Genomic DNA, 46,612 nt, shown 5'->3' with positions numbered 1-46,612 from the left:
TATATAGATTATTACAATAACAAAAGAATTCAAGAAAAAACAAAATGGATGTCCCCTGTTCAATACAGGGAAACATCCATGCGTTCAGCTTAATTTAATAATGTGTCCAGGATTCTGGGTACATATCAACTGCTCAACTCTTTTTGGTTTTTAGAAATATTGTTTGCCTGTTTCCAAGGCTGCTTCCGGCATAATGACTTCGCCGTATTCTTTTAATACTTCCCATGAAATTCTTGAAAACTCTGCATACTCGCGAACAAGTGCCATTTTCGCAGCAACTTCTTCTGGTTTTTCCACTTGATGGAAAACATGTAAGAAGTAATGTCCACTATAACGGTAAAGAACAGATTGGTCGAACTCCCCTGCTGTTTCTTTTGCCATTGAGACGAAATCTTCGAAATCTTCAAAGACGACTGTCACATCGATTGGTTTCAATGTTGAAGATTTATCTTCCGTATTAATGACTGGTTTTGGAGAAATTTTTCCTTCTTCTTTATCCTCTTTACGCTTCTTCCCAATACGGTCTGTTAGAGAATGTTGAATCGTATCAACGATATTGCGCACCATACGCTCGTCTGTCGATTCATCTCCCATGTCCACAATACGTGTTACATAGAGTTCTAGGCCGTCTGGATTTGGCATGATTTGAAAACTTAATCCGTCTGAATCTTCGAATTGATTCAAGACGCCCATCTCCTCTAAAATACTATGGAAAAAGCCTTCGATTTCTCCTGGATTTCCAAGTAATTCAGGTATTGATGTACCACGGTCGATGAGATCTTGGTTCTCGATACGTAATAAGAATGTATCGTCGTTAATGCGTTCCATTTCCATAATATTCACCCCTTTTTCCTTATCTATTTATTCTAGACCAAACCTGACAAAAATAAAAGAAATACGATTGGAACACGAATATTAATTGGTTTGTGCTTCTTGAAAAATAGCTTGGATGGGGCAAATTGAACTTGCGTTCAAATATACTAAAAAAGATTACTGCGAATCCTTGTGAATTTGAATTATAATCGCTGTTACGGGGCACCGGCGCAAGCCTGTAGTCTTGCACCTTCGAAGCTTCAAACGGGAGTAAGACCAAAGACAAAACAGGACTCACAGTGTGAGTCCTGTTTGCTTTGTAATCTTACCCCCGCAAGGCTGATTAGAATTAAGCGAATCACAAGTGATGAAGCTTGATTCAATCAGCTACTGCGTCTAACTTTATAAACTGTTTTAACTACGGGACTTGTCCCTACTCCGCATAAGCACAGTGGTTGAATGGAATGAGCTTCGCTGTTTCCAGCTAGCTCATCCCTATTCAACTTTGTGGGGGAAAGAAAACGAAATAGCCTAAATACATAAATATATTTAGGCTATTTCTGTCTTTCTCCCTCACATTCGATGCAATTCCCCGTTACTGCGATTATAAAATCCACAAGATTCTTCGTAATCTTCTTTTATTTATTCTGTTCAAATTTCCCCTCCAAGCTGTTTGAAAAGGTGCTAAAACCTTCGTATTTCTTATTTTTGGAAGGGTCGATAGGATGGAATTGGCCGCGAAACGACGATACTTTTTCTTTTATAAGGCTTAGGCTTTCTTCAGGCTGCGACCAAATTGTCTTGTACGAATCTGTTGGATACTAAAGGCTAATGCAACATATAATATTCCGAATAAAAGTACCATTCCTAGGTTGAAAGCGTAACTTGAAAAATCTGTTGAAGGATTTTCTGCAGCTGAAATCACATAATATACTGGGAAGAATTTTGCGATACTAATAGCTACCGGATTGAGTAAGCTTAATGGTACAAAAATGCCTGAGATAAATGACAATCCCATCCCAACAACTGTACTTGCAGCAGAATAACCATAACGATTGTCCCCAATAATTACTGAGCAAAGGAATGCTAATGCGTAGGCTGTAAGAGCCATCGAAATCGTGAGCATTAATGATTTTGGAGATCCTGCACTCACATAGAAGCTTGGTGCTAAAATAGCAACAAAAACTAAATTAATTCCTACGATGATTCCAACGACGGTTAATCCACCAAGGAATTTTTCAAACGTCACACGATTCACGCTCTTCATGCCGATGATGATTCGTTTTGCTACTTCATCCTTTTCAAGTAAGGCAAAGATTAACCCAAGCAAGAAGATAAAGACTGAAATGTAAACAAATGGTGTGTATGAAAAATAGATTTCACCAAATTTTGCATAGTAATCTGCATCTTTGACAGTAGCATCTTTTGATATCACACTCACTGTTGCTTGCTCTTTTAAAATTTTATCCATATTTTCAGCACTGAAATTGCCTTGATTTTTCAACACGACTGCATAGCGTATATATGAATTTACGTACTCTCGAAGTAAATTTCCTTCAAGCGAATTTCCAATTTCCATATTCAATGCTTCTTCCCCTTTGTTGATTCTTGCATCAACGTCTGATGGAATCCACATTGCGCCATCCGCATCATTTGCATAAACTGCTTCTTTCATGCTGTTATCGCTATTGGTTGTTAGAGTGACTTTATGATCTTTTTTCAGAGAAGCAATCATTGCATTGATAATGTCGCTATTTCCTTCTGATTCGTCTTTAATCACGACTTTATACTTTGTGTCTTGGAATCCTGTTACTTCTTGATTTCCTAGCACTTGAGAAAGTCCCATTCCCATAAAGATAACTAGGAAAATAATCGCATATGATTTTAATCGATAAGCAAGTTTTAAAAAATATTTATAGACTATCATAACGTGTTCTCCTTAATCTCCATAATGCACATCCTAGAAGTGCTAGTGTGTAAATACCAAGCAATAAGTAAGTTCTGCCTAGATGGGCACTCCCTACGAGTCGGTTTAATTGATAAAATCCTGTAACCATTAATGCGACCGGATTAAATTGATTAAATCCTGGCATAAAGGTATTGGCAAAACCTTTCATTGCTGTTCCCATCATTCCAGCTAGCGCCGAGAGAACGAGGTTTAGCATTAACGAGAAGATGATTCGCCCTTGCATAGTGAGTTTTTGATTGGTTCCTATCAAAAGACCTGCTGAAATTCCAAATACATTTCCCATCAACATAAGAAGGAGACTTCCTCCCCAATCTGCGAATAAATCAATTTTCAATACTTGTGTCATGTAGATAAGTAAAATTGCGTTCGAAGTGATATTGAGCAATAATCCAATCAAAAAGCAATTGATAATGAGTTTTCCTTTGCTAAATGGACTGCCCATAATACGTCGCCCAATCGGTGACACATTTCCGTTTAAATAGGCTGCACAAACAACACCACTAAATACGGAATACATTGTAAAGCTGGCAAGTGCACTATAGAATAACATCGTTCCTTGGCTCACATCGCTGGTTGCCTGAGTAACCCAACTCTTATTAAAATCAATGCTTGCAGCCCCTTGCCCCAAACTTTGAACTTGTTTAATTTGTGTCACTACATTTTTCAAAACACTTTGAGGAACCCCCGACGATTTGCTTACGACTACATCTAAGTTATTGTCAACGAATCCGTCAGCTTTATCATCTGTTACAAGTTCTTTCCCAGCCTCCTTAGAATCAACATCAATAATTTCAAAATAGTCTCCCGCTTGTTCGAATACATAATGGTATGGATTATTTGTTGTCATTGCTACACGAACTGTACCCATATCTTGATTCATAATTCCTGAAAAAGACACGAAATAGAGTGAAACCAAGATAATTGGATAAAGTAACACCCAGAACGAGAATGAAAAATCTTTTAAAGCGTCTTTTGATAAATAAGTAAATAATTTTAAGAATGTCTTCATGAATCTCGAAGTCCTTTCCCTGTATATGCAAGGAACACATCGTCTAAACTTGGTTGTTCACTGTATAAACGAACATAACTCAAGTTCAATTCTTCAAGGGCGTTGGCCACGTGAAGCAAGTGATTCGTTCCTTGTTCGAAGTTGAATTTCAAATGATCTTTATGTTGCTCTAAAACAAGAACGTGCGGAATTTGTTTTAAGCGAGCCACTTGTTCTTCTGTTGGAACGGTTGACAGTTCTACTTGGATAATTTCAGAAGTAGCAATAGATTTTTTCAATTCTTGAGAAGTACCTGAAACAATACTCTTCCCTTTATCCATAATCACGATTCGGTCACTTAACCCGTCCACCTCATCTAAGTAGTGCGTTGTGTAAATAATCGTACTTCCCTGTTCATTGAGCTTGCGAATGCCTTCTAAAATAAATGAACGACTTTGTGTATCCACCGCTACTGTTGGTTCATCAAAGAAAATTAGACTTGGTTTATGTACGATTCCGCATGCGATGTTCAAGCGGCGTTTCAACCCCCCACTCAATTTCTTTGGAACGAATTTGCGGAAATCTTGTAATTCTACAAACTCAATTGCCTCTTGTACATATTGTTTTCGTTTCTTTGCATCTGAAATATACAATCCGCAGAAGAAATCAATATTTTCTTCTACTGTTAAATTATCTAAATACGCTAAATCCTGTGGAACAATCCCAATTTCGCGTCGTACTTTATTGGATAACGGAAACTTGCTTTCTCCTAAAACCGTTACTTCACCACTATCAAAGGTTAAAAATCCTAACATACTGTTAATCGCAGTTGTCTTTCCACATCCGTTTGGTCCAAGAAGCGCTAGCAGCTCTCCTTTACGAATTTCAATATCAAAATGATTTAATGCCATCAAGTCTTTGTATCGTTTTACAAGACTTTTTACTTGGATACTGTTTTCCATGTCTTCACCTCATTGATTGTTTTTACATTCTTAGTATATCCAGCATGCTTGTCACAAACTAGTGTCAAATGTCGTTAGTTGCATATGACATTTGTCATAAATGAGTAGATATTTCTCCCTATTTGGGCTACACTGAAAGAAAGAGCGTCGGAGGTGAGAGATTTGCGGACTTTTTTAGAGAAATTAATGTTCTTTATTCTGATTAGTATGTATTTGATGGGACAACAAGTAGAGGTCTTTACAATCTTTCTAGGACTTTGTATTTTTATTTTCTCTCTATCCATGGAAGTTTTTGAAAATAGTTGGATACAACGCATTGCTTTGGTAATTTCTGGTGCATTATGTATTGTCTTTCCTGAGTGTGTACTTTATATTTCAATTTTCATCATGCATGCCGCTCAACTGTTTGGACCCCCAGGAATTTTTACTGGAGTTCTCCTTCTACTACGTCCAAATCTATTAACATTACTACTAACCGTTATTGGAACATATCTTATTTTGCGTAGTAGCTATGATAAAAAATTCAGAATAAAGAGTCACCTTATCCAAGACGACTTGGAGCATGAACGATTGATTCTACTTCAAAGGCAGCAATTTAGCCAAGAGGAAACTTTAAAACAAATGGAGGTTGCTACTCTCAAAGAACGTAACCGTATCTCCCATGCCTTGCATGATCAAATTGGACATACGCTGAGTGCGTCGATTATGCAACTAGAAGCCCTACAAATTATCACTAATGAACCTGTTGTGGAGAAAAAATTGGAACAAGTTTCAGGAATTCTTCAAAGCGGAATGAACGAAATCCGTTCAACCATTCATAACCTTTATGATGACTCCTTCTTACTTTCTCAAAAGATGGATGAAATCCTTCATCCCCTTGAGAAGAAGGCGCAAGTCAATTATCAAAACACAATATCTGATGAGATCCCCATCGGTTTGAAATACGATTTCCTTACCATTTGTAAGGAAATGATTACGAACTTTATGAAGTATTCAAATGGAAATCAACTTCAATTGTTCTTATTAGAACAGAACAATTATTATACGATTCAATATAAAGATAACGGGAACAAAACTCATAATATAACCCCGGGAATGGGACTCACAATGATGAAAGAACTCGTAGAGAAACATAAAGGAGTTATGACACTACAAACTACAAACGGATATGACATCTTTATCCGTATTCCTAAACAGGAGGAGCACCATGATTAAAACGATTCTTATCGACGATGACTTTTTAGTTTTGCAAGTCTTAGAAACCATTCTATCTGTTCAAGACCATATTGAAGTAGTAGGGACTGGAAACGACGGGCGTGATGCTGTTGAATTATATATTACTCATCAACCAGACCTCGTTTTGATGGATATTCGTATGGAACCAACTAGTGGAATTGAGGCAGCACATGAAATTTTAAAGGATTTTCCAAAAGCAAATATTTTATTCCTAACAACCTTCCAAGATGATGAGTATATTACCAAAGCACTTTCGATTGGTTGTAAGGGATATTTATTAAAACAACATATTAAAGGCATCCTGCCAGCCATCGAAGCTGTAATGAACGGGCAAATTGTTTATGATTCAACGATTGAAATGCCAGTGAAGAAAACATTTGAGAAGAAATCAAGCGCTCATTTAAGCGAACGTGAAAATGAACTGCTCTATCTAGTTGCAGAAGGCTTTAACAATAAAGAAATCGCTGAGAAAATGTATCTCAGCGAAGGAACCGTTAGAAATTACTTATCCGCTTTACTCGAAAAGTTAGAGTTAAGAGACCGTACACAACTGGCTGTGTATTACTATAAAGAATTATAAAAAGGAACTTCAATAGAAGTTCCTTTTTTGCAAGCAGTTCGCTTGTGAATGATTATTTCCATCTTTTTCCAAATAACTAATTCATTTTGTGCACAAAAAAAGCCCTGAATTCTCCGGGCTAATTTTCTTTAAAAGTTGACTAAACGTTGAGCCATATCTAATTCATATGCTCGTACTTCTCTTGATAAGAAACGACGGATTTCGTCTTCGTTATATCCTACTTGGAATCTCTTTTCATCTAACATAATTGGACGACGTAGTAATCCTGGATTATTTTGGATTAATGAAAATAGTTGATTCAAAGGGACTTCATCTAAATCGATTTTTAACTCTTGAAAGGCTTTTGAACGAGTTGAAATAATCTCTTCGGTGCCATCTTCTGTCATACGCAAGATGTTTTTAATTTCATCGATTGTTAATGGTTCTGAAAAAATGTTTCTTTCGGTGTACTCAATGTTGTGCTCTTCTAACCAAGCTCGAGCTTTACGACATGATGTACAACTTGGTGAGGTATATAATGTAACCATTCGCTATGTCCTCCTTCAATATGATACTCTGGCTTTAATACGTGTATTATTATATATGATATATTAAAAAAAATCTATATGATTTTAGAAAAAATTTTTGATTTTCACAAACTTTTTGCAAAATTAATGAAAATTTTATTCTTTCAAAATAGTTTTCACTCGCTTTCATTCTAATAGAAACAGGCTTTAGGATTTTGACTGTATTCACAATCACTGAAAAATATTATTTTTATTTTTCATGAAAATCCCTTCAAAATAAGGTATAATAAAACTACAAACTTTAAGGAGCACTACTATGTCTAAAAAAAGAATCTTCTCTGGCGTGCAGCCTTCTGCAATTCCAACCATTGGGAACTATATTGGAGCAATGAAAAACTTCGTAGCCCTGCAAGATGAGTACGATTGTACTTACTGTATCGTAAACCAACATGCGATTACCGTTCCACAAGATCCAAAGAAATTAAAAGAGCAAACTCGTTCGCTTGCAGCACTTTACCTTGCGATTGGTTTGGATCCCGAAAAATCAACCATCTTCGTTCAATCTGAAGTTCCAGCACACGCACAAGCCGCATGGATCGTACAATGTAATGTCGGCGTTGGTGAATTAGAACGCATGACGCAGTACAAAGATAAATCTCAAAAGCAACAATCCGTTTCGGCAGGGTTATTAACCTACCCTCCGCTAATGGTAGCTGATATCGTTTTATATAATGCTGAAGTGGTTCCTGTTGGAGAAGACCAAAAACAACATATGGAATTAACACGTGACTTCGTTGAACGCTTCAACAGTCGCTATGGAAATGGCAATAAATTACTTGTGATGCCAGAACCCTTTATTCCAAAAGCAGGAGCTCGTGTCATGAGTCTTCAAACACCTACAAAGAAAATGAGTAAATCAGACGCAAATGTAAAAGAATACATCAGCATGCTTGATGAGCCAGCTGTGATTCGTAAAAAGATTAAGAGCGCTGTTACTGATTCAAGTGGTGTGATTGAATTCGACCCAGTTGAAAAACCTGGCGTATCGAACCTATTAACCATCTTCTCTGCTTTCTCTGGTGAAAGTATCGAATCACTTGTGGCACGCTTCAAAGGCGTAGGTTATGGCCAATTTAAAGAAGAATTAGCTGATGCCATTATCGCAGTTATGGAACCCATCCAGGAGCGTTATTATGAGTTGTTGAAATCTGATAAGTTAGATGAGATTTTGGATGAGGGTGCTAAGAAAGCAAATTACGTAGCGAATAAAACACTACGCAAGATGGAAAAGGCGGTAGGCTTAGTGAGATAAACTATTTTTGATAAATGAGATCCATTCTTCTAGAATGGGTCTTTTTTGATTATCTTTAAAACATCAGTTTTATTATTGAAAGAGTCATAGTGGGACACCGGTTCAAGCCTTAAGTCTCTCACCTTTGAAGCTTCAAAGGTGGAGTAAGGAAATCATTCCTAACTCCACCTAATTTACATTCAATGTAATTCCCCACTATTCTTTCAATAAACTGATGTTTTTGGATAATCAAAAACTTTTCTATGAGATAAATCTACTAAAATAGTTTATCTCACACCGCAAAATGAAAAAGGCTAAATGATTACTTTCTAATTAAATTAGCGCGGCGAAATCAAACCTTATAAAGGCCGAGGGACTCTTTTTCTTTATGTACAAGTGAACTTTTCTTAGTTTATCTCCCATTGCAAAGAGAAGTGGGCTATTTAACAATTCTTGATAGGATGCACCTAAACCTTATAACGTTTACGGGCATTCTTTTTGATTATCTTTAAAACATCAGTTTTATTATTGAAAGAGTTATAGTGGGACACCGGTTCGAGCCTTATGTCTCTCACCTTTGAAGCTTCAAAGGTGGAGTAAGGAAATCATTCCTAACTCCACCTAATTCACATTCAATGTGATTCCCCACTATCCTTTCAATAAACTGATGTTTTTTTGATAATCAAAAGGATTTCTATGAGATAAATTTACTAAAATAGTTTATCTCACACCGCGAAAAAGTTAAGGTAAATTAAAAAGTGCTAGGAATCCTAGCACTTTTTATCGTTTGCTTATTCTACTACAAGAAGTCCCGCTCCAATAATTCCATTGTCTCCCTTAATGGTGGATGCTTTTATATTTTCTAAAATATGTTTTTGTTCGTGATGCAAGAGAAGTCCCAATTCCTCTTTAATCAATTCAATAAAGTCTGGATTGTAATTTGAAACGCTACCCCCGAATACAATCACTTTTGGATCCAGAAGGCAAACCATTCCATGCAATGCACTAGCTAGCCCTTTTGCAGTCTCCTCAATGATTCTATTTGCCGCTTCTTCCCCAGATTTCCATTTTTCAAAAACATCTTTTGTAGTTAAGGCTACATCTTCATACAACTCTCTCCCCGTACGCTCAATAGCCACACCTGAACAAGCTCCCTCTAACGATTCTAAACATTCAAAGTACGGAACTTTTAAAAACCCAATTTCTCCTGAAAAACCTTCCCCGCGTAAAATCGTATTATTGATAATGTTAGTCGCTGCAATCCCTGTTGATACAGTGACATAACCAAACATGTCAGACGATTTTAAATGAAGTAATCGATATTCCGCATAGGCAGCCACTTTTACGTCATTGTCAATGCGTACTGGAATATCGCCGAATGTTTGTTTTAATCGTTCTACGACTGGAAAATTTGCCCAAGGAATATTATTTTGGAAAACAGCTACCCCATTTTCCACATCCACTTTCCCTGGCAAACCAACACCAATACCGTATGTATCTTGAATACGTAAATCATTTTCTTCGAGTACCTCTTGAATGAGTTGGACCACTCCCTGATACAAACTTTCTGCACTCTCAGTTTGGCTAGGTCTTTGAGAACGACTAACAATTTCTCCCTTCTCATTAATCAACGCAACAGCTACTTTTGTTCCCCCAATATCAACGCCAACTGCTACTTTCATCAAAACCCCTCCATTCATTTTGATTTCGTTTCTAAATTTATTTTACAATGAAATCTCCAAAAGCTCTTATCCTTTCTTGCGGTTTACTATAACTATTTTGCTCTCCTTCCAACATTTTGAAAAATGATAACCTGATTGATAGCCGTTTTGCTGTCTTTTTCTAACATTCTCTCCTTCTCTCTACTCCTCCCTCTTTTCTTCGCAAAAATTGTCTTATTTCACACCTAAGGATAAGGAACAGCGCTTATGTTAGAAAACTAATAATTGAATTGCATTGAAAAATGATAACCGAAGATAGCCGTTATAGTGGAATGAGTGATGGGAAAAAGCATCGAATGTGAATTAGAGGGAGTTGTGGATTCATCCACTACTCCCTCTTTGAAGCTTCGAAGACCGAGAGACCTTGGGCTCGAGGCGGTGCCTCATCACAAAATCCACTATATTCAAACGGCTATCAATCAGGTTATCATTTTTCAAACTCATTCATTAAATAGTAACTCTTTATAAAATAAGCGCTGTTTCTTATCCCTTCAACCTTCGGTAGAATCTCTCAATTTTTGCACAAAAAAAGGAGGGAAAGCAAATCTGCTTTCCCTCCGTAATTCCTAGGAATTATTTATTTTTTAAGTTGTAGAACGCTGATAGACCTTGGTAAACAGCTAAGTCACCTAATTGATCTTCGATACGTAATAATTGGTTGTATTTAGCAATACGGTCTGTACGGCTTAATGAACCAGTCTTGATTTGTCCAGCGTTTGTAGCAACTGCAATGTCAGCAATTGTTGAATCTTCAGTTTCACCAGAACGGTGTGAAACAACTGCAGTGTAACCAGCTTTTTGAGCCATTTCAATTGCGTTGAATGTTTCAGTTAAAGTACCGATTTGGTTTACTTTGATTAAGATTGAGTTTGCAATACCTTTTTCGATACCACGAGATAAGATTTCAGTGTTAGTTACAAATAAGTCGTCACCAACTAATTGAACTTTACCGCCTAAGCGTTCAGTTAATAATTTCCATCCATCCCAGTCGTTTTCGTCACAGCCGTCTTCGATTGTGATGATTGGGTATTTTTCAACTAATTCAGCTAAGTATTCTACTTGTTCAGCAGGAGTACGTTTAGCACCTTTTTCACCTTCGAAGATTGTGTAATCATATACGCCATCTTTGAAGAATTCTGATGAAGCACAGTCAAATCCTAAGAATACATCTTTACCAGGTTCTAGACCTACTTTTTTGATTGCAGCTAAGATTGTTTCTACAGCATCTTCAGTTCCTTCGAATGTTGGAGCGAAACCACCTTCGTCACCTACAGCAGTTACTAAACCACGGTCGTGTAAGATAGCTTTCAATGCGTGGAATACTTCAGCACCCCAACGTAAAGCTTCTTTGAATGTTGGCGCACCAACTGGTAAAATCATGAACTCTTGGAATGCGATTGGAGCATCTGAGTGAGATCCACCGTTAACGATGTTCATCATTGGTGTTGGTAATACTTTAGTGTTGAATCCGCCTAAGTATTGGTATAAAGGTTGATCTAAGTAGTCAGCAGCTGCGCGTGCTACAGCGATAGATACGCCTAAGATTGCGTTAGCTCCTAATTTACCTTTGTTTGGAGTACCATCTAATTCGATCATTAATTTGTCGATCGCCATTTGCTCACGAACATCATAACCTAAGATAGCTTCAGCGATAATGTTGTTCACATTGTCAACTGCTTTTTGAACTCCTTTTCCTAAGTAACGAGATTTGTCGCCATCACGTAATTCAACTGCTTCGTATTCACCAGTTGAAGCTCCTGAAGGAACCATACCGCGTCCGAACGCTCCACTTTCTGTGTAAACTTCAACTTCGATTGTTGGGTTTCCACGTGAGTCTAGTACTTCTCTTGCTAATACATCTGTAATAAATGGCATGATTTATTAACTCCTTTAAATTTTATTTTGTACGTTATTATTTTAATCGAAAACCTATAGACTTTCAAGAATTCCTAAGGTTTTCTTTATTTTTCGATCAATGTTTCACCAGTCATTTCTGCTGGTTTTTCAACATTTAAAAGATCAAGCATTGTTGGAGCAACGTCTGCTAAACGTCCACCCTCACGCAATGTAACACCTTTCTTCGTAACAATCACTGGTACTGGCACTGTTGTATGTGCAGTATGTGGTGTTCCTTCTGGTGTAATCATAGTTTCTGAGTTACCGTGGTCTGCAAAGATAATTGCGCTACCGCCTTTTTCAAGGATAGCATCCACGACTTTACCTAAGTTTTCGTCCACTGCTTCAATCGCTTTGATAGTTGGTTCTAACATTCCAGAGTGTCCTACCATGTCAGGGTTAGCGAAGTTTAAGATGATAGCATCATTTTCATCATTGATGATTGAGTTGTATAATGCATCTCCTACTTCGTAAGCACTCATTTCTGGTTTCAAGTCGTAAGTTGCAACCTTTGGAGAAGGAATTAAAATACGGTTTTCGCCAGGGAATTCTTCGTTACGTCCACCATTCATGAAGAATGTTACGTGTGGATATTTTTCTGTTTCAGCAATACGTAATTGTGCAAGACCTGCTTTAGATAACACTTCACCAAGAACGTTTGTCATTGGGATTGGTGGGAATGCTACTTCTGCATCCACGCTTGGGTTATATAAAGTCATTGTCACAAATTTAACGTTTGTAGCACGTGTACCACGGTCAAAGTTTGTCCACTCTTTATCAGTGAATGCATTTGATAATTGGATTGCACGGTCAGGACGGAAGTTGAAGAAGATGATTGCATCATTGTCTTCTACTTTTGCCACTGGTTTTCCATCTTTAACGATTACTGATGGAATAACGAATTCATCTGTAACATCTTTAGCATAGCTATCTTCGATAACAGCTTGTGCGCTTTCGAATTGTGGCCCTTCGCTATGAGCGATAGCATCATAAGCTAATTTCACACGTTCCCAACGTTTGTCACGGTCCATTGCATAGTAACGACCTGACACTGTTGCGATTTCACCAACGCCTACTTCAGCTAATTTGTCTTCTAAAGTTTTGATGTAAGAAGGACCAGCTTTAGGATCTACGTCACGTCCATCCATGAATGCATGAATGTACACTTTGTCGATTCCTTTTGCTTTAGCTGTTTCCACTAATGCTAATAAATGGTTGATGTGGCTGTGTACCCCACCATCAGATAATAATCCGAATAAGTGTAATGCAGAGCCATTTTCTTTTACGTGGTTAAACGCACCGTTTAATGCTGGGTTTGATTCGAATTCACCATCTAAAATCGCTTTGTCGATACGAGTTAAGCTTTGGTAAACGATACGACCAGCACCGATGTTTGTATGACCTACTTCTGAGTTCCCCATTTGGCCATCTGGTAGACCTACATCTAATCCAGAAGCTTTTAATGTTGTATGAGGGAATTCGTTATAATAACGATCAAAATTTGGTTTTTTTGCTTGTGCAACGGCATTACCTTCAACTTCTGGTCTCCATCCGAAACCATCTAAGATAATGATTGCAACTGGTGATTTTGCCATTATTTTACTGCCTCCAATAATGCTAAGAATGAATCTGGTTGTAAGCTTGCTCCACCTACAAGAGCTCCGTCCACATCTGGACAAGCCATGTATTCAGCAATGTTTTCTGGTTTTACAGATCCACCGTATTGCACGCGAACTTTGTCAGCAACTTCTTGACCGAAGTCACGAGCTACAACGTCACGAACAACTTTACACATTTTTTGAGCGTCATCTTGAGATGCTGATTTACCAGTTCCGATAGCCCAGATTGGTTCATAAGCAATCACTAATGATGATACTTGCTCGTTTGATAAACCTTTCAATGCTGCAGAAACTTGTCCGCCTACGAATTCAGAAGCTTTTCCTGCTTCGTATGTTTCTAAAGTTTCACCACAACAAATGATTGGTGTTAAGCCGTTTCTGAAAATAGCATGTGCTTTTTTGTTGATATCTTCGTCAGTTTCATGGAAATATTCACGACGTTCTGAGTGGCCGATAACTACGTAGTGCACGCCCATTTCAGCTAATACTTTAGGTGAAGTTTCACCAGTGAAAGCACCAGCATCTTCGAAGTAGCAGTTTTCAGCAGCTACTTTTAATTCTGATCCTTTCGCATATTCTAATAAAGTAACTAAGTTAACTGCAGGAGCAGCAATAGCACTTTCTACGCGTCCGCCTGAAGGTAATTTACCAACAACAGCTTCCACAAAAGCTTGAGTTTCTTTTGGGTTTTTGTTCATTTTCCAGTTTCCGGCAATAATTGGTTTACGCATATACACAACATCTCCTTCTTAATAGTTAAAATTATTTATCACTGATAGCAGCAACACCTGGTAGTTCTTTACCTTCTAGATATTCTAGAGAAGCTCCACCACCTGTTGAAATGTGAGTGAATTTGTCAGCGTATCCTAGTGAGATTGCAGCTGCTGCTGAGTCCCCACCACCGATGATTGTAGTTGCGCCTTCAAGGTTCGCAATCGCTTCACATACACCGATTGTTCCTTTAGCAAAGTTTGGTAATTCGAATACACCCATTGGTCCATTCCATACAACAGTTTTTGCATCTTTTAAGTAGCTTGCAAATAATTCAACTGTCTTAGGTCCGATATCTAACCCTTCTTGATCTGCTGGAATCGCATCTGAAGCAACGATAGTAGCTACAGCATCATTAGAGAATTCTTTAGCAACAACGTTATCGATTGGTAACACTAATTTGTCGCCAGCTTTTTCCATAATTTCTTTTGCTAATTCAACGCGGTCTAATTCTAATAATGAAAGACCTACTTCACGTCCCATTGCTTTGAAGAATGTGTAAGCCATTCCTCCACCAATAAGAACTTTATCCGCTTTGTCTAATAAGCTGTTGATAACCCCAATCTTGTCTGAAACTTTTGCTCCACCTAAGATTGCTACGAATGGACGTTCTGGGTTATCTACTGCGCCACCGATGAACTTGATTTCTTTTTCCATCAAGAATCCAGCAGCTGATTCTAATTGGCTAGCAATACCTACGTTCGAAGCATGTGCACGGTGAGCTGTACCGAATGCATCGTTAACGAATAAGTCGCCTAAAGAAGCCCAATATTTACCTAATTCAGGGTCGTTTTTAGATTCTTTCTTGCCATCTAAATCTTCGAAACGAGTATTTTCGAATAATAAAACATCGCCTTCGTTAAGTGCATTAATAGCAGCTTCTAACTTTTCTCCACGAGTTTCTGGAACGAAAGTCACTGGTTTTTCTAATAACTCAGATAAACGTTCTGCAACTGGACGTAAGCTCAATTTAGCTTTGTCTTCTTCAGATTTCACTTTACCTAAGTGAGAGAATAAAATCACTTTCGCATTGTGGTCAATTAAGTATTTGATTGTTGGCAATGCTTGAACGATACGGTTATCGTCTGTAATCACGCCATCTTTCAAAGGTACGTTAAAGTCCACACGAACTAAAACTTTCTTGCCTTCAACTTGTAAGTCTGTAACGATTTTTTTAGCCATAAAATAGCCTCCTACATTTTTATTTGGAGCGAGTGCATTACTCACATTATGAAAACAGGGCGAGGAAGCGAATGCTTCCATCGCCCTGAGAAAATAGATACGATTAGCTAAATCTATAGTTTAAATTATAGTTTTGCAAAGTATTGTAAAGTACGAACTAATTGTGCAGTGTATGACATTTCGTTATCGTACCAAGCAACAGTTTTAACTAATTGTTTGTCGCCTACAGTCATTACTTTAGTTTGAGTTGCATCGAATAATGAACCATAAGTGATACCTACGATATCAGAAGAAACGATTGGATCTTCAGTGTAACCGTAAGATTCATTTGCTAATTCTTTCATAGCTGCGTTGATTTCTTCAGCAGTAACTGGTTTTTCTAAAACTGTTACTAATTCAGTTAATGAACCTGTTGGAACAGGAACACGTTGTGCAGCTCCGTCTAATTTTCCGTTTAATTCTGGGATTACTAATCCGATAGCTTTAGCAGCACCTGTTGTATTAGGAACGATGTTTACTGCTGCAGCACGAGCACGACGTAAGTCACCTTTTGCGTGAGGTGCGTCTAATGTGTTTTGGTCACCAGTGTAACCGTGGATTGTTGTCATTAAACCTTCAACAATACCGAATTTATCGTTTAATGCTTTAGCCATTGGAGCTAAGCAGTTTGTAGTACATGAAGCACCAGAGATAACAGTTTCTTTACCTGTTAAAATGTTGTGGTTTGTGTTGAATACAACAGTAGGAACGTCATTTCCACCAGGAGCAGAGATAACAACGCGTTTAGCGCCACCTTTTAAGTGTAATTCAGCTTTTTCTTTAGAAGTGAAGAAACCAGTACATTCTAATACGATATCAACGCCTAGTTCACCCCATGGTAATTCTTCAGGATTACGGTTAGCAAGTACTTTAACTTCTTTACCGTTAACGCGGAAAGCACCATCTAACACTTCAACTTCACCGTTGAAACGTCCTTGAGTTGAATCATATTTTAACAAGTGAGCTAATTGCTTAGCGTCTGTTAAGTCATTGATTGCAACAACTTCTAATCCTTCCACATCTTGAATACGACGGAATGCTAAACGACCGATACGTCCGAAACCGTTAATACCAACTTTAACTGTCATATAGTTTTTCCTCCTAGGAATTTTTATTTTATTTTTTGCGGGTTGCCCCGTTCAAAACCAACTCTGATGTCTCCTTGTCAATCACAAACCAGGTGCGATCTACCGGAGCTAATTTGGCATATGCTTTTAAAGCAGCTGCCTTCTCTTCGCCTTCCACAACAGCAATCGAATGTGGAATCGTAGATAAATCACTAAGATGCAGCCCTACTCGTGGAATTTTTAACACCACATTTCCTTCTGCATCGAAGAAACAACCGAACGCTTCGCCAATTGCTTTCTTCTCTTTTAACGTAGCCATTTGTTCTTCCAAGAGGCCACGTCTCTCTCCCATAATAATAGCACTTCCAACGCTATATAACAAACACTCCGCCTTTTTCATGAGACCTATCGTCTTTGCGACGGAAGGTTCTTGCATTAAGGGCGTATAAGTTGCTTGTTGGACATGTTCTGGAACAAAGAGTGCTTCATGATGGGCACCGATTCCAGTTGCCATTTTTTCACTGACATTATTCGCCTGAATCAGCATCGATCCAAACATTCCCCCTCTTGCAGGAACAATTGTAAGGTCTCGGTTCACTGAAATCTCTTTTGTGAACCCTTCGCTGACTCGAACCATCGTTTGACCACCCGTGATGGCAATAATGGAAGTTCCAAGTGGTAAAAGCACATCCATAATCTCTTGTACCAACTCAGATGTTTTTGCCGAATCATCTACAACTTTTACATACTGAACGCCTAAGGTTTTAGCCACCTTATGCTCCACCAGACTCATCTGAATAAAGTTGTTCTTTAAATCATCCGAACGTTCTAATATAAACTCGCCAACTTCCGTAAGACGCATCCCTGATCCTTGCACTTCAATGAGGTCTAATTTCTTCATCGCCTCACATTCATTACGAAGTGTTCTCTCAGACATTTGAACCACTTTTGCAAGTGCCCTACGTCCAATGGGTTGATACGTTGCAATAGCTTGTAGGATACGAAACCGCGTTTGAAGTGCAATCCTGCTTTCTGGAACCAATAAATGAGATAGATTAAGATAATTCATCGAAACCTTCCTCCAATCGCTTCCTAATAGGGTCTAATTACGTCCCGCTATTTTTCTAGTACCTTTGAACGTCTATTGCTGAATACATGTATATTTTACCATAAAACAATAAAAATGCAACTATACGCACATTACAAATTGGTTAAGTTCTATGATGCGCAGGGACACATTTCGTCCCGATTTGCTTATTAATCTTTTCATGGCAGGTTTCTCCGTCGTCCATCACAAAAGAAATTTCTAAATGGGCTCCGACTTTTTGAGCTATCTTCTCCAAATATAAAATCGAGGGATTATGGTGTCCTGAAACTAACCGTGACAAATGTGCTGGTTTTATCCCAACCTTTTCTGCAAACTCGGTACGAGAGAGTCCGGACACAAGTCTCAACTCTGTAATCCTTGCTGCCATTTCTTTTAGAGTGAAATCTAAATCTAAGTCTTTTTCGTAGTTCTCCCAATCGAATGACAAGCCTGCTATCGAACGCTTCAGATTTTGATCCATTTTTTAAAGCCTCCTCTTTAGTATATACAACTGGAATGTTCAATTTAGTTTTCGTTTTATTCCCCCACATTTCGAGTATCGCAGGACTTAATCCTTCCTTATCCAACAGCTTAAGAGCAGCAAGCATTTTTATCTTCTCTTTATACGGTCTACTATCCACAAACTCTAACGTTCTTGGATCAATCTGATGTTCTATTTTCATATTTTCCCTCCCACTTAAACATTACCATATTTGGTAATTACCATATATGGTTACGTTGCTCTCTTCGTATACTTTTTTGCTCTCTTTTCAACAAAAAAGACTGGAAATCATTCCAGTCTTTTATACAAATCATATTTTATTTTTAACGATTTACGTCTACGTCTTTACGATTCATTAAAATCGCAAATCCACCTAAAACGGAAAGAGCACCTGCAATCGTAGTGAAAATAGTCGTAGAAGTTCCAGTTTTTGGAAGATCTCCTTCAGAAGTAGTCGTGGACTCTTTTGGCGTCACTGTTGTTTCTGTAGTAGCTCCTTCAGTCGTACTAGTTTCTGTTGTTGTTGATGAAGACGTTGGTTCTTCTGTTGTCGTAGATTCTGTTGTAGACTCCGTTGTCGTCATTGAAGACGTTGTAGATTCAGTCGTTGTCGTTGGTGATTCTGTTGTAGTAGTTGCAGTAGTCGTTGGCGCTTCTGTAGTCGTCGTTGTAGTTGTAGTAGTTGTAGTAGTAGTTTCTAATTTATTCACTACCTCTTTACGAACAACGCCACCTTCTGCATCCGCTACGTTCACTGTAATTTCTTCCTCAGAGAGAACATATCCGGCTGGAGCTTTTGTTTCTTTAATCGTGTATTTTGGTTTGATTAAACTATCAAATGTTACAACGCCGTTAGCATCTGAAGTTGCGGTTTTCACTAATGTTCCTTCATAGTATAATCCGAATTCCGCACCTTGTAGTTTTTCACCAGTGTCTGATTTTTTCGTTAATTCTACTTTGAAAATATTACTTCTTGCATTACCACCATCTTCTTGGTAAACAATTTGAGCATCTGCTACCGATTTCCAACCCGTCGAATCTTCCATCGTAGCGTTGTTATTTAAAAGCATTCCATTTGCTGGAGCGCCTAGTAAATCCACATCGTATTTTACATAGTAACCTCGGTTTGGATTAAATGGTTTCAAACTCAACGTGAACGACTTACCATCTGCTGAAAATTGCGGACTATAACTTGCCGTCACATCTTCTTGATATCCTAAACGAATAGAATTATCTGTTGTATCTGTATACCAAGTTCCAGACATCACTCTAAAGCTTGATTTATCAATTTTTGCATTTTCGTATTGAATCGTATCGCCAATCATTATATCTGTAAAATTAAGATAATTTTGGTTAACATATATAATATAATGTAACTTACTATTATCGTTTGGATCTTGCCAACCAGATTTAGCGAAATCTTGAGGTTCCATTCCGGCAATCCCAGTATAATTGACTACTCCTGAATACATTGGAGTGTGGTTTACGGTTACTGTTAAAGGAATTTGTTGTGCTGTTCGCGCTACATTGTGGTCGATACGAACCGTCATAGTGAAGTTTCCTGAGAAACTTGCACGCTGTGTAACATAGTTTGTAAAGGTTAATACAGCTTGTTTACTTGTAGAGTCAATAGTTGCATTCGCTACTACTTGTCCGTTCACATCACGAATTTCAAATGATTTTCCGACAAATATTACCTCTTCAGGCAATTGAATCGTTGCAGTATCTCCTGGCTGTACTTGACCATTATTAAATGCAAACTCTGCATTTAATCGAAAGTTCTCCCAAGAGCCAACGCCCTGTGTTAAAGGTTCTCCTTGGCTATTTTGTATATCTATTCTTGTAATCACATTATCCACAACCGCAGATTCTATTTTAGGTTGTTGAAATATTACAAAAAGAGCAACCAATAATGTCATTAAAAGAACAATTAACTTCTTGTTTTTAATCATTTTTATCCCCTTTCTCCTTACCTTTTTCACAGATAATACGCTAAAAATTCACATAGATCTCAGGTGAAAAAAGAAAATTCAATTTAGAATAAATCTATTATACACGAATTTATTTAAAATTTAAACCCTCATCAAACCAAACTTGCATAACTCCTTAAAATTAGGTACACTATTATTCGAATGTCGCCTTAGTGTAGTGGATATCACATAAGATTCCGGTTCTTATAACAGGGGTTCGACTCCCCTAGGCGGCTCTAAAATCATTGATTCAATAAAAAAGAAGCAGAAATTTCTGCTTCTTTTTTTATTTATCTATTATTTATTGAAAGCCTCTTTTTTTCTAAAGAAAAGAAGAGTTGTTGCTGAAAGAATTAGCATCATCGCTACCATAACAGTATTTCCAACAGATGTTCCAGTATTTGGCAACTCTGAGTCCTTTTGAGAATCTTCCTTCGAAGTGTCCTCAGAAGGGATTCCGTTGATGACGCCTGAATTACTTGTTGAGTTTTGAGTAGTGTTTAGACTATCCGTTCTAGACTCCGTCGTAGTAACTGTTGTTGAAACAGATGTTGTTGTCGGAGCTTCCGTCGTTGTAGGAGCTACTGTTGTCGTTGGCGCTACTGTTGTCGTCGGAGCTTCCGTTGTTGTAGGCGCTACTGTTGTCGTTGGTGCTTCCGTCGTCGTCGGTGCTTCCGTTGTTGTTGGCGCTACTGTTGTCGTCGGAGCTTCCGTTGTTGTTGGAGCTTCCGTTGTTGTAGGCGCTACTGTTGTCGTTGGCGCTACTGTTGTCGTCGGTGCTTCCGTTGTTGTTGGAGCTTCCGTTGTTGTAGGCGCTACTGTTGTTGTTGGTGCTTCCGTCGTTGTTGGAGCTTCCGTTGTTGTAGGCGCTACTGTTGTCGTTGGAGCTTCCGTTGTTGTTGGTGCTTCCGTTGTTGTAGGCGCTACTGTTGTCGTTGGTGCTTCCGTTGTTGTCGTTGTCGTAGTTGTCGTCGTAATTGGCTTATCTTTTAAGTTTAAAGACACCCCATCTTTTCCAAGAACCAAAGTATATGTTTTGTCATCGATCTCATATCCAGCAGGTGCTTTTTTCTCTTTAATCGTAAAAGTTTGACCAACATATTTTGCATCAAATGCTTTTGAAGTAGCAAGCCCTTTTTCATTCGTTGTTACTTCAAATTTTTCACCATCTGGATCTGTAATTTCATATACTGCACCAGCAACAGGGTTTAGTTTAAAGGTATCTACTTTTACAATTCGAATTTGATACGCAGTTGACGCAACAATCGTCCCTGAATACAAAGAAGTTGCTGTTGCTTCAAAAGCAGTTCTTGTAACATTACTTCTTTGTGTTAATAATGTTCCATCTTGTTTAGCAAGTGTAATAACATTTTTTACCTTCTCACCATTATTTGGTGTCGTAGTATCATAAGTTACATAATATTTTTGAGAACCATCTTTAAAAGTCACACTAAAATTCGTATAATTTTCATTCCAATTAACGGTATATTCGACCCCTTCTGTTAATAGAACCGAGTCTGTTTGAGTCGCAGATGTTCTATCTGTTAGAGAAGGAGAACTGTACACTTTTAACGATTCTGGAATATATTGAATAGCTGCAACACTTGGGTCATTTGGTAAGTCATCGTTTAATACCAAGTTAGGGCCGTAATCTTGTCCCCCCGTATTTACACGAACTCTCCATCTTGAAAGGAACTGACCAGAACTTACTGAACCAATTTCTTTTAGCTTATCAGAAGTCCAAGAAATTTTTTGGGCTGTGCCCCCATTTTTTGCGAAGTTTTCATACCCAACTGTTGGTCTTACTTGTTGTGTCGTTGTTGTATGGGTTTGTTCAAAAGTCTCTACTAACGACTTAGAATCTAATATTAATTTATGATTCGTAAGGTCTTTTTTGTATAAAAAGTTTAGAGAGAAATTTCCATTAACATCCTTAACGACGTTCGCACCCTTCGCTTTTAAGTACTCCTCTAGATTTTTAAGAGTAACCGTGATGGTACCCCCTTGTTCGTCTCCATTATCGTTAAACTTCAAATCCGCAATTGTCACATTAGTAGTAGGGTCGACTAATTCCATATCATTATTTCCGTATAATGATACAGGTGCAGGAATATTTATTTTAAAATTATCACCATTTGATAGATTCCCATTATATTTTGACAAATCAAAGGTCATTCTCAATCGATATCCTTGATTCGTTCTTAATTGATACACTCCATCTTTGTCAGGTTCTAATGTATTGTCTAATTGATCTAATAAAGTAACACCTGTCACGACTTTTTCAAGTTCTTTTACTTCAGAGGCAACGGATTGTTCATTTGCTAAAAAAAATTAATGAAAAGAGTGACATTACAGTAACCAATAAAATGAGCCATTTTTGTTTTTGTTTCATATTTACCTCCCCTTCTATAAATAAACATAATAATATAGAATAATATACAATTTTATTAGAGTGAAGTCTATTGATATTATCTCGCAAAAAAGAGGTAAGAAGAATTTTCTCTTACCTCTAATCATTTTGAAACTAGTTTCTGTCTACAGGCTTCTTATAATGAAGAAAAATCCCAGATATCCGTTGCTAAACCTTCATAAAATTCTGGCTCATGGCAAACCATTAAAATGCTTCCCTTATATTCTTGTAAGGCGCGTTTTAATTCCTCTTTTGCATCAACGTCCAAGTGGTTTGTCGGTTCGTCGAGTACGAGCACGTTTGACTCTTCATTCATTAACTTACAGAAGCGAACTTTTGCTTGTTCTCCCCCACTTAGTACTTGCACTTGACTCTCGATGTGCTTACTGGTTAATCCACAACGAGCGAGCGCCGCACGTACTTCTGGTTGTGTCATCGATGGGAAAGTATCCCAGATTTCTTCTAAGGCTGTTTTACGATTTCCTTTTGGTGTTTCTTGTTCGAAATACCCAAGGTCGATATAGTCCCCACGTGTTACTTTTCCATTCAATGGCTTAATAATTCCTAATAAACTCTTGAGTAGTGTCGTTTTCCCAATCCCATTTGCACCGACAATGGCAATCTTTTGGCCACGTTCCATTTCAAGATTCACATGTCCTGTTAGTGGACGATCGTATCCAATCACTAAATCTTCGGCTTGGAAGATGTAACGACCAGGAGCTCTAGAAGTCTTGAATTCGAATTTTGGTTTTGGCTTCTCGCTGGCTAATTCGATGACTTCCATCTTATCCAGTTTCTTCTGACGTGACATCGCCATATTACGTGTTGCCACGCGCGCCTTGTTCCGGTTTACGAAATCCTTCAAGTCCGCAATCTCTTTTTGCTGGCGGTTATACGCCGCTTCTAGTTGCGCTTTCTTCATCGCATACACTTCTTGGAACTGATCATAGTCCCCCACATAACGGTTCAGCTCTTGATTGTCCATATGGTAAATCAAGTTGACTACACTGTTTAAGAATGGAATATCATGCGAAATTAGAATAAATGCATTTTCGTATTCTTGTAAGTAACGTTTTAACCATTCGATATGTTCTGCGTCTAGGTAGTTTGTTGGCTCGTCAAGTAATAAAATATCTGGTTTTTCTAATAATAGTTTTGCCAGTAATACTTTCGTACGTTGACCACCACTGAGTTCACTCACGTCGCTATCCATCCCAAATGCTGCAACGCCTAATGCACGAGCTACTTCATCGATTTTCGCATCGAGAATATAGAAGTCGTGGCTATCTAGTCGCTCTTGCAACTCTCCCACTTCTTCGAGCATCGCGTTCATCTCGTCTTCATTTGCGTCTCCCATTGCCATATACAATTCATTGATACGCGCTTCTGCCACGAATAAATCGTCGAAGGCTTTTTGAAGGACACTGCGAACCGTCATGCCTGGTTCAAGGACCGTATGCTGGTCCAAGTATCCAACTTTCACATTTTTAGACCATTCAATTTTTCCTTCGTCGGGTTGTAATTGACCTGTCACGATATTCATGAAGGTTGATTTTCCTTCACCGTTTGCTCCAACGAGTCCGATGTGTTCCCCTTTTAATAGACGGAAGCTTACATCATTGAAGATGGCTCTTTCACCAAAGCCGTGTGTTAATTTTTCTACATTTAAAATACTCATCAACGTTCTCCTTAAGTTTTCTCTGGGTCATTGTATCATAGTTTGCGATAATTTCAAAAAGGCTCAAACAAATACGGAGCAAGAAACGAATTCCTACTCCGCATTTTTCTACTATTTAAATTGTGCTTTGTATAAAGCCGCATACGCACCGTTTTGTGCAAGTAATTCTTCATGAGTGCCGTCTTCTGTCAGTCCCTCTTCAGTGACAACAATAATACGGTCTGCATTTTTAATCGTAGCCAGACGGTGAGCGATAATAAACGTCGTTCTTCCTTTTGCTAACTCGTCAAAAGATTGTTGAATAAACTTCTCCGTTTGAGTATCGAGCGCACTTGTGGCCTCATCCAAGATTAAAATAGAAGGATTCTTCAAGAAAATACGGGCAATTGAGAGGCGTTGTTTTTGTCCACCGGATAACTTCACACCGTGTTCTCCAATATGCGTGTCTACTCCATCTTCTAAATCTTCGATGACTTCTTTTAGTTTTGCTTGCTCAATCGCACGGTCTACTTCTTCGTCCGTTGCATCGAGTCTTCCGTACAACACATTTTCGCGAATCGTTCCATTAAAGAGGAACACATCTTGTTGCACGATACCGATTTGACGGCGAAGCGATTGTAAGGTGAAACGATTGATGTTTGTTCCATCGACCAAGATTTCCCCTTCTTTTAAATCATAGAAACATGGAAGTAAGTTCACAAGCGTTGTCTTCCCAACCCCACTTGGTCCAACGAAGGCAACGGTTTGCCCTGGTTCGACCGTTAAATTGATATGTTCTAACACTTTCTTATCTTCTTCGTATCCGAATCCCACGTTTTTATATTCCACTCGTCCTTCAAACGGTGGAGCAGGAATGGCATCGGGTGCGTCTTCAATATCGATTTCGACATTCATTAATTCTTTGAAACGACGGAATCCCGCAAACCCTTTTGGATACAACTCAATCATGGAGTTCATCTTATTAATCGGTCCTACGAATACATTGGACAGTAAGATATAACCGACTAATTCTCCAGCTGTTAAATCGCCGATGACCGTGAAGTACGCCCCCACGATTAAGCTGAAGAGGTTAATACTACGCATTAATAAGTAGTTGAAACTACTGCTCGTTCCCATCGTGCGATAGAACGCAATTTTATTCGAACGATACTCTTGAATAAGTTCTTCGAAGAGTTGTTGCTCATGGCTTTCGTTGGCAAAAGCCTTCACCACTCGCATTCCGCTCAGTACATTTTCTAGACCAGCCGTATAGTTAGCTAATCCCTTGTAGATATTTCGATTAATACGAGACATGCGGCGGTTAAATACCGCAAGAGCCACTGCAATAATCGGTACGAAGAAAATCGTCAATAGTGCAAGCGTTGGATGCACTTGGTACATTAAGAAGAATGAAGCTATCAAGGTCATAATTGCAATAAAAAATTCTTCTGGGCCATGGTGAGCTAGTTCGCTAATATCGAATAAATCACTCGATAAGCGGCTCATCAATTCCCCGATTTTCATATTATCGAAAAACGAGAAGGATTGTTTTTGGACCTTCGCGAATAACTCACGGCGCATATCCGTTTCAATATTAATCCCTAAAATATGCCCCATGTACACGACAATAAAGTTCAAAGTTGTCGAGAAGGCATACAGCGCAAGTAATCCAGCTCCCACGAGTAGAATTTGTTGTAAATTTTGAGACGGTACAATCTTATCGATAACACTTCTCACCATTATTGGAAAGGCAAGCTCGAGAATGGCCACGATTACCGCACATGTAAAATCGAGTAAGAATAACTTCTTATAGGGTTTGTAATAATGAATAAAATCTTTAATCACGTTTTCTCTCCTTTCGCATAATGTAATGTACTCCAGTCTTTTGTCTTATAGACGATATGTCCATAAAGAACCGTTAACGCATTTGACAATAACATGGCAATCCATACACCGGTAGCCCCGAGTGCTGTAAAGGCTCCGAGCACCCAAATAATTGGGAGGCGCAAGATCCAAAGACGTCCAACTGACATGTTCATGGAGTATTTCGTCACGCCACATCCTTGGAAGAATCCGTTGTACGCTGAAAATAAGCCCATGAAGAAAATGATAAAGGCGGTATAGTTTAAATACTCAACGGCATTTGCCCAAAGAACAGCATCGCTTCTGTCTTTAATAAAGATTCCAAGAATAGGAGATTGGAAGAAGAAGACAACCACACAGCCAACTGTTGAAATCATCAGCACCCATAGTAATGCTCGTCTAAAGATGGCATGCGCACGGTCATAAAGTCCTGCCCCCATATTTTGTCCGATAATAGCTGTTAGCGCCGCCCCGATTCCCATCTGTGGTTGCGTCAGTAAATCCGAGATGCGGTTTACCATCGAGTACGCAGCAAGTACTGACGTTCCATAAGACTGAATCAATCCATTTAAAACCGTGAATCCTAATGCCGCTCCTCCATACCCAAATGCAGATGGCCATGCGACTTTGAGAATTTCTTTCATCACTTCTTTATCCACTTTGACGTGTTTCAAATAGATTTGAATTTCCGATTCCTTACGAACCGCACGAATGGCAAGCACTAGTAACAACACTTTAGCAATGACCGTTGCCCAACCAGCTCCTTCAATTCCCCAGTTTAACCCGGTAAGGCCTACAAAAGGAATTGTCGCAAAAATAAAGATAGGATCTAGAATTACATTTGAAATAGAAGAAGCCGCACTAATCATTGTAATCGTACGTGTTCTTCCTTGTGCATTTAGCAAGGATTGATAGCCAAAGTAGCAAAAATCAAAGAAAAGTCCAATGAAGTTAATTTTCAAATACGCTACGGATTTTGCTAAAAAAGTGCCCTCTGCCCCCATCCATTCCACGAATAGAGGTGCTAAGAAATAGCCTATCACGGATAACACGAATCCAAAGAAATACGTCAAAATCATCGCATTCCCCGCATAACGTTTAGCTTCTCTAAATTTTCCTGCTCCAAAGTATTGAGCAATCAGCGCGGTTGCCCCAACGCTTATCCCCATTCCAAGAGAAATAAATAAAAAATTCAACGGCCAAATAAACGCTGTTGCCGCAAAATCTTCTGCTGACAGTTGCGCCACATATAATCCATCCGTCAAATTGTATAAAGTCCGAATTAAATTGTTTATCATTAGCGGAGTCGCAATCGTTAAAATTACACGATTAATATGCCCCGTCGTTATAAAATTTTGTTTTTCCAAAATAATCACCTGTTCTAGTATACATGATATCCTTACCTGTGTGAACACATACCACGAACAATTCAACTTTTCTGCTTTTCTCTAAGAGTATAAAGGCTCGCTTTTGGGACATGGGATGTCTTCATAATAGCGGTAATAGGGCACCGGTTCGAGCCAAAGTCTCTCACCTCTAAAACTCAAAGCGGGAGTAAGGAACCCTTCCTAACTCCCGCTAATTCGCTTTTAGTGCCAGCCCCTATTACTACTATTATAGAATCCCATGTCCCTTCGCGAGCCTCTGTGCATTCTTATAAGGTAGAAAAAGTGTCCTGCTCTGTCTCCCTTCACCAGATTTGATGAATAAATAACTTCCTATTATTTTGCAAACAAAATTTTAAAGCACGTGATTTTAAAGAAACTAGAACAAAACCTTAAAGAAGCTCCTCATTCGTTTTTTAGCCCGTACGAAGCACACACAAACTTGCTTCCGTTCCCTCCGAGACAAAATTTCTAAACACGTTCTCAATGAAACAAAAAATAAGCAATTCAAAAGTTAAGCACTCCCTAACATTTTTATACAAGCAGGTCTGAAGAATCATTTGGTCCATAGTAGCGACAATAGCGAGTGTAATCGATGCGAATTAGTAGGAGGTAGGAATTGATTCCTTACTCCTACTTTGAGGCTTGATAGGCAGTGAGACCCAAGGCTCACGCCGATACAGCTATTGTAGCTACTATAGAGATCCAAATGATTCATAAAAGACCTGCAGTCTGTTTACCAAAGCACAAAAAAAGAGTTAGGCACCAGCCTAACTCTTTGGAATTTCTCAAAATTATTTTTTAGTTTCTTTGAAGACAACGTGTTTACGTAATTTTGGAGAATATTTTTTTAATTCTAAACGCTCTGGATTGTTACGTTTGTTTTTGCTTGTTAAGTATAAACGTTCACCTGTTTCAGCACATTCTAATAAAATGTTGATACGCATGGATGACACCTCTCATTCAATTTATTTCATTAACTCATTGAGTTTCATACTGGTATATATTAACAAATGCCGTTCGCTTTGTCAATTCACAATACCACGGATTCAAAAAATTTATTCCTATAAAACTTTTTGAATCCAACCTTCTGGAGCTTCTACGTCCCCATACTGAATTCCTACTAGTTCATCATATAAACGTCTTGTTACTGGCCCCACTTCTGTTTCTGAATAGAACACATGGAAGTCATCCCCATTTTGAATTCCACCAACCGGAGAAATAACTGCAGCTGTACCACAGGCTCCTGCTTCAGCAAAAATATCTAATTGATCAACATACACATCTGCTTCTTTTACAGTCATTCCTAAACGGTGCTCTGCTAACCATAGTAATGAATATTTCGTAATACTTGGTAAGATGGATGGAGAGTAAGGGGTGATAAATTGATTATCTTTTGTAATTCCGAAGAAGTTTGCAGCTCCTACCTCTTCAATTTTTGTATGTGTCAACGGATCAAGGTAAATACAGTCGCTGAAATGACGTTCTTTGGCTTCTTTCCCTGGCAGCAAGCTTGCTGCATAGTTCCCGCCGACTTTAGCAGCCCCTGTACCTACGTGTGCTGCACGGTCATATTCAGAAACGATGAAGTTCGTTGGTGTTAATCCACCTTTGAAATAAGCTCCTACTGGCATTACAAAGATTGAGAAAATATATTCCGTTGCTGGACGAACCGCTACATTGTTTCCAACCCCAATCATGAACGGACGGATATATAAACTTCCTCCAGTTCCGTAAGGTGGTAACCATTGTTCGTTTGCCTTCACCACTTTTTTCACAGCTTCTACAAAGCGTTCTTCAGGGAATTCAGGCATGAGTAATCGACGGCAAGAACGAGCCATACGAGCTGCATTTTGATCCACACGGAATAAGTTAATGCTGCCATCTTTACAACGGTATGCTTTTAACCCTTCAAAACATTGTTGTCCATAGTGAAGTGCAGTTGCAGCTTCGTCAACCTTTAATACATTATCTTCAATCAATGCGCCTTCATCCCACTGTCCATCTCTGTAATAGCTGATGAAGCGTAAGTCTGTCTTAATATAATCGAATCCTAAATTATTCCAATCTAAATTTACTGTATTTGTCATATTGACCCCTTCTTTCCTAAATTACTCGACTACTTTATATTCTCCGGTGAGACTATCCATCTCCTCTAGCTTATGGTCTTTAGCATGATATCTAAAAAATCCATAAATTGACGTCGAAGAACGTTCCTCATGTCGAATTTGTAAATCGATGGTATCGCTTGTTTGAGCTTGAATAATAATGTCATAGTTCTCATTTAGAACGACTTTCTTTCTTTTTTCAATCTCTGCAATCGCTTGTTTCGCAAGTGTATTTCCACTTTTTTGTTCTACTGTAGTTTTTTGTTCTACAGTGGTTGTTTCAACCTTCGAAGAATTTGTTGTATCTGGAGATTTTGTCGTATTTTCTACTTTTTCCCCTTTGGACTCTGTCGTTGAAGATTGATTATTGGAAATTTGAACTCCCGGAGCAGAATTATCTGCTGTTTGTCCTGACCTACGTGAACACGCTATTAATGTTAATCCCAAAAATGTAAATACTAGTCCTTTTATGATATTTTTGCTCATTCATACACCACCTTTCACATTTTTATTATTCTATCATAATTTTTCTGAAAAGTATTTCATTTCACATTATTGTAATTATATTGAAAAGCGGGTCACCTCTCTCTTTTTCTTTCCACTTTGTTTCCAATAAAAAATGCCCTATCATAGCTACAACTATGATAGGACCTTTCTGTGAATGTTATTGTTTTTCTTTAATTTCTTCCACGTAATTATAGACCATATGTCCTGCTTGTCCGCCATCTCCAACAGCTGTTGTGATTTGACGTAATGTTTTTTGACGAACATCGCCGACTGCAAAAATCCCAGGAATAGAAGTTTCCATTTGCTCGTTTGTCACGATCCAACCTTCTGCATTTGTGATATTTAAGTCTTTAAATGGATCTGAAACTGGTAATAAACCAACGTAAATGAAGACACCATCCGCGTCATGCGTTGTTACTTCGCCTGTATTCACATCTTTTACGCGAACGCCTGTGATTTTAGAACCGTCTCCTACGAATTCTTCAACGGTTGAATTCCATAAAAAGTCGATTTTTTCATTGGCGAATGCTCGGTCTTGCAATACTTTTTGTGCACGTAATTGATCGCGACGGTGAACGATAGTCACGCTTTTCCCGAATTGTGTTAAATACGTTCCTTCTTCAACCGCTGAGTCTCCTCCCCCAATGACGAAGATTTTCTTATCTTTGAAGAATGCTCCATCACATACCGCACAGTAAGAAACCCCACGTCCGGCATATTCTTCTTCACCAGGAACGTCTAATTTACGGTGATAGGAACCAGTCGCAATCACTACTGCATATGCATAGTAAGTTTTTTTACCAGCAGTAATCACTTTAACGTCTCCGTCTAGCTCGATTTTAGACACTTGGCCATAAGCATATTCTGCACCGAATTGCATTGCACCTTTATACATATTGTCCGCTAATTCTGGCCCAGAAATTGTAGGGAAACCAGGGTAATTTTCTACATCTGAAGTATTTAATAATTCTCCTCCAGGAACACCTTTTTCTAAAATTAACGTTTTTAAATTCGCACGAGAAGTATAAAGTGCCGCTGTCATCCCACCAGGGCCACTTCCGATAATGACTACATCATAAATTGTTCTTTCTTCCATCAGAGATTCTCCTTTTGTATAAACTAAGAGCGCTGAGACATAGTCCAACGCTCTCCTTCCATTTCAGTTTAAAATACGAACATCAATTGGGCAACTTTATTGCTCACTAGCATTTCCTTCTAGTTTCTTCCCTAATGCGATTACGTATTCTTTTAAGCTATCTTTGATTTCTGGATGTTCTAATCCAAATTCAATACTTGTCTTCATGAATCCAAACTTATCCCCCACATCAAAGCGTTCGCCTTTAAATTGCTTAGCAAATACTCTTTGCGTTAAGTTCAATGTATCAATGGCATCTGTTAATTGAACTTCTCCACCTGCACCAGGTTCTTGTTTTTCTAAAATATCAAAAATTTCTGGTGTTAATAAATAGCGACCGATAATGGCTAAATTACTTGGCGCTTCTTCAGGTTTTGGTTTTTCAACGAAACGACGAACATTGTACAATCCATCTTCTACTTCACTTTCTGGATCGATAATTCCATATTTATACGTTTCTTCATGAGGCACTTCCATGACGGCAATATTTGAAGCATGAGTTCTTTCATATCCTTCAATCAATTGTTTGGTTAAAGGAACTTCATCACGCATAATATCGTCTCCAAGCATGATCACAAAGGGTTCTCCTCCGACAAAGGCTTTTGCTTGAAGTACCGCATCTCCTAATCCTTTTGGATAGGATTGACGAACAAAGTATAAGTTAATTCCTGTTGTTTCTTGAACGAGTTCTAATAACTCTTTCTTTCCTTTGGCTTCAAGGTTTGACTCTAATTCGATGTTTGAGTCAAAATGATCCTCAATTGGACGTTTGCTCTTACCAGTCACAATTAAAATATCTTCAATTCCTGATGCTAGAGCTTCCTCTACAATATATTGAATCGTAGGTTTGTCCACGATTGGTAACATTTCTTTTGCCATCGCTTTAGTTGCTGGTAGGAAACGAGTTCCAAGTCCTGCAGCTGGAATGACCGCTTTTCTCACTTTTTGCATCTGTTTGTCCTCCGATCAGCTTATTGGTGTTCTTTGATGGATGCTTCTGATTTATATTCACGCCCCATTAGGCATTGAATTTCTTTACGAACATCGTGTCCGTTATATAACACATTGTATACAGCAGTTGTAATTGGCATTTCAATATTTTTTTCTTTTGCCAATGCATACACTGCTTTACAAGTTTCGACCCCTTCAACAACCATTCCCATATTTTCTAGAATCGTTGGAAGTGGAATTCCTTTCCCAATTTGATCCCCACATCTCCAGTTACGAGAATGAATACTCGTACAAGTAACAATTAAGTCTCCTACCCCACTAAGTCCAATAAAAGTCAGCGGATCTGCTCCAAAAGCAACTCCAAGACGACTGATTTCTGTTAATCCTCTTGTCATCAAGGCCGCTTTTGCATTATCCCCATAGCCTAGACCATGAAGAGCCCCTGCGCCAACCGCAATCACGTTTTTAAGTGCAGCTCCCATTTCAACTCCGACGCAATCAGTATTCGTATATACACGGAAAAATGAATTGCTGAATAATTTTTGTACGTATTTTGCAGACTCTATATTTTCACACGCAGCAGTAATCGTCGTAATATCGCGTCTTGAAACTTCTTCTGCATGACTTGGTCCAGATAACACTACGATATCCTCGTAGCGATCACGGTCCAATTCTTCTGCTAAAATTTCTGAGATACGTTTATACGTTTCCTGCTCCAACCCTTTACTTGCATGAATAATCATTGGTTTATTCTTGAGCAAGTCATTTAATTGCTTAGCCACTATACGAATCGCTTTTGTTGGAAGTACGAATAAAATCGCATCCACATCTTTTACCGCTTCTGCTAAATCTAAGTAACCTCTAATCGAAGGATCTAAGAAAACCCCAGGTAAGAAATGTTCATTCGTATGGCGCTCATTAATTTCTTTAATTTGAGCTTCATTATTTCCCCAAAGTCGAGCTTCATGTTGGTTTTCTGCTAGCACCATCGCTAATGCAGTTCCCCAAGAACCAGCTCCTAAAATGGCGATTTTTTTCATATCAAAACCCCTTTACACTTTTCCGAATAATATTGGAGATTGTGGATTATCGATAGAGACATAATCCGGAACCGCTGGCACTCGACGTCTTCTTACAATAATCAGACCAATTCCTAGTAGGAATAATACGATTGAAACTAGTTGAGAAATTCTAATGACGTTAAACATCCAGAGGCTATCTGTACGCATTCCTTCGATGAAGAAACGACCAAATGAATACCAAATTAAATAGCCAGCCGCTATTTCTCCTACCTTTACCCCTTTACGTCTGCGTAGATAGAATAAAATAAGAACTCCGACAAACGACCAAAGTGATTCATATAAGAACGTTGGTTGGTAATAAGCTCCATTGATCTGCATTTGTTCAATAATAAAGTTTGGTAAATGCAATCCTTCTAAGAAAGCACGGGTTGTAACCTCTCCATGAGCCTCTTGATTCGTAAAGTTCCCCCAGCGACCAATTGACTGAGCCAGCAATACAACAGGAGCCAAAATATCAAGAAGTAACGCAAAAGAAACTTTCTCTTTTTTAGCAAACCAATACACCGTTGCTGCCCCTGCAATGACTCCCCCGTAAATTGCAATACCACCATGCCAAATTTGAATAATTTCGGCTGGATTTGCTAAATAATATTGCCATTCAAAAAGAATGTAATACAATCTTGCTCCAACAAATCCAAGAGGCACTGCCCAGAATACCAAATCAATGATAAAATCTTTTCGATATCCTTTTCTGGTAGCTTCCCTATCTGCTAAAGTCGTTGCTAAATAGATTCCAAAGGCAATAATAATGCCATACCATCGTACTTGTAACCCTCCAATTTCAAAAGCAATTGGATTAATGGTCAAAGCCTTTTCTAATAAATTCATTTACTGTTTACTCCTAAACTTCTTTATTTTCTTCAATCAATTTAGATAATCGATTCGTAAAGTTTTCTGTAGCATCAAAGCCCATTTTTTTAGCGCGGAAGTTCATACAGGCTACTTCAAGAATAATTGATACATTTCGACCTGTCTTCACTGGAATACGAATTTTAGGAATTTCAACTCCTAAAATTTCGACATTTTCCATATTTCCACCTAATCGATCGTATTTCTTATCAGGGGTCCAATTTTCAAGATGAACCACTAAGTCTACTTGCTTAGAATCTAAAATAGCTCCTGCTCCAAATAGCGTCATCACATCAACAATCCCAACACCACGAATTTCAATCAAGTTATTTAAAATCTCTGGCGCTTCCCCGATTAAGGTTAGTTCATCATAGTGATACAGTTCTACACGGTCATCCGCAACAAGACGGTGTCCTTTTTGAACCAATTCTAAGGCCGTTTCTGATTTACCCACTCCACTTTCACCAGTGATAAGTAATCCAATCCCAAATACATCTAGTAGTACCCCATGCATTGAGAAACGTTCAGCTAGTCTACCTTCTAAGAAATTTGTCACACTACTAGAAACCTGAGTCGTTTTTGAAGAAGCTTGTAAGATAGGAATCTGTGCTTTTTCTGCTGCTTCAACAAGCTCTTTTGGCGGTTCTAGTTTTCTTGAAATAATAAAACATGGTGTCTCTGGTTTACAAAGACGTTCCATCACTTCTAATCGAATCCCTTCATCCATGGATGCCACAAAAGAAGTTTCTGTACGACCTAATAACTGGATACGTTCTGCTGGATAGAAATTTAAAAATCCTGCTAATTCTAATCCCGGTCTTGAAATTTCACTTGTAACGATTGGACGGTCAAGATACTCCTCTCCATAAATTGGTTTTAAATGAATATTCTTGATTAATTCTCTAACCGTAACACTTTTCATATTATCCCTCATTTCTTTATACCCTTCTACTATACCATATTTGAGCGCTTTCTTGTATGCTTTTAGAATTTATTAAACTTCTGTTCATTCTGCCAAATAATCTAAAAAATATTTTTTTAAAAAAATTGAGCAACCTACTTGAATATTTTATAGGATTTTATATAATAGTCTAAGTTTCTGAATAGGAGGAAAAAACATGGTATTTTATTCATATGAATTTTTAAAAAGTAAAGTTCAACAAATTGATTATATTCAATTAGGACTGACACTTTTTGTCATTGTTATTTTAGCAATTGCCTTATATCGTTATTTTAAAAATAAACAAGACACAAAATTTCGCGAATTAGCATTAATCGCCGTCATCGGTGTCTTAATTCTTGCTGGTTCTAAGATTGCTGACTTACAGTCTTCTAAAAATTCAGAAAATCAATATTCTGGAGCCCTTCGCTTCGTTGAAACGATCGCTCAAGATTTACATGTTAATAAAGAAGATGTCTATATTAATACTGAAGCCGCAAAGGATGGAGCCATCGTCAAAGTTGGCGATCAATTCTATCGAGTATTAACAGGAGATAGCCCGGAACATTACCTACTCGAAAAAATGGAATTGCAAAATCCAAAAGTTACGATTAAGGAGGCTGAATAAGTTGAACCTTTCATATATCGATGTCGCAATCAAACTTGCACTTGGACTATTATCATTAATTGTTGTAATCAACTACACTGGGAAAGGAAACCTCGCCCCTACATCTGCAAGTGACCAAATACAAAACTATGTACTCGGGGGAATTCTCGGGGGTGTGATTTATAATCCATCCATTACCATCTTACAATACTGCATCATCTTATTAATTTGGTTTGCGTTAGTACTAACCCTTCGCTGGGTAAAAACAAATAATCGTACAGTGAAGAAGATGCTTGACGGTGAACCTTTACAATTAATTAAACATGGGAAAATTGATGTTGAAAATGTCCGCCTAGCCGGTCTAACAGCACAAGAAGTAGCCTTTAAGTTACGTGCACAAGGCGTCTACTCCATTCGTGATGTAAAAAGTGCCATTTTAGAGCAAAATGGACAATTAATTCTTACGAAAACTGGAGAAGAAAATCCAAAATATCCTCTCATTACAGATGGAGTTATTCAACATAACATTTTAGAAGTTATTGATAAAACTGAAGAATGGGTGATGGAACAACTTGCTGCCCAAGATATTCAAGATCCTTCTGAAGTATTCCTTGCAGAATACAATAACGGTCAATTGACGGTTGTAAAATATTAATTGAAGTCAACAAAAAAGCGCCTTTACAAGGCGCTTTTTTGTTGCATTAATCTGTTAGATTTTCAACAAAGCGTTGGAAAATCGTTAATAGAATGCTCACCACTAAGGTAATCAGCGGACTTGAAAATGAGAATCCCGGTCCGACAAACCATGATGTAATACTTAACATCATCGCATTTAACACAAAGCTAAAGCATCCAAACGTTACAATCGTTACTGGCAATGTTAAAAGGAATAAAATCGGTTTAACAAATAAGTTTAGTACCGCAAGAACGATACTTGCAATAAGCGCTGCTACCCAGTTTGTAACGATAAATTGTGGAACAAACCATGCAATTACCAAAAATCCTAATGTATTAATGGCAATTTTTTTAGTAAATGACACTAAAAATCACTCCAATCATCATTATCCTCATCTTCTACTTTTCGAGCAGTTTTACGAGGACGATTATTTCTAGAAGTATAGTAGTAAGTATCTTGTCGATTATGACGACGATACTCAGAACCCCCTTCTGGAATTATGATAGCAAGTAATATATAGAGGAAGATTGGAAAACCAGTCCAACAAAAAATCAAGAATAGAACACGAACAATTGTTGGATCTACTTCAAAGTATTCCGCAATTCCTCCCATTACTCCACAAAAAATTCGGTTATTTCTGGATCTTCTCAACTTTTTCATTTTATTTATCCCTCTTTCTTACTATCTGTCTTTGATTGTAGCTGATTTACATGAATATTACCAGTTGTTGTTTCTGCAACTACTTGTGGCATAAATTCTTTTTGCTTACAAATCACTGCTGTTCTTTCTGTTAAATCTTTTCTTTGTTTAATGACTTCAAAGATCGTTTCATCAAAGTGGAGACTTCCTAGAGATGTTTCTAAATTCGCTTCTAAGCCTAATTCTTCGGCTAAACTAATTTTTACATTCCCATTTGCTGTCTCAACATCCACTTTTTTCGTTTGTGGACTAGTAATTTCTACTTTAATATTACCATTTACCGTTTCAAATTTTGCTCCACGGAATTCTCCTTCTAAGCTAATATTTCCGTTCACCGTTTCAGAAACGATATCTTTAAAATCTAATTGTTCATATTTTAGGTTCCCATTGACAATTTCAGACTCTAATAAAACCCCTGTGACATCTTTTAGGAAAATATTTCCGTTATTACTTTCTAAGTAATAATCTTTCCCTTTTAATTCTTTTAGATGAAGCGTTGTGTTTAAGCCTTTCATCGAAACATAATCATATTCTTTTTCTGGTAAAGAGATGGTCCAATCGCAGTAAACTTGTTTACTCAAGCTCTTAATAAAGATGGTATCTTCATCTACCTCAACCTTTACACGGTCTCTAATATACGATTCCGCATCGAAATATTCTTCATCTTGTGAAGCTACTCGGCATTCCCCTTCAATTGTCATTTCATTTCCTGGAACTGACTTCACACGGATAATTCCGTTTGCGACTTTAAAATCAAGGATACTTGCTTCATCAATGACTTGGTGGAAATGATAAGGAACTTTCTTACCATTTTTCGCTTGTGTATAAGGTTTGTTGACTTCTACAGAGTTTATAACAGATTGAACAGTAGCTGCAATCGAATCTGTAAATTTAGCAGCCCATGAAGTAATGCTTCCTGCTGTTCTTCTTGTTTTTTCTTCCCAGTCTGTTTCTTGTACTTTCTTCTTCGCTTTTTGAATGGTTTCTTCCCATTCTTCTTTTTTCTTTGCCTTCATTTTTTCATCAGCTTTTTTCTTTTCTTGAAGTAAGCTCTTATATTGATTACTTAATTGCTCCGCTTCTTCTTCTAATCGAACGAGTTCCATTTCTTCATCTACCGTTAACGATTCTAATTGGCTAGCGGTTCTGATTTCGTCGATTCGACGATCAATTTCTTTTGTTCGTTTTAAAATTGTTTGAATGGCTTCGTCTGTTTGATCACTTTCTGCTGAAAACTTAGTGAAAGCACTCGCCACACCTTCCATAATAGAATCCAATTGACTTGTTGTAGGTTGTTCTTTCTCTTCTACTGCCTTGTCTCCCATTTTTTCTAAAAGGACTACCGCTTCTTCTGCTGAAATAATACCTTTATCTACTAGTTCTAAAATTCTATCTTTTTGGTTCATTATTTTCTTCCCCCTTAAAATTTAGGCGTTTCTTGATTACATCCTTAGTGTAAAGGAAGTTAAAAATAAAAACATAGGTCCTAAGGTTGATTTTTATCCCAAACTTCTCTAAACCTAAAGTTGTATTCTAATTAAGTCTTCACTCTTTCTTTATCTTGCGCTACTGCTGTTTTGTTGATACACTTTGAATACAGTTTATAGTAGGAGTTGGAAGGAATTTGAGAAAGAAAACCATTACATTAAAATCGCATGAACGACTTGATCGACTCGAGAAAGAAAATATCGATATTATCCAAAGTCGCGAAGTGTTCTCTTTTTCTTTGGATGCAGTCCTTCTAGCCGATTTTGCAACTATCGCAGAGCGTAGAAAGGCAACCATCGTCGACCTCTGCTCAGGTAATGGAGCAGTAGCATTTCTACTTAGTCATAAAACCACTAATCCTATTACCGCTGTTGAGATTCAAGAACAACTCTATGATATGGCAATGCGCACCACTCAACTAAATGGTTTAGAAGACCGCATTACTTTTATTCATCAGGACATTCGAAATTTAAAAGGCATTATTCCCAAAGATTCAGTCGATTTCATCACCTGTAATCCGCCTTATTTCAAGGTAAAGGAAACCAATCTGACAAATCTCAAGGAGGCCTATACGATTGCTCGTCATGAAGTGCACCTGCCACTAGAAGATTTACTTTCAACCATTTCTGGGCTCTTGAAGATGAAAGGAAAAGCCTATCTTGTCCATAGACCTGACCGATTGAGCGATATCTTAACAGAAGCAAGGCAGCACAGACTGGAAGCTAAACGTGTCCAATTTGTATATCCGAAAGAAGGAAAAGACAGCAATATTGTCCTTATTGAATTAATGAAGGACGGCCTTCCTGGTGGACTCAAAGTGTTACCACCGATTACTGTTTTCAATGAGCAACAAGAATATACTGAAAAAATCAGAAGTATCCTCTGGGGGGACAAAGCATGAGTCAATTCTATATGTATGTTCTACTCTGCAAGGATCAAACCTTTTACACCGGTTATACCGTTGATTTAGAAAAAAGAATCGCAACGCATAATGCTGGTAAAGGTGCCAAATATACAAGGATGAGAACCCCCGTCACACTGCTCTATGCTAAAGAATTCGCCACGAAACAAGAAGCGATGAAGGCAGAAGCAGCGTTCAAGAAGTTCTCTCGCCCCAAAAAAGAAATGTTTCTACAAACGATTGGCGCAAGTGTCACTTGTCCAGTGATTATCTATTTAGAAGGAGACAAGCAAGATGAGACAAAAGAGTTATCGGACTGAAGGAATTGGCAAACTTTTCCTTGTCCCTACTCCCATTGGAAACTTAGAAGATATGACATTCCGCGCTGTGAATACTCTACGAGATGTGGATTTAATTCTAGCCGAAGATACACGTCATACACAAAAATTACTCAACCACTTTGGAATTGAAACTCCGCAAAAGAGTTTTCATGAACATAATACGCAGGAACGCATCCCTCAAGTGATTGAGTGGCTCCAAGAAGGAAAAAAGATTGCACAAGTGAGCGATGCAGGAACCCCTTCAATCAGCGACCCTGGATTTGAACTGGTTCAAGCCTGTGTCGAAGCCTCTATTCCTGTCATTCCCCTTCCAGGAGCAAATGCTGGGATTACGGCTTTGATTGCCAGTGGACTCGTTCCACAGCCTTTTTACTTCTATGGATTCTTACCTCGAAAGAAAAAAGAAAAAATCGAAGCATTAGAACAGTTACGCACTCATAGCGAGACCGTCATCTTATACGAATCACCGTTTAGACTAAAAGATACGTTTTTGGCCATTCAAACCGTTTACGGGGAAAGTCAATCCGTGGTTCTCTGTCGAGAGTTAACCAAAAGTTATGAAGAGTTCATTAGAGGTACTGCTTCTGAACTTGTTCATTTACTCCAGGAAGAAGAACTGAAAGGCGAATGTTGTATTTTGATTGGTCATAAAAATCCTCAAGAAGTGACAACAGCACTATCTGGAGGTACTGAAGAGAACACACCAGACACTTCTCTTTCGATTACTCAACAAGTGGAATGGTTTATAGAGCACCAACAGTTATCACAAAAAGAAGCCATCAAAGCGGTCGCAAAACATCTTGGCCTCAAAAAACAAGACGTGTATAAGGAAGTTCATTCTCAGTAGAATGCTTCGACAAAAATACCGCCCAAGCACACACATCCTGCTTGGGCGGTATTTTATATTACGATAAATTTAAATACATTGAAAGCCGTCATGATAAGAAGAACCATCATTAGTCCTAAATAAAGTCTTTCAACCGTTTCATGGGTTAATCTGGCTTGAATTTTCGTTCCAATCCAACCACCTAGCACAGCAAATATCGCAATTGCTAGAATGATGAAGGAGACAGACTGATAGTTTTCGAATTCATAAATCACTGTTGTCATCTTCATCATTTGTGCAAAGAAAATCATCACAATTGAATAGGCCGCAGCTTCTTTTGCTTTCATGGAGAAGAAGTATACCATTAAAGCAATATTGAGTGGTCCCCCTCCGATTCCTAAATAGACAGAAATGATTCCAACGCATAGACCAATAGTGATAATGGCTATTAGATTCGAAACCGTTAATGTTTGAATCTTCTCTTTGTTCAGAGTGAATAAAATAATCCCTCCTAATAACACAAACAAAATGATGGATTGAGTGATGCTGACAAATTGATTCCCCATCATTTCAACAGCTTGGAGAAAGACAATATCTCCTATTTTCCCACCGATAATGGAGCCGAATGCCAGTCCAAATACAATGTGTTTATCCACTTGAAAACCTAATTTACTTCTCTTGTAAATAGAGACTAAGCACATTGTAAAGACTGCCACCGTAGAATACACGCTAATCATACTCGTCGTGTCCATTCCCACAACATCAAAGGCAGGTTTGATGATAATTCCACCACCTAATCCGGTAATGGCTCCAATCATTGTGGCACATAAAACAATGATGCTATAAATAATGAGTTGCATTTATTGCCCTCCGAGCGGTCGAATACATCTAAATCCTAAATGACTCGCTGTAGAATTCCAAGGAGAACCATTTCTTGCTGCAACACGGTATCGATTGCAATAAGAACAATGACATAAGAACGAGCCACCTCGAATGGCATACTCTACCTCAAGATTTAGAGGAGCTTCGGCATTTGCCTCAATATCTTCAAAAGGAATTCCGCGATGATTTATGCACCACTCCCATACATTCCCAATCATTTGATATAAGCCGTATCCATTAGGTTCAAAACTCTTTACAGGAGCCGTTCCTAAAAAGCCATCTAATTCACTATTTTGATTTGGAAACTCTCCTTGCCAAGTATTCGCATGGTATTTTCCATCTTGTTCAAGTTCTTCTCCCCATGGATACTGAGTGGACGTTCCACCACGCGCCGCATATTCCCACTGTGTTTCGGTTGGAAGCCCAGCTCCAGCCCACTCACAATAAGCCAACGCATCTTTAAGAGATACATGAACAACTGGATGATCTAATATTTCCTCAATCGATGACTCTGGTCCAAAAGGATGCTTCCAACAAGCCCCAGGAACCAACAGCCACCATGAAGAACCCGATACATGAGAATAGTTTTCTCTTTTCTCTGGAGAGACAAGCAAATGAAATACGTAGGAATCCCCGATGAGTTCTGCTGTTGTTTGATAGCCTGTCTCATCGACAAATCGTTTGAACTCTTCATTCGTTACCGTCGTATCAGCCATTTCAAATGCTTGAACTTCTTTTGTCACGCAAGGAGATTCGTGATCTTCAACAAATCCTCTATTTTCAGTATCTCCCATTTGGAAAGTGCCTGCTTTTAAAGGAATATAGTTCATGCTACTCTCCTCCTTTTAATGTTGACACAATTTTTTCTAATGGAACTGGGCAAAGTTTGCCTTCTTGAACAAATCCTTCTTCTCGTCCTTCCAAATAACGAGCGAGTTTCACTTTAAATTCGTGAATCAATGAAGTATATTTTTCTTCAGCAATCAGATTCCATTTTTCATTTGGATCTTCCGTCATATGAAATAATTGGAACTCGTTTGTCACAGGGAACCATATAAATTTCCATTCATCGGTTAAAATATATTGGCTTGAATCAACGCCTAGGCTATGTTCACCGTGGAATTCGTTTCGCCATCCTGCAAATTCACCAAATAATAATTGACGTACACTCTTTCCGTCCGTTTGTACGGTATTGCCTGTTGCTAACTCGACAAGTGAAGGGAATACGTCCTGAATCTTGATGAGTTGTTTAACACTCTTCTTAGTCCCAGCGATTAAGTTACCTGGGTCGAAAATGAATGCTGGAATTTTAATGCTTCCTTGGTATGGATATCCTTTTCTAAATAAATAGTGTTCCCCTAACTGATCCCCGTGGTCACTCACAAACCAAAAAATCGTATTTTCTAATAAATCAAACTCTTCCACTGCCGTTAGGAAGCGACTTAATTGATTATCGATATGGGTGATTAACGCATAATACGCAGCAATCATTCGCTTTTGAGCATCTTTAGGAATTTTGCCACGTTTCGCATAGAGACTTGGAATTTTTTCTTCCAATTTTTCCCAGTTTCCGATATGTAAATCTAGATTTTCATCTAGCTTTTGCATATATAAATCAAAGAAGTATTGAGGAGGATTTAACGGCGCATGAGGTTTCTCAAACGACATCTTCAAGAAAAACGGAACGCTTGGGTCACGTCTCTTCAAGAAGCGAATACTCTCGCTAACAATCCAATTCGTTGGATGATATTTTTCTGGCCAATCAAATGGACGAACATCCCAAGAATTACAGTTTGCTCCATCATCAATGATATCCGCATCGCTTCCAAGTTCTTTTTTAATCCAGTCTAAATAATCACTCGAATGTTCAAATGTTTCTCCATACGCTTTATTGTACTTACGGTCGACATGTAAATACCCATCATGTAAGAGAACATGATCAAATCCTAATCGTTTACGACTTGGATACACATGCATTTTCCCGATACATTCCGTTTGATACCCCAAATCTTTGAAGGTTTGAGGAAGGGTGTTCGTATAGTTCCAAGGAACTTCATCCTCATAGCCTACACGACCATTCGAAGCTTGATCCATCCCTGTTAAAAGGGCTGCTCTTGCCGGTACGCAACTTGGTACGGGAGAATACGCATTTTCAAAGTTATAGCCCATACTAGCCATCATATCTAATGTTGGTGTAACCACTAAATCATCTTCGCGGTTTATCGACAATGCATCGGAACGCATTTGGTCCACGACAATTAAGATGACATTTGGTTTTTTATCTTGTCTTACCATCTTTTTATCCTCCATCTATAAAACAAAGTCACTCTTATTATAACAAAAGAGCCTATCCTTCGATAGGCTCTCTTGATGATTTTATTGGTATTTTCTATGACTATCTTGCTTTCTTCCAAGATTTAATGTTCACCAAATAAGATTTCGGTGCAAAACATGCAATTCTCGTCATTTTCTCTACGTTTTCCATAATATAAATTACAAATATGGAATCCTTGATTATAAATATTTTCTAAATTAATCACAGATTGACTACGTTCTTTTTTCTCAACGACTTGATTCGAGATGTGCGTGCTTGAATTCATCGCATCCAAGCGATCTTTCAAGTGGTGATTTTCCATAATCAAATTATGATTTTCTTCTATGACCTTTTGTAATTCTAAAGAAATCTGCTCTAACTCATGCAGTTGCAATAATGTTTGTTTCGTTAATTTCTCAATTCGATCATATAACTGTCTATTTGGCATTCACGCACCTCCTCTTTCTTCATTATGGGATTTGTAAAACCCATTGTTCTAATACGGCCTGAACTCCTACATTGGATTGTATTTTGGAGAGAGCCTTTGTCATTTTTTCATGTTCTTGAATCCATTGCTTCACACTCAGTTTTCCAGCAATGGTTTTTACGGTTGCTATCTTATCACTTTGAATCAGTTGCCCTTCTAACCCTTGCGCACAAAGAAGTGCATCACGTATATAGAGTTGCAATAACGTTAAAAATTGCTCACTTTCTACTTTAGAAACTAACAACGGAAGAACTTGCGATTGAATCGTAATAAAAGCCATCGCTCGATTCGTAAAGATACGAACAAACCAATTCCAACTTTCTTGACGGATTTGTCCAAAGCTTTCACTTTCAAGTAATAATAGGGCTTGATCGGCACTATTAGTTAACTGTGATACTAATTGAGCCGTCGCATTAGAGGCCCCTTTTTCCTTTAAAAGCCCATTCACTGTGTCCGCTTGATTGGATTGAAACCTAATAATTTGGCAACGAGATTGAATAGTAATAAGCACTTTGCTTAATTGCTCCGTCAATAAAATAAAGTGAATGTTTCCTGTCGGTTCTTCTAAAAATTTTAGTAAGCTATTGGCAGCACCTGGAGTCAATGTATCTACCGCATGAATCACACAAATAATTGCACTCGATTCCATTGCTGTTTTGGTTAATTGTGACTTTAAGGCACGGATTTGATCTACTTTGATCGTCGTTCCTTCTGGCTCCACAACGATATAATCAGGAAAGTTACCATGCTCAATTCGCAGACAATGTTCGCAAACCTGACAAGCACCTTCTCCAACGCTTCGATTCGTACAGTTTAGTATTTTAGCAATTTCTTTCGCCATTTCTGATTTTCCAATCCCTTTTGCTCCTTCGAACAAATAGGCATGGCTAAGTTGCCCATTATCAATTGTACGAATAAATGCTTCTTGCTTCTTTTTCATCTTAGAAACGTAAGAATGAGTCTACTGGTAAAACAAATACCGTAGCCCCACCTACTCGAACAGAAACAGGTGTAGCAATTGCGCTATCTAACATGCTATCAATATGAACAGGAGGAATTGTCATTTGTTCACGTGATTGGCAGTTTTCTTTAATGATGTCCAATGCTTCATCCACTCTTTCTTCTTCGATACCGATTAGGAAAGTCGTATTTCCTGCACGTAGGAATCCCCCAGTTGTTGATAGACGAGTGGCACGAATATTAGCTTGTGCGAACTCATCTCCTAATAAGTGTGCATCTTTATCTTGTACAATAGCAATTAATAATTTCATTTTTCATTCTCCTATCTTGTAAAATAATTTGGGTAACGTTCTACTAACACTTTGAAACACTCATTAACCACTTCTTCAATCGTTTGAGTCGCATCAATGGAAACCATTCTTTCAGGATATTTCTCTAGTAATGCTAAATACCCTTCTCGAACCATCGTATGGAAACTCAATCCTTCTTGATCTAGTCGATCAAACTGACGATTGCCTCTTGCTTTATGAATTCGCTCTAAACCAACTTCGGCAGGCACATCTAAATACAGTGTCGTACTCGGCGAAAGTCCATCTGTGGCAAATCGATTCAGTTCAGCTACTTCCTCTACTCCAATCCCACGAGCAACCCCTTGATACACTAATGAGCTATCTACAAATCGGTCACAAAATACAATGTTCCCTTTTTCCAAATTCGGTAAAATACGATCTTTTAAGTGCTGACGGCGTCCTGCTGCATATAAAATGGCTTCTGTTCTTTCGTCCATTTCGGTATTATTCACATCCAGAATCACTTTCCGAATATCTTCCGCGATACGACTTCCACCAGGCTCTCTTGTTGAAACGATATCCACTAAGGCATGTTTTTGTAACAAAGGAATCAGTTGATTGATGACTGTTGTTTTCCCAGCACCATCCGGCCCTTCCATTGTAATAAACAATCCTTCCATAGTTATCCTCCATCCCTTTCAATATCTTCTTTTTATTATACGCTATTTTCCTCTTATAATAAACCAAATTCCCATCAGATTTACCAGATTTCCATCCCACTTTTTCACAAGACACAATATTTAAAAGCACTGTGATTACGGAAAATCCTTGCTAGATTCATATAGTAGCAGTAAAAGGAAGAAGGATTAAAGGTGAATAAATGGGAGTTGGGGATTTATCCCTTACTCCCATTTTGAACTTTAAAGGTGAGAGACTACAGGCTCGAACCGGTCCCTTTTATCCTCCTCCACCATCTCCTTTTCTTGGCAGGGCACAATATTTAAAAGCACTGTGATTACGGAGAATCCTTGCTAGATTCATATAGTAGCAGTAAA

The 46,612-nt window shown here is 38.2% G+C and carries 45 protein-coding genes and 1 tRNA gene; 10 read left to right on the top strand and 36 right to left on the bottom strand.

Annotated elements, in window-relative coordinates; translation table 11 throughout:
* The first annotated feature begins 3 nt into the window (after positions 1–3).
* A complete protein-coding gene (locus tag ADH99_RS10700) occupies positions 4–93 on the top strand; it encodes an IS3 family transposase (protein ID WP_414651679.1) in 90 nt (29 codons plus the stop codon).
* A 57-nt stretch (positions 94–150) separates the two neighbouring features.
* On the opposite strand, the gene ADH99_RS02980 is transcribed toward ADH99_RS10700, so the two are convergent.
* The 4 genes from ADH99_RS02980 to ADH99_RS02965 form a co-directional block, all read right to left on the bottom strand.
* Positions 151–834, bottom strand: coding sequence for an adaptor protein MecA (locus ADH99_RS02980; protein WP_048712170.1), 684 nt, complete (start codon positions 832–834; stop codon positions 151–153).
* A 748-nt stretch (positions 835–1,582) separates the two neighbouring features.
* The gene (locus ADH99_RS02975; protein ID WP_049554540.1) at positions 1,583–2,740 is read right to left on the bottom strand and encodes an ABC transporter permease; all 1,158 of its coding nucleotides are present in this window, start codon (positions 2,738–2,740) and stop codon (positions 1,583–1,585) included.
* Complete coding sequence (locus ADH99_RS02970) at positions 2,727–3,791, bottom strand: ABC transporter permease (protein ID WP_049554539.1); 1,065 nt, start codon at positions 3,789–3,791, stop codon at positions 2,727–2,729. The genes ADH99_RS02975 and ADH99_RS02970 overlap by 14 nt, the downstream gene beginning before the upstream one ends.
* Positions 3,788–4,732: an ABC transporter ATP-binding protein gene (locus tag ADH99_RS02965; protein WP_049554538.1), complete on the bottom strand. Its 945-nt coding sequence runs from the start codon at positions 4,730–4,732 to the stop codon at positions 3,788–3,790. Before ADH99_RS02965 ends, ADH99_RS02970 begins: the two co-directional genes overlap by 4 nt.
* Before the next feature lie 162 nt (positions 4,733–4,894).
* Between ADH99_RS02965 and ADH99_RS02960 the strand changes: the two genes are divergently transcribed.
* Complete coding sequence (locus tag ADH99_RS02960; protein WP_244266356.1) at positions 4,895–5,947, top strand: sensor histidine kinase; 1,053 nt, start codon at positions 4,895–4,897, stop codon at positions 5,945–5,947.
* Complete coding sequence (locus ADH99_RS02955; RefSeq protein ID WP_049554537.1) at positions 5,940–6,548, top strand: response regulator transcription factor; 609 nt, start codon at positions 5,940–5,942, stop codon at positions 6,546–6,548. Before ADH99_RS02960 ends, ADH99_RS02955 begins: the two co-directional genes overlap by 8 nt.
* Before the next feature lie 128 nt (positions 6,549–6,676).
* Here the strand turns inward: ADH99_RS02955 and spxA are convergent, their stop codons facing one another.
* Positions 6,677–7,075 (bottom strand): transcriptional regulator SpxA, encoded by a 399-nt coding sequence (gene spxA / locus ADH99_RS02950; RefSeq protein ID WP_005607127.1) that lies wholly within the window; start codon positions 7,073–7,075, stop codon positions 6,677–6,679.
* Positions 7,076–7,370: 295 nt separating this feature from the next.
* Here spxA and trpS point away from each other — a divergent pair, with 295 nt between their 5' ends.
* On the top strand, positions 7,371–8,366 hold the full coding sequence (gene trpS, locus ADH99_RS02945) for a tryptophan--tRNA ligase (protein WP_049554536.1): 996 nt from the start codon (positions 7,371–7,373) through the stop codon (positions 8,364–8,366).
* A gap of 770 nt (positions 8,367–9,136) precedes the next feature.
* On the opposite strand, the gene ADH99_RS02940 is transcribed toward trpS, so the two are convergent.
* The 9 genes from ADH99_RS02940 to ADH99_RS02900 form a co-directional block, all read right to left on the bottom strand.
* Positions 9,137–10,027 (bottom strand): ROK family protein, encoded by an 891-nt coding sequence (locus ADH99_RS02940; RefSeq protein WP_065427283.1) that lies wholly within the window; start codon positions 10,025–10,027, stop codon positions 9,137–9,139.
* A 612-nt stretch (positions 10,028–10,639) separates the two neighbouring features.
* Positions 10,640–11,941 (bottom strand): phosphopyruvate hydratase, encoded by a 1,302-nt coding sequence (gene eno / locus ADH99_RS02935; RefSeq protein WP_049554534.1) that lies wholly within the window; start codon positions 11,939–11,941, stop codon positions 10,640–10,642.
* 86 nt (positions 11,942–12,027) lie between these two features.
* The gene (gene gpmI / locus ADH99_RS02930; RefSeq protein WP_049554533.1) at positions 12,028–13,557 is read right to left on the bottom strand and encodes a 2,3-bisphosphoglycerate-independent phosphoglycerate mutase; all 1,530 of its coding nucleotides are present in this window, start codon (positions 13,555–13,557) and stop codon (positions 12,028–12,030) included.
* Positions 13,557–14,312, bottom strand: coding sequence for a triose-phosphate isomerase (gene tpiA / locus ADH99_RS02925; protein WP_049554532.1), 756 nt, complete (start codon positions 14,310–14,312; stop codon positions 13,557–13,559). Before tpiA ends, gpmI begins: the two co-directional genes overlap by 1 nt.
* A 31-nt stretch (positions 14,313–14,343) precedes the next feature.
* The gene (locus ADH99_RS02920) at positions 14,344–15,534 is read right to left on the bottom strand and encodes a phosphoglycerate kinase (protein WP_049554531.1); all 1,191 of its coding nucleotides are present in this window, start codon (positions 15,532–15,534) and stop codon (positions 14,344–14,346) included.
* Between the two features lie 125 nt (positions 15,535–15,659).
* Complete coding sequence (gap, locus tag ADH99_RS02915) at positions 15,660–16,661, bottom strand: type I glyceraldehyde-3-phosphate dehydrogenase (protein ID WP_049554530.1); 1,002 nt, start codon at positions 16,659–16,661, stop codon at positions 15,660–15,662.
* Positions 16,662–16,689: 28 nt separating this feature from the next.
* Positions 16,690–17,709 (bottom strand): sugar-binding domain-containing protein, encoded by a 1,020-nt coding sequence (locus ADH99_RS02910; protein WP_049554529.1) that lies wholly within the window; start codon positions 17,707–17,709, stop codon positions 16,690–16,692.
* Positions 17,710–17,851: 142 nt separating this feature from the next.
* Positions 17,852–18,208, bottom strand: coding sequence for a helix-turn-helix domain-containing protein (locus ADH99_RS10225; protein WP_082160223.1), 357 nt, complete (start codon positions 18,206–18,208; stop codon positions 17,852–17,854).
* Between the two features lie 344 nt (positions 18,209–18,552).
* A complete protein-coding gene (locus tag ADH99_RS02900) occupies positions 18,553–20,181 on the bottom strand; it encodes an Ig-like domain-containing protein (RefSeq protein ID WP_049554527.1) in 1,629 nt (542 codons plus the stop codon).
* Positions 20,182–20,363: 182 nt separating this feature from the next.
* On the opposite strand from ADH99_RS02900, the gene ADH99_RS02895 reads away from it, so the two are divergent.
* Positions 20,364–20,435 (top strand) — tRNA-Arg (locus ADH99_RS02895).
* A gap of 61 nt (positions 20,436–20,496) precedes the next feature.
* Here ADH99_RS02895 and ADH99_RS02890 read toward each other — a convergent pair.
* The 12 genes from ADH99_RS02890 to hprK all read right to left on the bottom strand — a co-directional run bounded on the left by ADH99_RS02890 (position 20,497) and on the right by hprK (position 35,068).
* A complete protein-coding gene (locus tag ADH99_RS02890) occupies positions 20,497–22,473 on the bottom strand; it encodes a SpaA isopeptide-forming pilin-related protein (protein WP_053091340.1) in 1,977 nt (658 codons plus the stop codon).
* A 272-nt stretch (positions 22,474–22,745) separates the two neighbouring features.
* The gene (locus ADH99_RS02885) at positions 22,746–24,287 is read right to left on the bottom strand and encodes an ABC-F family ATP-binding cassette domain-containing protein (RefSeq protein WP_049554526.1); all 1,542 of its coding nucleotides are present in this window, start codon (positions 24,285–24,287) and stop codon (positions 22,746–22,748) included.
* A 111-nt stretch (positions 24,288–24,398) separates the two neighbouring features.
* The gene (locus ADH99_RS02880; RefSeq protein ID WP_049554525.1) at positions 24,399–26,111 is read right to left on the bottom strand and encodes an ABC transporter ATP-binding protein; all 1,713 of its coding nucleotides are present in this window, start codon (positions 26,109–26,111) and stop codon (positions 24,399–24,401) included.
* Positions 26,108–27,505 carry an MATE family efflux transporter gene (locus ADH99_RS02875; RefSeq protein ID WP_311199826.1) on the bottom strand — a complete coding sequence of 466 codons (1,398 nt, stop codon included), beginning with the start codon at positions 27,503–27,505 and terminating at the stop codon, positions 26,108–26,110. Before ADH99_RS02875 ends, ADH99_RS02880 begins: the two co-directional genes overlap by 4 nt.
* Before the next feature lie 803 nt (positions 27,506–28,308).
* Positions 28,309–28,461: a 50S ribosomal protein L33 gene (rpmG, locus tag ADH99_RS02870; RefSeq protein ID WP_005607156.1), complete on the bottom strand. Its 153-nt coding sequence runs from the start codon at positions 28,459–28,461 to the stop codon at positions 28,309–28,311.
* Between the two features lie 117 nt (positions 28,462–28,578).
* Entirely contained in the window at positions 28,579–29,604 is a 1,026-nt protein-coding gene (locus ADH99_RS02865; protein WP_049554524.1) for a branched-chain amino acid aminotransferase, read from the bottom strand.
* Between the two features lie 21 nt (positions 29,605–29,625).
* The gene (locus ADH99_RS02860; protein WP_049554523.1) at positions 29,626–30,108 is read right to left on the bottom strand and encodes a hypothetical protein; all 483 of its coding nucleotides are present in this window, start codon (positions 30,106–30,108) and stop codon (positions 29,626–29,628) included.
* Positions 30,109–30,286: 178 nt separating this feature from the next.
* A complete protein-coding gene (gene trxB / locus ADH99_RS02855; RefSeq protein ID WP_049554522.1) occupies positions 30,287–31,225 on the bottom strand; it encodes a thioredoxin-disulfide reductase in 939 nt (312 codons plus the stop codon).
* Positions 31,226–31,321: 96 nt separating this feature from the next.
* A complete protein-coding gene (gene galU / locus ADH99_RS02850; protein WP_049554521.1) occupies positions 31,322–32,215 on the bottom strand; it encodes a UTP--glucose-1-phosphate uridylyltransferase GalU in 894 nt (297 codons plus the stop codon).
* 20 nt (positions 32,216–32,235) lie between these two features.
* Positions 32,236–33,255: an NAD(P)H-dependent glycerol-3-phosphate dehydrogenase gene (locus tag ADH99_RS02845; RefSeq protein WP_049554520.1), complete on the bottom strand. Its 1,020-nt coding sequence runs from the start codon at positions 33,253–33,255 to the stop codon at positions 32,236–32,238.
* 12 nt (positions 33,256–33,267) lie between these two features.
* The gene (gene lgt / locus ADH99_RS02840) at positions 33,268–34,125 is read right to left on the bottom strand and encodes a prolipoprotein diacylglyceryl transferase (protein ID WP_049554519.1); all 858 of its coding nucleotides are present in this window, start codon (positions 34,123–34,125) and stop codon (positions 33,268–33,270) included.
* A gap of 13 nt (positions 34,126–34,138) precedes the next feature.
* Positions 34,139–35,068 carry an HPr(Ser) kinase/phosphatase gene (gene hprK, locus ADH99_RS02835; protein ID WP_049554518.1) on the bottom strand — a complete coding sequence of 310 codons (930 nt, stop codon included), beginning with the start codon at positions 35,066–35,068 and terminating at the stop codon, positions 34,139–34,141.
* 196 nt (positions 35,069–35,264) lie between these two features.
* On the opposite strand from hprK, the gene ADH99_RS02830 reads away from it, so the two are divergent.
* On the top strand, positions 35,265–35,714 hold the full coding sequence (locus ADH99_RS02830) for a DUF3290 domain-containing protein (RefSeq protein ID WP_049554517.1): 450 nt from the start codon (positions 35,265–35,267) through the stop codon (positions 35,712–35,714).
* A gap of 1 nt (position 35,715) precedes the next feature.
* Positions 35,716–36,348 (top strand): DUF421 domain-containing protein, encoded by a 633-nt coding sequence (locus ADH99_RS02825; protein ID WP_049554516.1) that lies wholly within the window; start codon positions 35,716–35,718, stop codon positions 36,346–36,348.
* A 46-nt stretch (positions 36,349–36,394) separates the two neighbouring features.
* On the opposite strand, the gene ADH99_RS02820 is transcribed toward ADH99_RS02825, so the two are convergent.
* From ADH99_RS02820 to ADH99_RS02810, 3 genes are read right to left on the bottom strand one after another with little or no spacing between them, the layout of a single operon-like run.
* The gene (locus tag ADH99_RS02820; protein ID WP_049554515.1) at positions 36,395–36,733 is read right to left on the bottom strand and encodes a phage holin family protein; all 339 of its coding nucleotides are present in this window, start codon (positions 36,731–36,733) and stop codon (positions 36,395–36,397) included.
* The gene (locus tag ADH99_RS02815) at positions 36,733–37,029 is read right to left on the bottom strand and encodes a PspC domain-containing protein (RefSeq protein ID WP_065427282.1); all 297 of its coding nucleotides are present in this window, start codon (positions 37,027–37,029) and stop codon (positions 36,733–36,735) included. The genes ADH99_RS02820 and ADH99_RS02815 overlap by 1 nt, the downstream gene beginning before the upstream one ends.
* A 5-nt stretch (positions 37,030–37,034) precedes the next feature.
* On the bottom strand, positions 37,035–38,474 hold the full coding sequence (locus tag ADH99_RS02810) for a DUF4097 family beta strand repeat-containing protein (protein ID WP_049554514.1): 1,440 nt from the start codon (positions 38,472–38,474) through the stop codon (positions 37,035–37,037).
* Positions 38,475–38,692: 218 nt separating this feature from the next.
* Here ADH99_RS02810 and ADH99_RS02805 point away from each other — a divergent pair, with 218 nt between their 5' ends.
* The 3 genes from ADH99_RS02805 to rsmI are packed head-to-tail and all read left to right on the top strand — an operon-like array spanning position 38,693 to position 40,645.
* Positions 38,693–39,457, top strand: coding sequence for a tRNA1(Val) (adenine(37)-N6)-methyltransferase (locus ADH99_RS02805; protein WP_049554513.1), 765 nt, complete (start codon positions 38,693–38,695; stop codon positions 39,455–39,457).
* Positions 39,454–39,777: a GIY-YIG nuclease family protein gene (locus ADH99_RS02800; protein WP_049554512.1), complete on the top strand. Its 324-nt coding sequence runs from the start codon at positions 39,454–39,456 to the stop codon at positions 39,775–39,777. The genes ADH99_RS02805 and ADH99_RS02800 overlap by 4 nt, the downstream gene beginning before the upstream one ends.
* Positions 39,752–40,645: a 16S rRNA (cytidine(1402)-2'-O)-methyltransferase gene (rsmI, locus tag ADH99_RS02795; protein WP_049554511.1), complete on the top strand. Its 894-nt coding sequence runs from the start codon at positions 39,752–39,754 to the stop codon at positions 40,643–40,645. The genes ADH99_RS02800 and rsmI overlap by 26 nt, the downstream gene beginning before the upstream one ends.
* 53 nt (positions 40,646–40,698) lie before the next feature.
* On the opposite strand, the gene ADH99_RS02790 is transcribed toward rsmI, so the two are convergent.
* The 7 genes from ADH99_RS02790 to tmk all read right to left on the bottom strand — a co-directional run bounded on the left by ADH99_RS02790 (position 40,699) and on the right by tmk (position 46,237).
* Positions 40,699–41,484 carry a sulfite exporter TauE/SafE family protein gene (locus ADH99_RS02790; protein WP_005607189.1) on the bottom strand — a complete coding sequence of 262 codons (786 nt, stop codon included), beginning with the start codon at positions 41,482–41,484 and terminating at the stop codon, positions 40,699–40,701.
* Positions 41,485–42,336, bottom strand: coding sequence for a formylglycine-generating enzyme family protein (locus ADH99_RS02785; protein WP_049554510.1), 852 nt, complete (start codon positions 42,334–42,336; stop codon positions 41,485–41,487). It lies immediately after the preceding gene.
* Between the two features lies 1 nt (position 42,337).
* Positions 42,338–43,801 carry an arylsulfatase gene (locus ADH99_RS02780; RefSeq protein WP_039849197.1) on the bottom strand — a complete coding sequence of 488 codons (1,464 nt, stop codon included), beginning with the start codon at positions 43,799–43,801 and terminating at the stop codon, positions 42,338–42,340.
* A 122-nt stretch (positions 43,802–43,923) separates the two neighbouring features.
* Entirely contained in the window at positions 43,924–44,268 is a 345-nt protein-coding gene (locus ADH99_RS02775) for a DNA replication initiation control protein YabA (RefSeq protein ID WP_005607192.1), read from the bottom strand.
* A 22-nt stretch (positions 44,269–44,290) separates the two neighbouring features.
* On the bottom strand, positions 44,291–45,247 hold the full coding sequence (holB, locus tag ADH99_RS02770) for a DNA polymerase III subunit delta' (protein ID WP_049554509.1): 957 nt from the start codon (positions 45,245–45,247) through the stop codon (positions 44,291–44,293).
* Position 45,248: 1 nt separating this feature from the next.
* Positions 45,249–45,578, bottom strand: coding sequence for a cyclic-di-AMP receptor (locus tag ADH99_RS02765; RefSeq protein ID WP_005607194.1), 330 nt, complete (start codon positions 45,576–45,578; stop codon positions 45,249–45,251).
* A gap of 11 nt (positions 45,579–45,589) precedes the next feature.
* On the bottom strand, positions 45,590–46,237 hold the full coding sequence (gene tmk, locus ADH99_RS02760; RefSeq protein ID WP_049554508.1) for a dTMP kinase: 648 nt from the start codon (positions 46,235–46,237) through the stop codon (positions 45,590–45,592).
* Between the last annotated feature and the right edge of the window lie 375 nt (positions 46,238–46,612).

The sequence above is a fragment of the Granulicatella sp. 572.rep1_STHE genome, assembly GCF_001073445.1.
Lineage (GTDB): Bacteria > Bacillota > Bacilli > Lactobacillales > Aerococcaceae > Granulicatella > Granulicatella adiacens.
Note: the sequence above shows the minus strand (reverse complement) of the source record. Positions and strands in the feature narration are given on the sequence as shown.

Excerpts from the sequence above, each read along its gene's own strand:
- ADH99_RS02980 (WP_048712170.1), bottom strand. The coding sequence starts at position 834 with ATGGAAATGGAACGCATTAACGACGATACATTCTTATTACGTATCGAG.
- ADH99_RS02975 (WP_049554540.1), bottom strand. The coding sequence starts at position 2,740 with ATGATAGTCTATAAATATTTTTTAAAACTTGCTTATCGATTAAAATCA.
- ADH99_RS02970 (WP_049554539.1), bottom strand. The coding sequence starts at position 3,791 with ATGAAGACATTCTTAAAATTATTTACTTATTTATCAAAAGACGCTTTA.
- ADH99_RS02965 (WP_049554538.1), bottom strand. The coding sequence starts at position 4,732 with ATGGAAAACAGTATCCAAGTAAAAAGTCTTGTAAAACGATACAAAGAC.
- ADH99_RS02955 (WP_049554537.1), top strand. The coding sequence starts at position 5,940 with ATGATTAAAACGATTCTTATCGACGATGACTTTTTAGTTTTGCAAGTC.
- spxA (WP_005607127.1), bottom strand. The coding sequence starts at position 7,075 with ATGGTTACATTATATACCTCACCAAGTTGTACATCATGTCGTAAAGCT.
- trpS (WP_049554536.1), top strand. The coding sequence starts at position 7,371 with ATGTCTAAAAAAAGAATCTTCTCTGGCGTGCAGCCTTCTGCAATTCCA.
- ADH99_RS02940 (WP_065427283.1), bottom strand. The coding sequence starts at position 10,027 with ATGAAAGTAGCAGTTGGCGTTGATATTGGGGGAACAAAAGTAGCTGTT.
- eno (WP_049554534.1), bottom strand. The coding sequence starts at position 11,941 with ATGCCATTTATTACAGATGTATTAGCAAGAGAAGTACTAGACTCACGT.
- gpmI (WP_049554533.1), bottom strand. The coding sequence starts at position 13,557 with ATGGCAAAATCACCAGTTGCAATCATTATCTTAGATGGTTTCGGATGG.
- tpiA (WP_049554532.1), bottom strand. The coding sequence starts at position 14,312 with ATGCGTAAACCAATTATTGCCGGAAACTGGAAAATGAACAAAAACCCA.
- ADH99_RS02920 (WP_049554531.1), bottom strand. The coding sequence starts at position 15,534 with ATGGCTAAAAAAATCGTTACAGACTTACAAGTTGAAGGCAAGAAAGTT.
- gap (WP_049554530.1), bottom strand. The coding sequence starts at position 16,661 with ATGACAGTTAAAGTTGGTATTAACGGTTTCGGACGTATCGGTCGTTTA.
- ADH99_RS02910 (WP_049554529.1), bottom strand. The coding sequence starts at position 17,709 with ATGAATTATCTTAATCTATCTCATTTATTGGTTCCAGAAAGCAGGATT.
- ADH99_RS10225 (WP_082160223.1), bottom strand. The coding sequence starts at position 18,208 with ATGGATCAAAATCTGAAGCGTTCGATAGCAGGCTTGTCATTCGATTGG.
- ADH99_RS02900 (WP_049554527.1), bottom strand. The coding sequence starts at position 20,181 with ATGATTAAAAACAAGAAGTTAATTGTTCTTTTAATGACATTATTGGTT.
- ADH99_RS02885 (WP_049554526.1), bottom strand. The coding sequence starts at position 24,287 with ATGAGTATTTTAAATGTAGAAAAATTAACACACGGCTTTGGTGAAAGA.
- rpmG (WP_005607156.1), bottom strand. The coding sequence starts at position 28,461 with ATGCGTATCAACATTTTATTAGAATGTGCTGAAACAGGTGAACGTTTA.
- ADH99_RS02865 (WP_049554524.1), bottom strand. The coding sequence starts at position 29,604 with ATGACAAATACAGTAAATTTAGATTGGAATAATTTAGGATTCGATTAT.
- ADH99_RS02860 (WP_049554523.1), bottom strand. The coding sequence starts at position 30,108 with ATGAGCAAAAATATCATAAAAGGACTAGTATTTACATTTTTGGGATTA.
- trxB (WP_049554522.1), bottom strand. The coding sequence starts at position 31,225 with ATGGAAGAAAGAACAATTTATGATGTAGTCATTATCGGAAGTGGCCCT.
- galU (WP_049554521.1), bottom strand. The coding sequence starts at position 32,215 with ATGCAAAAAGTGAGAAAAGCGGTCATTCCAGCTGCAGGACTTGGAACT.
- ADH99_RS02845 (WP_049554520.1), bottom strand. The coding sequence starts at position 33,255 with ATGAAAAAAATCGCCATTTTAGGAGCTGGTTCTTGGGGAACTGCATTA.
- lgt (WP_049554519.1), bottom strand. The coding sequence starts at position 34,125 with ATGAATTTATTAGAAAAGGCTTTGACCATTAATCCAATTGCTTTTGAA.
- hprK (WP_049554518.1), bottom strand. The coding sequence starts at position 35,068 with ATGAAAAGTGTTACGGTTAGAGAATTAATCAAGAATATTCATTTAAAA.
- ADH99_RS02830 (WP_049554517.1), top strand. The coding sequence starts at position 35,265 with ATGGTATTTTATTCATATGAATTTTTAAAAAGTAAAGTTCAACAAATT.
- ADH99_RS02815 (WP_065427282.1), bottom strand. The coding sequence starts at position 37,029 with ATGAAAAAGTTGAGAAGATCCAGAAATAACCGAATTTTTTGTGGAGTA.
- ADH99_RS02810 (WP_049554514.1), bottom strand. The coding sequence starts at position 38,474 with ATGAACCAAAAAGATAGAATTTTAGAACTAGTAGATAAAGGTATTATT.
- ADH99_RS02800 (WP_049554512.1), top strand. The coding sequence starts at position 39,454 with ATGAGTCAATTCTATATGTATGTTCTACTCTGCAAGGATCAAACCTTT.
- rsmI (WP_049554511.1), top strand. The coding sequence starts at position 39,752 with ATGAGACAAAAGAGTTATCGGACTGAAGGAATTGGCAAACTTTTCCTT.
- ADH99_RS02790 (WP_005607189.1), bottom strand. The coding sequence starts at position 41,484 with ATGCAACTCATTATTTATAGCATCATTGTTTTATGTGCCACAATGATT.
- ADH99_RS02785 (WP_049554510.1), bottom strand. The coding sequence starts at position 42,336 with ATGAACTATATTCCTTTAAAAGCAGGCACTTTCCAAATGGGAGATACT.
- ADH99_RS02780 (WP_039849197.1), bottom strand. The coding sequence starts at position 43,801 with ATGGTAAGACAAGATAAAAAACCAAATGTCATCTTAATTGTCGTGGAC.
- ADH99_RS02775 (WP_005607192.1), bottom strand. The coding sequence starts at position 44,268 with ATGCCAAATAGACAGTTATATGATCGAATTGAGAAATTAACGAAACAA.
- holB (WP_049554509.1), bottom strand. The coding sequence starts at position 45,247 with ATGAAAAAGAAGCAAGAAGCATTTATTCGTACAATTGATAATGGGCAA.
- ADH99_RS02765 (WP_005607194.1), bottom strand. The coding sequence starts at position 45,578 with ATGAAATTATTAATTGCTATTGTACAAGATAAAGATGCACACTTATTA.
- tmk (WP_049554508.1), bottom strand. The coding sequence starts at position 46,237 with ATGGAAGGATTGTTTATTACAATGGAAGGGCCGGATGGTGCTGGGAAA.